Consider the following 51,211-nt stretch of genomic DNA (forward strand, 5'->3'; position numbering starts at 1 on the left):
CCGATGGCTGGTGGGACACCAGTACGGCCTGCGATAGCAACAAGAAGATTCAGCGGCGAGTGCTTAAAGAAACCTGGCGTGCCTTGACATCGTCCATGGGGTCAATCAGCTGACCTTTGAGCAGGTAAAACGGCGATTTGTAGTAAATCTTCACGTCATGGAATGGGTCGGTGATAATTTTCAGAGCCCACACCAAACCTGTTTCAATGTCACGAATGAAAAACAGGTGAATGGTTCTGAACACCAGCCCACCAAAGCCCAACCACAACCAGGATTCACCCACGCTGCGCACAAAACTGGCCATGTCGGCGCCAGTGGGTGGCAAACCAAAAGTAGATGGGCTGAACCAGATCAACACCGGCAAGGCACCCCAAATGCTGAGAAGGATCACCTTGCGGCGCAAGTTGTAACCCACCTTGATGTCTTCCTTGTGATCGTGCGTGGCATCGTTCACGTAATCGTAGGTTTTGGGTTCGAAAAAGAAGTGCCCGATCTGGCGGCTGGTCATGGCCACAAGCCAGGCCACAAGCGCGGCAGAAACCGGGTCAATGAACAGCAGCACATAGCCGAACAGGAAGGACATGGCACTGAGCAAGTGCAGGCTTTGGTTGATGCGGCTGTGATGGTAGTAGCGGTGGTCGTCCCAACGCTGTTCGTGCAAAGTCTCGAAGATTTTTTTCATGTAGGTAGGTACAAAGGAGTGTTGAAAAAGTACTAACTTCCCTTTATGCCAGTGTGATGTTGCGGTTTTGTGTCCAATCATCGCAATGCTGGTTCAATGCGCAGAATGCTGCGTCAATCACGGAGGGTATTTGCCCAACCAGCGCGAATCCCAATCTCTCGCCAGAAAACCTGATTTTCCCTTTTTGAAATTCACCCTGACTCACCTCGCTCGGCAAAAGGGCGGGCCGAGTCTCGGTGCGGGCCTTTGGCCGAGCGTGGCGAGTGAATTCAAACAGGCAGGTTTTCTTGAAGGCGAAGCGATTGGGACATCGCTGCTGATTGCGCTTGAAGCAGGCCGGTGACTGATCACACACGCGCGCACTATTGGTGAAGTTGGGAGATTCGCCAAAGTCGATGATTCTCAACCCAGGCAACTCGGCAGTGGGTCTGCCTGCTCCGCACATTCAAGAAAACCGCTACGTTTGAATCAAGCGGTTTTCAGTGCGGGACAGGCGACCCCGCTGAGTTGGCTATAAAACCAAGTTGCCGACACTCACCGCCCCAACTCGCCTCTCGCAATCATTTCCTTCATGATTTCCGACGTACCCGCATAAATGGTTTGCACCCGTGCATCAGTGAAGAAACGGGAAATTGGATATTCTTCGGTGTAACCGTAACCACCAAACAGTTGCAAACATTCGTGGGTTAACTTCACCTGCAACTCTGTTGACATCAATTTCAAAATGGATGCTTCTTCAGTCGTCATTGCACCCATCTTGAAACGCGCTTCGCACTGCTTCAAATACGCTTTGGTCAATTCAAGCTGCGCACGCAGTTCGGCCATTTTGAAACGTGTGTTTTGAAACTGGGCCACAGTGCTGCCAAACGCCTTGCGCTGGGTGACGTAATCCACCGTAATGGCCATGGCGCCTTCACAAGCACCCACGGCTTGTGAACCCAGGCCCAAGCGCTCTCGCGGCAGTTCCTGCATCAGGTAAATGAAGCCTTTGTTTTCCTCGCCCAGCAAGGCGTTGGCTGGCACGCGCAGATTGTCAAAAAACAGTTCGGCCGTGTCGTTGGAATGCTGTCCCATTTTCTTGATGCCCTTGCCTTTCTTGAAACCGGGCAAGCTGCTGTCCACCAAAAACAAACTGATGCCCCTGGCACCCTTGGTGGTATCGGTTTTGGCGGCCAGTACGATCAGCCCGCAATGCAAGCCGTTGGTGATGAATGTTTTGGAACCATTGATCACCCACTCATCGCCATCGCGAACCGCGTTGGTGCGCATACCGGCCAGGTCGCTGCCTGCGCCGGGTTCAGTCATGCCAATGGAACCCACCACTTCACCCGTGGCCATGCGGGGCAGCCACTGCGCCCTTTGTTCTGCCGTGCCCAAATTGTTGATGTAGGGCATCACAATGTTGGCGTGCACATTCAGCGCTGTGCTTAGCGAATGCAAATTCAGGCGGCAGGTTTCTTCAAGAATCATCAGGGCCACTTCGAATGGCGCACCAGCCGTACCGTATTCTTCCGGCATGTCTGGCCCCAGCATGCCTGCGGCACCCAGCATCAGCCAGGCTTGCTTGGGCATCCAGCCGTCTTTTTCCCACTGATCGTAATGCGGGATCACTTCCTTTTCAAGACAACGCAACAGCATGTCGCGAAACAAGGTGATGTCTTCGTTTTCAACTACCATGATGATTCCCCTTCCTTCTTACTTCGCTTGCATGCGGATGCTGCCATCAATGCGGATGGTTTCGCCGTTCAGGTAATTGTTTTCAACAATGCTCAGGCACAGGCGACCATACTCGGCAGGCGCACCAAAACGCTTGGGGTTTTGAACCATGGCAATTAGCGGCTGGCGGTATTCTTCTGAAACACCTTGCATCATCGGTGTGTCGAAAATGCCGGGGGCAATTGTCATCACGCGAATGCCATAACGACCCAAGTCGCGGGCCATGGGCAATGTCATGCCCACCACACCGCCCTTGCTGGCCGAATACGCGGCCTGGCCGGTTTGGCCATCGAAGGCAGCAACCGAAGCGGTGTTGATGATTACACCGCGCTGGCCATCTTCATCGGGTGCATTTTTGGCCATGGCTTCAGCCGCAAGGCTTGCAATATTGAAGGTGCCAATCAGGTTAATATTGATGGTTTTTGCAAAAGCCTCCAGTGGCAGTGCTTTACTGTCGCGGTCCAGCGTTTTACCGGCAGCTCCAACACCCGCGCAATTCACCGCAATGTGAATGGCACCAAAGGCAGCCATGGTTGCATCAATGCCTGCACGGGCAGAAGCCGCATCGGCCACGTTTACTTTCTGGAACATCACTTTGCCCGGGTGTGCAGCTTCGGCTGCCTTGCCCGCTTCTTCATTCATGTCGAACACCGCCACTTTGGCACCGGCTGCAACAAATTGCTCCGCAGTTGCCAAACCCAAACCCGACGCACCACCTGTGACCACGGCCACCAAATTGTTCAAATTCATTGAAAAGTCTCCAAGACTGCTGTTTTTATGAAGTGAATGTAGATGTAAACCAAAGGTTAACGCAGAAACAGGCGGCAAGGTGGAGGATGAATTCGAACGAACGTTCGTTTTTAAACAATGTGGAAGTTATCCCTTGAAATCAACGTGTTTTCTTTAGCTCTACGTTCAGGTAGCGCCAGAAATCAGCCGCCACCGGCGATGGCCGCTTGCCGTTGGGCCGCACCGTGTACCAGTTGGCGTGAATCGGGAAGCTTTGCACATTCAGTGTTTGAAGGCCCCCCGTGGCCGAACCTGCATTCAAGGCATGTTCAGACAACACCGCCAAACCCATACCGCCCTGCACTGCCTGCTTAATGGCTTCGTTGCTGCCCAATTCAAGCCGCACGGTGGGCTCAAACCCCAGGCTTTCGAAGTGCGAATCGCAGGCCAAGCGCGTGCCTGAACCCCTTTCGCGCAGAATAAAAAAATGCTTTGCAAGCTCGGTGTGCTTGATTCGCTTACGCTGGGTCAAAGGGTGGCCAGCGGGTGCAACCACCTGAAGCGAATTGGTCATGAAGGCCTTGGCCTCAACATCGAGATTCGCCGGTGGTTTGGACATGATGTACAGGTCATCCAGATTGTGTTCAAGCCGCTGAATAACACCGTTGCGGTTTAACACTTCCAGGGCAATTTCGACTTCAGGGTACTTCGCGCAAAAGTCGCCCAACAAGCGTGGCACGAAATATTCCGCTGTACTTACAACTGCCACGGTCAGCTTGCCACGCCGAAAGCCCTTGATGTCGTCAATGCGTTGCTGAAACGCCTCCAGTTCGCCCAGCATGGCGTGTGCGGTTGCTTCAAGTTCAAGGCCTGCGGGTGTTAAGTACACCGCCTTGCCGATGACCTCGTACAAGGGCAAACCCACTGATTCAGCCAATTCTTTCATTTGCATTGAAACTGTAGGCTGGGTGACATGAAAGTGCCTCGCCACGGCTGTAATGCTTTTCAGGCGAGCCAGCGCAGTGAACAGGTGCAGTTGCCGAAGGGTTAAGTTCATAATTTTACATAACCTTTTGGTGATGATAATTATCTATTTTTTGATTTTACATGATTATTAATTCTGCATAGCATTGGCGCACTTTCAATACTGCATGCACCATGAACAACTTCACCGACCCCGCCATTCTGTTTTTCCTCTTGGGTATTTTCAGTGGGCTGGTTAAATCCAACCTGGAAATTCCCACGCAGGTTAGCCGATTTCTTTCGCTGTATTTGCTGATGGCCTTGGGCTTGAAAGGCGGCTTTGCCCTGCATGAATCAGGTTTTAACACGCAAGTGCTGGGCGGTTTGGGCAGTGCAATATTGCTGGCCGTGGTGGTGCCCCTGATCAGTTACCCGATACTGAAGCGCTGTACATCGGCATTTGATGCAGCGGCCATTGCGGCCACGTATGGGTCGGTAAGCGCCGTTACTTTTATTACCGCAGTGCAGTTTCTGGAAAAATCAGACATTGCATACGGCGGGCACATGGCCGCTGCGATGGCGCTGATGGAATCTCCGGCCATTGTTCTGGCCGTGCTGTTTGCCAATATGGCCCGCAAGCAAACCCAGGCGGTAAATGCAGCACCCGTTCCCGGCAAGGGTTTTGGGCACTTGTTGCAGGAATCATTTACAGAGGGCGCGCAGTTGCTGTTGCTGGGTGCCATGCTGATTGGTTTCATGAGTGGCAATGCCGGCAAAGAAGCCATGCAACCGTTTACAGGCGACCTGTTCAAAGGCATGCTGGCTTTCTTCCTGCTCGACATGGGTTTGAGCACAGCCAAGCACCTTCCAAAATTGAAAGCAGTGTCCAAATGGATGATTGCCTACGCGGTGGTTGCGCCCATTGCACACGCCACGCTAGCTTGGGTTTTGGCCAAAGCCACTGGCGCAAGCGTTGGCGACACGGCCTTGTTGATGGTGCTGGCAGCAAGTGCTTCCTACATCGCCGTGCCTGCAGTGGTGCGCTACGCAATTCCCGAGGCAAACCCAAGCCTGTATGTGGGGCTTTCGCTGGGCATTACATTTCCGCTGAATATTTTGGTGGGGATACCGGTGTATGTTCAGTTGGCGGGGGGGCTTTAATCGATCACTCTGCGCTACTCAGTAATCAATCGGATGCGAACATTCAAAAAAGTATTTCTATTCTGATGACTCAAAGAAGCTTAAGACTCGTTGGAGTTAATCAACAATAGTGATCAATCAACCTCAATTTTTGTTATTACCAAGGGTGAGCGGATAATAAGTTTTACATCACCAATTCGACTTATCTATGCAACATCAGTTCAATCCACAGTTTCCACAAAAATGCCTTCAACTTACAAACTCTATCACCGATCTACGCCCCTTCGGTATTGTATTGGCAATTGATGAAAGTGCGGAAGTGCTGAAGCAGCGAGACGAGCCGTCCGGGTACTCGCCAACGCGGGTGTAAAAATTCCAACCGCATTGACTGGCAACATCAATCGTCAACAAGCCTCCCTGTTAACCAAGGAAATGATCAAGTTGCGCAGACCAAACGTATCCAACGGAGAAATCAAACGACTGATCCGAGGGGGTGCTGAACCAAAGCGCTACACGTCTGCTCAAATCAGTGCTGGTGCCATGAAAAGTTTAAAAGATTCCATCGCTGCAGGTTTGTCTTTTCTATCCAGCTCGCTGGATGGAAATGTCAAAGAAGTCAGTATTTATATAGTTGGGCTGGAGTCATGAAAAATAGCTTGTCTGCACGCTTCACTTGGGCTATTTGCTGCATGTTTCTCATGCTGTCCAGCACATTGACCATGTCGAGCATCACTGGATTTTTTTTCCCGAATTCAATATGGACACCAGTATTCAGTTTGCTGATTTGCGCCTTCTACTCAATTGAAGGCACCCGTCAAACCTATGTAAAACTAAAAAAAATGGCCAACTCAATCCATTTTTTTGCTCGCCCCATTGTCGCTATTCAGCTTGTTGTTGCCATCAGTATTCATCATCAAGATTGCGATTGCGACCACCAGTCTCTTGTTCTGGATTCTTGCTTACATATGCATACGAAAACTTCTCAAGATTTCTGATCAAAATTGTGCCGAAAGCGTTCCAACATTTGAAAACTGCCGTTAAATCACTAAAAATATTTCTCCTTGAAAAAACAAATTTCAGTTGTCCTTTTATTGACCTTTCCTACGCATCTGCTGGCTGGAGCAGGAATACAGTTCCTTAACAAAACCACACTTTTTATCACAAACATTCAAGAACTTTCACTGCATCAACAAGCGCCTTCGTCCATCAAGCAACTAATCGAGAACTGGTCGCAATTCGAAATATTGGTGAACAAAAAACACTTCCCGATTGAAGCACCCAACTGCAAACAAACAATCAAGATTAGATTCAAGGGCATAGAACCTGTCAAGGACCAAATCAGCCAAGTTCAGAAATCAAGATGGGAATTGCTGGAACGCATCAGAAACGGAAATGATGGAAACGCTTCACCCATCTTTTTGCAGATAGATACGAAGCCGTACATGAAAAAGTCAGCAGACGGAAAATACAGGCTGGACTATTGCAATGTGTTTGTTGAATAGAATTTTTCACTGCTACCCCAACAGCTCAATCCCATCCAGTTCACGTGCGCACACTTCACGCATCACCGCCACAAAATCAGCGGTGTAATGCTTGCCCGCAATCGCCTTTGGCAAAGCTGCGTACAAGGTCGAAATCAGCCCCTTTCTACCCAATGGCACCTGGGCCACATAACCGCGGTCCACATAACCTTTCACGGCCCAGGCAGGCAAGGCAGAAAGCCCGCGTTTGCTGGCCACCAGCTGCAACAGGGCCACGGTTAATTCGCTGCTGCGGCGCTTTACCTGCACACCAGCGGGGGTTAGAAAATGCTTGATCACGTCCAGCATGTCGTCGGGCACAGGGTAGGTTAGCAAAGTTTCACCTGCAAAATCGGAAGGCTTTAAATACGCGCGCGTGGCCAGCTTTGAATCCACGGGCACCAGGCCCACCATTTCGAAGCGAAATAGAGGGAAGGAAACAATGCCCTCTTCCTCGCACAGCTCGGACACGATCGCCAGTTCCGCGTCGCCTTTGTGCAGCAGGCCCACCGGGTCGGCATGGAAACCCGAAACAATGTCCAGCTCCACTTCAGGCCAGCGGTTGCGGTACACGTCCATTGAAGGCATTAACCAGTCAAAGCAGGTGTGGCATTCCACGGCCACACGCAGCGGGCCGCCTGCGCCCTGCTTCATTTGCAGAATGTCCAGTTCAGCCTGGTCAACCTGCCCCAGTACCTGCCCTGCCAGTTGCAGCAGGCGTTGCCCCACCACACTGAAGCGGCTTTGCCCGCCCTGCTTGTACACCAGTTCCTCACCCAACCAGTCTTCAAGTGCTTTGATTTGATGCGACACCGCACTTTGGGTAATGCACAGCACATCAGCAGCGCGGCTTAGGCTACCGGTTTGCTCAATGGCTTGCAGTGTGCGCAGGTGGCGCAATTCCAGAATACTTTTTGACATGAATTTGATTCACTATTTTCACAAATATTATTCGTTTGAATAATAACCTGTTTATGCCGATCATGATGTTTTAATTGCCACACAAGAAGAAACACCATGATCAAAACACACATCCTGGGCTTTCCCAGAATCGGTGAAAACCGCGAATTGAAATTTGCACTGGAAAGCCATTGGCGCGGCGAAACTTCCGAAGAAGAATTACGCGCCAGCGCACATGAGTTGCGCCTGAAACACTGGCAAGTCCAAATTGATTCAGGGCTTGATTTCATCACGGTGGGCGACTTTGCCTTTTACGACCAAATGGCAGACCACATTCAATTGCTGGGCTGCGAACCTGCACGTTTCGAATTCAAACCAGAGCAATCCAGGCTGCAACGCTATTTCACCATGGTTCGCGGAAAATCGACAGAGAGCAACAGTTGTACCCATGTGCATGAAACTTGGGCACTTGAAATGACCAAGTGGTTTGACACCAATTACCACTACATGGTGCCGGAATTCAAAGCCGACACATTGTTCAAAGCCCACACCGCAAGCCTGGTAGAGCAAATTGAACAAGCCAAAACCTTGAACCACCCCATCAAGGTCAGCCTGATTGGTCCGCTCACTTTCTTGTTCCAGGGCAAAAGTAAACAAGCCGGGTTTGACCAGTTCGACCTGCTTGAACAACTGTTGCCCGTGTACGGCCAAATTCTGGCTGAACTGAAAGCGCATGGCATTGAATGGGTGCAGCTAGACGAACCCATACTGGGCCTGGACCTGCCCGGCAATTACCTGGCTGCGTTCGAGCGCAGCTACCTGCAACTGAAAAGCAGCGGCGTAAAACTTCTGCTGGCCACGTACTTCTCGACCACGCAGGGCCAAACCAGCGCAGTGTGCAAACTGCCGGTGGATGGCTTGCACATTGACTGTGTGCGCGCACAAGAAGACTTGCCACTGGTGCTTGACTGGCTACCCAACTACAAAGTGTTGTCGCTGGGCTTGATTGACGGCCGCAACATTTGGAAAACAGACTTACAAGCCTCACTTAACCAAATCGCCAAAACATTTGATGCTGGCAAAGGCGAAGTATGGCTGGCACCCAGCTGTTCACTGTTGCATGTACCTTATCAATTCAGCAATGATTCCACAGTGAACCCGCTTGTAAAGCCGTGGTTGGCTGGCGCCATCGAGAAGCTGGAAGAACTGGAGCTACTCAAGCAAGCCGCCAAAACACAACTACAAGGCAAAACACTGACAGGTGCCTTGAGCACCCTGTGGAATGAACACAGGGCCACGGTGAAACAACGCGCCCAAAGCCCCTTGCTGAACAACCCCGAAGTGAAGGCACGCCTTACCGCATTGGCACCGACTGCCGACCAGCGCGGCAGCGAATTTTCAATTCGCCAGCAAGTGCAGCGCAAACGTTTTAACTTGCCAGCCTACCCCACCACCACGATTGGTTCATTTCCGCAAACCAAAAACATTCGTAACTTGCGTGCACGGTTCAAGAAAAACGAAATCGATGAAACCACTTATTGGCAGCACATTAGCCAGGAAATTCGTCAAGCCATTGAGTTTCAGGAACGCATCGGGCTGGATGTGCTGGTGCACGGCGAAGCCGAGCGCAACGACATGGTGGAGTATTTTGGTGAACAGCTGGAAGGCTTTACTTTCTCGGCCAATGGCTGGGTGCAAAGCTATGGTTCGCGTTGCGTGAAGCCCCCAATTCTGTTTGGCGACGTTGCCCGCCCGAAAGCCATGACCGTTGAGGTTGCAAGGTTTGCTCAAAGCCTGAGCGAGAAGCCTGTAAAAGGCATGCTAACGGGCCCTGTGACCATTTTGCAATGGAGCTTTGTGCGAAACGACCAAGCCCGCGCAACCACTGCCTTGCAAATTGCACTGGCCATTCGCGATGAAGTGGCGGACCTTGAACAAGCCGGCATTGGCATGATTCAAATTGACGAACCCGCTTACCGCGAAGGTTTGCCCTTGCGCAAAGCGCGTTGGGACGACTACCTGCAATGGGCCAGCAAAGCTTTCCGGATTTCAGCCAGCCCGGTTCAAGACGACACGCAAATTCACACGCACATGTGCTATTCAGAATTCAACGACATTCTGCCTGCCATTGCGGCCATGGATGCCGATGTGATCACCATTGAAACCAGCCGTTCCGACATGGAATTGCTGCGCGGCTTTGGCGAATTCCATTACCCCAATGAAATTGGTCCCGGTGTGTACGACATTCACTCGCCCCGCGTACCGGGACAAGATGAAATTGTGCGCTTGATCCGCAAGGCAGCGCAGGTCATTCCCCCCGAAAACCTGTGGGTCAACCCCGATTGCGGCTTGAAAACCCGTGGCTGGGAGGAGACCGAAGCGGCATTGGCCACGATGGTGAAAGCCACTGAACAGTTGCGCCGCGAACTTCAAGGAAAAGGCCAGACCGAAAAAACTGCTGCATAATTGCTGCAAGGGGCTTGCGAAAGCCGTGGCTCACGGGAAAATAGGGCAAATAAAACCTATTTTCCCGGAGACCACACACCATGAACCACGACCCCATCGTGATCGTATCCTCAGCCCGCACCCCCATGGGCGGTTTTCAGGGCAGCATGTCTGGTTTTACCGCCAGCGAACTGGGCGCCCACGCCATTCAGCAAGCTGTACTGCGCGCTGGTCACCCCACCCTTTCAGAAAAAGTTGATGAAGTCATCATGGGTTGCGTATTGCCAGCAGGCCAGGGCCAGGCCCCGGCACGTCAAGCCGCGCTAACAGCGGGTTTGCCGCTGAGCAGCGCCTGCACCACCATCAATAAAATGTGCGGTTCCGGCATGAAAGCCATCATGATGGCACACGACAGCCTGTTGGCCGGCAGCACCCAAGTGGCAGTGGCCGGCGGCATGGAATGCATGAGCAATGCGCCCTACCTGCTGCCCAAGGCCCGTGGCGGCATGCGCATGGGCCACGGGCAGGTGATGGACCACATGTTTCTCGACGGCCTTGAAGACGCTTACGACAAAGGCCGCCTGATGGGCACCTTCGCCGAGGAATGTGCCGACCTGTACGGCTTTACGCGTCAGGCGCAAGATGAATTCGCCATTCGTTCACTGGCACGCGCCAAACTAGCCACGCAAGACGGCAGCTTTCAGTGGGAAATTGCTCCCATTGAAGTGGCCACACGCAAAGGCACTGAATGGGTCAGCACCGACGAGCAACCCTTGAAAGCCGACCCAAGCAAGGTGCCCACCCTGAAGCCCGCCTTTCGGCGGGAGGGCGGTACTGTAACTGCGGCCAACAGCTCGTCCATTTCAGACGGTGCAGCCGCTGTTGTCATGATGAAACAAAGCCACGCGGAAAAACTGGGCTTAACCCCCTTGGCGCGCATACTGGGGCACAGCACCCATGCACAAAAGCCCAGTTTGTTTACCACTGCACCGGTTGGCGCGTTACAACGGCTGTTTGAAAAAACCGGCCTGAGTGTCGAACAGGTGGACTTGTTCGAGATCAATGAAGCCTTTGCCGTGGTCACCATGGCAGCCATGGTTGATTTGAACCTGCCCGCTGACAAGGTCAACATTCACGGCGGCGCCTGTGCGCTGGGCCACCCCATTGGCGCCAGCGGTGCCCGAATTGTGTGCACCCTGATTGGCGCACTGAAAAAAACCAAAGGAAAAGTCGGCGTGGCCAGTTTGTGCATTGGTGGTGGTGAAGCCACGGCGCTGGCCATTGAACTGATCTAAAAAAATCGAGAGACAAAATGGAAAGTGTTGTTTACTTTTTGCTCGCTGCAGCGCTGGCCGTGCCTTTGTTCAAAAAATTGGGCTTGGGTGCGATTCTTGGGTATCTGGCTGCAGGCGTAATCATCGGCCCCCAGGTGTTGGGGCTGATCGACGACCCGGAAAAAGTACTGCACTTCTCTGAAATTGGCGTCATCTTGCTGCTGTTCGTCATTGGCCTTGAACTGGAACCCGCCAAGCTGTGGGCCATGCGTGCGCAAGTGCTGCTGTTGGGTTCAGGGCAATTGTTTATTACTGCAGGCGTTATTTACGGCGTGCTGGCATTCATGTTCGAGATGAACAGCAACGCTGCACTGGTGATTGCCTTGGCTTTGGGCCTGTCCTCCACTGCTTTTGCCATACAGCTGATGGCCGACAAGGGCATATTGGGCAATGAAGACGGACGGCGCGGTTTTTCCATCCTGCTATTCCAAGACCTGGCCGTGGTGCCCATTCTGTTCGTAGTGCAAGCCATTGCACCCATTGAACCCGACACCGACCCAGGCCAGTGGTGGCTTGCCCCAGCGGCTATTTTCGGTTTGATCGTATTTGCACGTTACCTGATCAACCCTGCCCTTCATTTTTTATCGCGCCATGGTGGCCGGGAAATCATGACCGTGGTGGCACTGTTGATTGTGCTGGGCGCTGCGGTGGTAATGGAACACGCCAACCTGTCCATGGGCCTGGGTGCTTTCATGGCGGGCATGATGTTGGCCAACTCCTCATTTCGTCATCAGCTTGAAGCCGATGTTGAACCTTTCAAAGGCCTCAGCCTGGGTTTGTTTTTCATCTCCATTGGCATGACCCTGAATTTCGGCCTGTTGGTGGAATCGCCACTCACCGTGATGTTCGGCACACTGGGTTTGATGTTCTTGAAGGCCGCTGTCATTATCGGTTTGATCATGGTGACGGGGGTGCCCTTCCCGCGCGGCTTGATGTTGGGTTTGATGCTGTGCCAAGGCGGTGAATTTGGCTTCGTGATCATGGCCCAGGCGATGGACTTGCGCTTGCTGGGCGAAGGCACCGCAGGCATGGTGAACCTGATGGTCGGCATTTCCATGGCGTTAACGGCACCAGCTGTGTTGTGGTTCGAGATGTTCACTGACAAACAGATCGCGAAAACTCCGCAGAATCTGGAAAAATTCGACACCAGCGGATCAGAAGCACTTATTCTTGGTTTTGGCCGCTTTGGTCAGGTTACCGGCCGTATTCTTGCAGCCAACCAAATTCGGTTCACTGCACTGGATAAAAATGCAGACCACATCGAATTCGTAAAGAAATTCGGCAACAAGGTTTACTACGGTGACGCCTCTCGTGCCGAGGTTCTTGAAGCAGCGGGAATTTCCAAAGTTCGCACCGTGATTGTGGCCATTGATGACCCCAGAATGTCGCGGGCGATTGTTGAGTTCATCGTTCATCACTATCCGAGAATTACCATCATCGCCCGCGCGCACAACCGCAATGATTACCTGGCCTTGAAGGCAGCGGGGGCGCATTCGGTTGTTCGTGAATTGTTCGCGGGTGCACTGGAAGCCGCCACCGAAGCACTTCACGCCTTGGGTTACAGCGATGGCCAAGCCATGCAAAAAGCAGAAACCTTCAAACAGCACGATGAGAACCTGTTGAACAAACAAGCCAAGGTAATGGGTGACAGCGAGAAAGTGATTGAAATCGGTCTCCAGGGCCGCGAGGAACTGGAAATGATTTTCCAGCAAGACCAACGCGCAGCGAAAAGAAGTTGATATGGAAATTCTTCAGTTTTTCAAAGATCTTGAACCCGCGGTTGAACAGGTTTTCAACTTTCTTGAAAGCCGGCTGGGCAGACTGATTTTGTCGATGGGCATGCTGGTTCTGGCAGGCGCAATAAGCCGTTTGATGCACTGGCGTTTGCTTCGGGAAACAAAAACAACCCCGCCACAAACAGGCAACGTGCGGGCCACATGGGTGCGCCGAAAAAACATTGTGTGGGCCAGCGCCGTGCTGTTGATTGTTGCCTTGTGGTCGAATCAAATCACCGGCTTTTTGATTTCACTGGCCGCAATTGGTGGTGCCTTGTTGATTGTCAGCAAAGAATTCATTCTGTGCCTGTGGGGTGCACTGATTATTTCACTGAACAAAAGCCTTCGAATTGGCAGCACCATTGAAGTGGGTCAATTCACGGGGCAGTTGGTCAACACCGGGTTCGTTACCTTTGAGCTGGCAGAAATTGGTCCGTCGAAAAAACAGACCGGGCGTTTGCTGTCGCTGCCCAACAGCCTGGTATTTACACAGGCCATGAAAAACCTCTCGATTTATGGCTCGTATGGCATTCACCTGATTGATTTCAATTTCGACAAATCAGTGAGAATTCAGGACGCGGAAACACTGGTGCTTCGTTTGGCCAACGAAGCAGGAAAACACTGGATTGAGGAAGCAGAACGACATTTTTCTGCGGTGGAGCGTGACAACTTTGTTGATCTTCCAAAGGCCCGCCCCGAGGTATTTTGGGCAAGCATTGATGAAAAATGTTTGCGCATGACCTTGCGGCTTGCCTGCCCTCTGAACAAACGGGGTCAACTGGAAAAATCCATTGTGAAACGTTTCTGGGTCGAGTACACCGAGCAAGCACCTGCCCAAACGCCTCAGCAGATCACTGAATCAATAATGTCTTGAATCAGCTGTGCCCGGTTTCTGTCTGCGACCAGTTCCAGTGGACTGCTTAGATTCAGAAAACGGATGCATTCAACCGCAGGCGACACCAGGTAACCCTGCACATAATCGACCCCCAGCTCCTTGACCTCGCGCAGGGTGTGCAAGTCTTCCACCCATTCCGCCACGCACTTGCAACCCAGGTCATGGGCCAGGCCCACAATGGCAGTGGTCACGGCATGGCTTTCAGTGCTGTGACAAATATTCTTGATAATTGACCCGTCAATTTTAATGACATCTGCATGCAGATCGATCGCGTAACGGAAGTTGCTGTAACCCGCACCAAAATCGTCCAGCGCAATTCGCACCCCCAAAGTACGCACCTGCTCGATAAAATTTTGTACCGCTTGCAGGTTAATCACTGAACCCACTTCCGTAATTTCCAGACACAGCTTCGAGGCCTGGGCTTGATGCACCTTGATCAACGCCAATGTGTCTTGGAGAAATATTTCATCATTCAATGAGCCAGGCGACACGTTGATACTCAACACGCTGAGTTTTTGAAGCGCATCTGCGTTCTCGCTGAGAAAATCGAGACTTTGACTAAGTACCCAGTTGTCCAGAAATGCCATGTGCCCACCCCGATCGCAGGCCTCGAGCAGATAGGCTGCAGAATTCAACTTGCCGTCCTCACCCTTGATGCGCAACAGGGCCTCTGCGTACAGCGGGCCATCGATTTGCCCCATGGCCAAAATGGGCTGCCACGCCAAGGTTAGCCCTGTTGGCAATTTGTGGTCGCCCAAGCGGCGAATGGTGCGCGATTGCTCAAGAAGGCCACGTGTTTGGCTTTGCTCGAACACCACTCTTTCTACATTGCTGTTGTGTTTGGCTTTCAACTTTGCTTCGCGCATGGACACTTCAACCGTTTCCATCACATCCAGCACATTGTCAATAATGCCTTGATAGACGATGCTGACCAGTACCTGCGTCTGAATGCTGCGCCCCTCCAGCTGAAATGCAACTTTGTCCAGTTGATCCAGCAGGGAGGCAAAAGTTTCCTCAGCTTTCATCGTGTCATTCTGATTAATCAATATCGCAAACTGATCCACATGCAAACGCGCAATTTCTCCGTGCGCATTCATGTGTCGATAAATTTCGGTGTAAAACGCCTGTAAAAGCTGGTCCGACACAGCAAGACCATACGCACTGATCAATTTGGAAAATTGCCGAATATCCAGACAAAAGAAAGTGAAATTGGAAGTGCTTTTAAGCAGTTTGTTGTGGATGCAGTTCTGCAAGCCGCGCCGGTTCAAGGCACCGGTCAACTCGTCGTGTGTGGCCTGGTATTGCAAAGCCAGCTCTTTGTCCTTTCTCACAGTGAAGTCGCTGACCACACCCACCAGTTCGTTTTGATCCCGGCTAACCACCAATTCAAACCAGCGGGTTTGCCCCTCACCAACCACCACCGGCAATTCTCGGCGAGACGACTTGCCCGGTTTCTCCAATAGATTGAAAAGGGCTGCCAGCCTTTGCGTCTGCAAAAAATCCAAAGTGGGTTTGCCTTCCGGGTTTAAAAACAAATCGGTGAACTGTTTGTTGTAGTTAAGCAAAGTGCCCTGCTTCGAACAGGTGAACATGGCCGATGGCGCAATATCAAACACGCTGGCCAAACGCTCATGCGCCAGTTTGATTTCCATTGCTGCATGCTGTTGCTGGAATTGGGCCTTGCGCAGAAACTCGGCCAGCGCAACTGCCGTCATGATGCTGGCCAACACGGTAACCGATGCGCTGTTGAAGTACTGAAGCAAGAATGTTTGATCAAACCATGCAGCCAACACTTCCGCAACAGCGCCAGTCAATGTGATCAGCATGGCGGCCAGATAATAAATCGCCACCCTGTCTCGTTTTTCAAGAAAATACTGAATAACGACCCATGCCACCACCGATGTGGCCAGTAAACTCATGGGCCAAAACAACTCAAGGAACGTTCGATAAGGTGAAAACAGGGCCAGCAAAAGCAACGCCACACAAGCGGACTGCAATACCCGAAGTACGCCAAGCCACGACTCGCGCCGTATATTGTCGAACAGGTGCCACACAATCAAGACTGTTGAAGTGAAATACATGGCCAGAGCCATCATGCGGACATTGGGCAATGCGTCTACGCCCAATTCCACGCCGAACAGGCTATGATCCCAGCCCTCAGACAAAGCCACCAGTCGCAAGCTGGCAAACAACCAGAAGCCATAACAGACAAAGATCGACCTGCGGGTCATGATGGCCGCAACAGCCACCAAGCCGATCATCAAGTACAGCACACCTTCCAGAAATCCTTGCCGGCGCTCAAACAGTCGGGTACTTTCATCAAAACTTGCTAATGTTTGCAACCCCACTTCAAGACTTGCGGGGCCTATGAACTTGAATTGACACAATACACCTTGCAAATTGGTCTTGCCCTGCAAATTTGTTGAAAGCAGACGCCCCTGATTGGACATCAGTTCCAGTTGTGTCATGTCACCTTCATCACCTTTGCCCCAGCAATCCGATTGCACAAGATGTCGGGATCGAAAATACATTTGATTGTTTTGCAGCAAAACACCCGACGGCAATATGGCATATACCCAGTAAGGTTCTTCGTTCAAATGCGTTCGAAGAACGCTTTGCTGTCGCGCATTGCGAATACGCTCGACAATTGCAAACAGGGAACCTTCGGCCTCGCGGTCATTCAATGTTGAAAATTGAAGATGCAGCTCCTGTGGGCTATGCTCGTCAAGCACGGACAAATTGACAAATGCGACCACCAGAAAGCAGCTCAACAAGACCAGTGAAAGCAGTGGTATCCAAGGAGCATTTTGCAAGCTTTGCATGATCTTGAAAAATCTTGTGTTCAGTACGGCAGCATGCATAAGATTTATCCGTTAGAACGCAAGCGACCCTGAGCCTCTTGCAACAAGGTACAAGCCTGAATATTGTCAAGCAGGTCAGGATGGGAATTTGCAAAGTACACCGAGTGAAGCGGGTTTGCCGAAAGTAGCCAGCGTTGTTCGATATTGAATACGTCGAACCAGAATATGCGGTGAGGAATCATGCCAATGTGCTGCATCGGTACAAATTCCTTGGCTGGCAGCACATCATGTAAATCAAATCTCCGGTATTGGCGATCCACTGGATGCCGTACACACAAGAAACAACGGTCAACTTCATTGGCGCGGCTGTACCAATAAGCAGCCTTGATCAACATCAAACGAAGTGCCAGCCCATTGGAACGAGGAGGAATGGCCAACCTGGATATTTCAGCAATGCGACCTGTGTGCAGCGCGTCAGGCAATGCAAATGACTCTTCCAGCCGAATGCTCTGTTGACCGGCTATTTGTATTCTCACTGTGCCAATGCAACTGCCATCCAGTTTCGAGAATGCAAGAAGAACAGCAGAGTCCGGATGGCGGTCATCGTCATCCGGCGTGGCCAGCCGCTCTCCGAATTCTGGCAAATGTCTCCCATAAGCAATTTGACGTGCTTTTGCAGCAAGCTCAAGTTCGTGATCTGACTTTGCTTGCGCGATCCAGAATGGCAGCAATTGCGAAGTGGAATCTGAAAGGAAATTCACTGCTGTGGGTGTTGCCATTTTATTCTCCGGAGAATGAATTCACCTTAAATATTCCACATTCAATTTACGTCCCCCCGATCGGGTTAAGGCTCCGGCCACCCATCCTCACTCCAATGGCCTACAAATAATCAGTATTTAGAATATCGATACAAGGTTTATTGAGTGTGAGAGAATCTTGGCAAATACAATAAATCAGGAGACAAACCCCAATGAAAAAGAAAGAATTTGATTTGATCGTGTTCGGTGCAACCAGTTTTGTGGGCCAAATTCTGGTGCAGTATCTGTGGAAACGACACGGGATAAACGGCGAGGTGAAGTGGGCGATTGCGGGTCGCGACCCGGGCAAACTGGATCTTCTGAAAAACAGGCTTGGTGAACAGGCACGGGAATTGCCTGTCCTGATCGCCAATGCAGGCAGCGAAGACGAACTACAAACGCTGTGCTCGAGAACCAAAGTCATTGTTTCAACCGTGGGCCCTTATGCATTGTACGGATCGCCCTTGGTGAAGGTGTGCGCGCAAACCGGCACCGACTACTGCGACCTGACCGGCGAGGTGCAATGGATTGCACGCATGATTGAAGCGCACGAAGAAACCGCCAAACAAAGCGGTGCGCGAATTGTGCATTGCTGTGGATTTGATTCAATCCCTTCAGATCTCGGTGTTTTATTTTTACAGAAATCTGCAAAGGTTCAATACGGTGAACCCTGTCAGCAAATTCGCATGCGCGTGCGCAAGCTGAAAGGCGAATTCTCGGGCGGCACTGTGGCCAGCATGATCAACGTGACGCGTGAGGTGGCCGCCGACCGTTCACTGGCCAAAAAACTGGCCAATCCCTACCTGATTTCCCCAAGCCGTTTGGCCGCGCGCCAACCCAATGTGACGTTTGCTGAATTCGACCCGGTCGCAAAAAGCTGGCTGGCACCTTTTGTCATGGCGGGCATCAACACCCGCGTTGTTCACCGAAGCAATGCCTTGCAGAACTATGGGTATGGCAAGGAATTCAAATACGATGAAGCCATGATGACCGGCAATGGTTTGAAGGGCCGCTTGACCGCGATGGGCCTGGCCGGTGGCATGGCTGGTTTTCTGATTGGTGCGGCCATCCCCCCTACACGCTGGGCGCTGGAAAAATTCGTGGTTCCAAAACCTGGTGAAGGGCCCAGTGAAACATCGCAGCAGCGTGGATCCTATGATCTTCGTTTTTACGGCACCACCAGCAAGGGAGGTACCTTGGTGGCCAAAGTAACGGGCGACATGGACCCCGGTTACGGTTCAACTGGCAAAATGCTGGGCGAGGCGGTGGTGTGCCTGGCCAAAGACAGCCATGAAAAGGCTGGTGGCTTTTGGACACCCGCTTCGCTGATGGGTGAAACACTCATGACCCGCCTTCAACAACACGCGGGTTTGCGATTCGAATTGCTCCAGGCGTGACGCACTGACATCCAAAGAAACGGGCACCCAGTACAAGGGGTGTCCCTTTCTGGAATTTATCACATGCGCGTTCGTATCTCCCACTGTCTTTTTCTGTTGCTTCCACTCATGTTGTCGTGCACTGGAGAACAGCCCACAGGCGGTGGTGTTACACGCACATCTGCATCATCGTTTGAGCAAAACTCGCCCTGCTTTAACAATACATGTGGTTCGCTAGAAGAATTGCTGATTGTGCCTGATGCAGAAAACATGATTTTTTCCGCATCGGGCAGGCTGTTTGTGTCGGGCGGTCAGGCTGTGGTGGAGGTGGTCAAAAATGGCAACAGCTTTGAGGCCATTACAATTTCCAGCGCCACATGCAATTTCACCGGTTTGACCATTGCAAGAAATACGCTTTACGCCAACTGTGGCGACGGCACACTGTGGGCGGGGTCGCTGGACAATTCACCGATGACCCTCTCGGCAATATTCAACTACGACAGCATGGCCTTTGCCAATGGCTTGACCAGCAGTGCAGATGGCAAAACGCTGTACGCCGTGGATGGGCCTGTGTCCAGCACCGCCCTGCCCTCGCCAAAAATTGTGAAATTGACCCTTTCCGGGGAAAACCCCTTGCAGGTACAAAACCAGACCACCTGGCTGGACCTGGCGGGCCGTTTTCCCAATGGCATTCAACGGCGTGGCCGTTCGCTTTTCTTCACCGATTCGGAAGTTCCGGCCTTGGGACGTCTCAATGTGGTGGCCATTCGAAATGATGGCTCGGCTGGCATGCCGGCTGTGCTGGCAACCCTTCAGGGCATACCCGACGATTTTTCCTTTCTCGCCGATGGTTTCGCGGTCAGTCTTTTTTTCACGGGCCAGGTAGTCAAGCTTGATCTTCTGGGCAACCAGGTTGATGGATTTGACCCTTTCACCTTTTCCACCGGCACATCGCAGGTCATGCAAGGCCGCCCACCCCTGTTTTCCAGCACCGATTTGCTGGTTACGGAAAAAGGCATTCTGGGTGAACAAAACACCCCGGTTGGCAACAAATTGACTGTGGTCAGAAAGCTTCCGGGAAATTGATCGAATTCCTGCACAAAACACTTGTATTGATAATAATTATCATTTACGATGAATTCTCATTTGAACAAAACGGGAGTTCTTTATGCAGCAGGAAAACTGCACAGCCCAACTGGGCCAGTGGTTGGCGGGTAGTGAAAACGGCTCGGTGTATTACTGCGACAAGTCCAATGTGGTGTCGCTGTGCCTTCATTACATGACCCTGCGTTTTGAGGCTTCAGCGTTTCGCGACCTGTTGGGCATGATGGGCTTTGCACAAGCCGAGATCCAGCGCATCAAAAAGGCCTTGGACCAACCCGCCCCGCAAGGCCGCGACAGGCAGTACGCGGGCGGCGCCCTGCACTAAACTCAAAGGATGGCACACCATGAAAGCTGCTGCCTGTTTCAACAAATCGGTGGATTCCCTCTTGTCGGAAAACGATGCCCTGTGCAGGCAGCTGGCCAAGCTTCAGCAACGCGCCAGTGAAATTATTCAACGGCGCTCAGCGGAAGTGGAGCAATTGACATCGGCCGTGGAGTTTTTAAGTTCTGAATTGCACGACCGCGATGCGATGATTGTGTTCTTGCGCACGAAATTGCAGGAATTCCGGAAAATAAGCGAAATGCAATCCCACTGATCCATGTTTGATCAATTGGTTTGCAAGTAACCAAAATCAAATGTGTGGGTGTCGTCATCGACCCGAACGGTGACGCGAATGTCTTGCGCGCTGCTGGCCGACAATTTATTGGCCACAATAATTTCACCCTGGGTTTGCTCGCCCGGCCTTACCACTTTGGGTTTCAGGCTGTATTTCTGGATTCGGTCGAAATCGGCAAAGGCCTGTTGAACGTCCAGCCTGTCATTGAAATCTGTTTGAAACAGCACACCTCCACCATGAAAACCCTGGTGAAAGTGCGGGTGATGGAACGGGCTGTAAAAAATGGGGGCGCGGAAACCGTAAAACGACAAGCGGTTTTGAACGTCTTGAACCTGCGCATCGTAGCTGACGACCTGTGCGGCTTGCCCATTGAAAGTCACCGTGACATTTTCTGTAGAAAATTCCACTGGAAACTTGCCTTGGTTCACAAAGGTGACATTAAAACGCGGGTTGTCAAACTGCCGAATCGAATTCTGCACAGACCCAACCTGAACAATGTGCTTCTTCTTGGAACTGAGGGACTCGAAGCCCTGGTTTTGAACCGGCACCTGGTTTTCAGCCACAACCGGCCTGACGCTGTACATCGAAGCGCAAGCGCTGAGCAAGAACACGGAACCCACTGCGCACCATGTTGACAATCTGAACACACGCATTTGAATCACCTTTTGCTGCTTGACGATGCAAGCACCATTTTATCGATAATCAATAGACCGCGACAGATCATCTAGGTTCACTGCAAAAGCACTTGGCACGGTTTCTGCATTGCAGCATGCATTGGGGTTATGTGCAGTCCAAAGAGGGAATTTGCACCTACTCCCGGGATTTTTTGCACCGTTTAAGTGCGATAAATTCCGCCATGCAGCAAAAACGGGCAACGGCGCCCACCATTTGAATGAATCGGCAGGTTCGTTTAAATGGTGGGCGCTTTTTATTTTGATTTCAAAAAGAGCCATTCGCCATGAACGACCACGCCAAACTGAATCTGTTCTCTTTTGCGGGAAAAATGAAAATCCTGCACATGAGCTGGATTGCATTTTTCATCACCTTCTTTGTGTGGTTCAACCACGCCCCCATGCTGGGTGCAATTGCAGAATCGCTCAGCTTAAGCAAAGAACAGGTGAAAACACTGTTGATTTTGAATGTGGCGCTGACCATTCCGGCGCGAATACTGATCGGCATGCTGACCGACAAATTTGGTCCACGCCTGGTTTACGCGGTGCTGCTGTTCGTATCGGCCATTCCATGCTTCATGTTTGCCGTGTCAACCGACTTTGCACAAGCCGCCATTTCCCGCTTCCTGCTGGGCTTTATCGGTGCCGGGTTTGTGATCGGCATTCGCATGGTCAGCGAATGGTTTCCAGCCCACCAATTGGGTACAGCCGAAGGCATTTACGGTGGCTGGGGCAACTTTGGATCTGCTGGTGCTGCCATGGTGCTGCCCACGCTGGCCTTGTTGCTGGGCGGGCCTGATGGATGGCGCTATGCAATTGCCATCACAGGTGTAATTTGCCTGTTGTTCAGCTTTGTGTGGTACTTCAATGTAAGCGACACGCCCAAAGGTTCCACCTACTTCAAGCCCAAGAAAAGCGGTGGCATGGAAGTGACCAGCGTCAGCGATTTTTATTTCATGCTGCTGATGAAATTGCCCATGTACGCAGCGCTGGCCTTGTTAACCTGGAAGCTATCTCCCGAAGGTGTCAACATGTTGACAAGCGCAACATCCAACGCAATTTATGGTGTGTTGGTGTTGATACTGGTGTACGACTGCTATGGTGCCTACAAGGTGAACAGCGAAATTTTCAAGGCCCCCGTGCCTGAACTTCACCGCTACAAATTCAAGCAAGTGGCCGTGTTGAATGTGCTGTATTTCGCAACATTTGGCTCTGAACTGGCGGTGGTGTCCATGTTGCCGCTGTTCTATTCGGAGACTTTCAACCTCAGCCCCGTGTACGCGGGTCTGGTGGCATCGATGTACGCTTTCATGAACTTGATGTCGCGCCCGGGTGGCGGCTGGATCAGCGACAAATTTGGCCGCAAGCGCACCCTGCTTATTTTGACCGCCGGGCTGGCTGTGGGCTATGCCTTGATGGGCTTGACTGAATCAAGCTGGCCCCTGTGGCTGGCCGTGATCACCACCATGGCCTGTTCGTTCTTCGTGCAGGCCGGTGAAGGTGCCGTGTTTGCAGCAGTGCCCTTGATCAAACGCCGCTTGACTGGCCAAATTGCCGGAATGACAGGTGCCTATGGCAATGTGGGCGCGGTGGTTTACCTCACCGTGCTGTCGTTTGTCAGTTATCAGGCATTCTTCTTCGTGATTGCTTTAACGGCTGTGGTCGGTTTTATTACACTGCTGTTTATGGAAGAACCACAAGGCCATATGGCTGAAGTGAAGGAAGACGGTACAGTTGAGCTGATCCGCGTGGGATAAATAGACCAAAATAAGCAAAGGCACCATGAGCAGCACACTGCAAGTTCGGTTTGGGGGTTATTCCATCGCAGGCCAAAAGCCTGTGAATCAGGATGCTTTTGCCGCGTGGTGCGGGCAAGCCGAATCGAATTTGCTGAAAGGTGCTGCTGCGGCCATTGCCGATGGGGTCAGCAGTTGCGCCGATTCCCATGTGGCCAGCCAAACGGCAGTGACCAGTTTTCTGGACGACTATTCTTCTACCCCCTACACCTGGAGCGTGCACAAGTCGGCCCGGCAAATTATTTCCGGACTGAACGCCTGGATTTACCAACAAAACACCAACCGGGCCAGCCACAACGACAGCCTGTTGACCACATTTTCTGCGGTGGTGTTGAAATCGAACACACTGCACTGTTTTCATGTGGGCGATTCCAGGGTGTACCATGTGCGCGGCGACGCCATCGAGCGGCTTACCCAAGACCACGTTCGCACCGAACGTGGGCAGGAATATTTGTCGCGCGCACTGGGCGCAGACCGCCACCTGGAACTGGATTACAGCACCCACGAATTGCAGCTGGGGGACCTGGTGTTGCTGAGCACCGATGGGGTTCACGGCGTGCTAAAGCGCCCAGAGATGCTTACCTTGATTGCGCAACATGGCAGCGCCAACCTGGAGCTTCTCGCCAAAAGCATGGTGCAAGCGGCATTGAATGCCGGCAGCGACGACAACCTGACTGTGTTGTTGATGGCAGTCGATGCCCTGCCCCATGAAACGCTGGATGAAGTGCACCGCAAGCTGACGCAATTGCCCATACCGCCTGTGTTGCAGATGGGTAATAAAATTGATGGCTATGAAGTGCAGGAAGTTATTTTCAGTGGAACCCGCAGCCACATGTACCGCGTGCGCGACATGGAAACTGGCGAACAATTCACGCTGAAAACACCCTCGCTGAATTTTGCGGAAGATGCGATGTACCTTAGCGGATTTGTACGCGAAGAATGGGTAGGCCAAAGTATTCAACATGTGAATGTGATGCGCACCCATGTACCCAAACGCCCCAAGCAGTTTTTGTACTACCTGGGTGAATACATCGAGGGCATTAACCTGCGGGAATGGATGTACGACAACCCCAAGCCCGGCATGGATGCTGTACGGCGCATTGTGAAACAGGTGGTCGCCGGGTTGCGCGCGTTTCAGCGCGCCGACATGGTGCACCAAGACATAAAACCTGAAAACATCATGATCGATGCAGAAGGCTGCGTGAAAATTCTTGATTTCGGTACGGTGCTGATTGCCGGTGCCGATGAACTGATTTCACCACTGGACAAATCGGTGCCGCAAGGCAGCGTGAACTACGTGGCCCCCGAATACCTGATGGGTGAAGTGGGGACATTCAAATCCGATTTGTTTTCACTGGCTGTGGTGGTTTATGAAATGCTGACTGGCGCCCTGCCCTTTGCCGAAAAACCGGTGAAGCAAGTCACGCTGAAAAGCTACAGCGATTTGCGCTACATTCCCGCCAACCACCCACGCCGTGATTTGCCCTTGTGGGTAGAGGCCTGTCTGCGCAAAGCGCTGCAACCCAACCCGCGTTACCGTTACGATGCGCTGAGCGAATTTTTGCAAGACCTGACCGTGCCCAATACCAAGCTGGAAACCAGCGTGGCCAGGCAACCCCTGATTGAAAAAAACCCGATATTGCTGTGGCAAGTGCTGGCTTTGGTTTTGTTGGTGTTGAACCTGGTGCAACTGCTTCTCAAATAAACCAATATTTCTCAGAACTGCCCGATCAACAAACCTGCCCCGGCGATTGACAACACGGCACCAGCCACGCGGCGGGTTTTGTGCTTCAGGCTGATTGCCAGGCCAACAACCATCATCACGCCACCCAACACGGCAAGCGACATCAAGGAGTGATAAACGCTTGTGACATGGTGCAGAAAAACCAATGCCATGCTGTGGTGTTCATGATGGCCTGGATGGGCCAGCGCCATTGGCGCAAACACAGCAGTGGCGGCAACAAGCAAAATGGATTGAATCGTTTTCATGGTGCGGAGTCCTTACGTTACAAGTGAATTTTTAGATAACAGCCACTGCGGGCGGCAGCGCTTTGGTTTGCAACATGCCCTCTTTCACAATGAAGGCAATGATGTCGTCCAGGCCTTTGGCGGCTTTCAGATTGGAAAACACAAAGGGCTTGTTTCCGCGCATTTTTGTTGCATCGCGGTCCATCACAGCCAGTGACGCACCCACCATGGGTGCAAGGTCAATTTTGTTGATCACCAACAAATCAGATTTCGTAATGCCGGGCCCGCCTTTGCGCGGAATTTTGTCGCCCGCTGACACATCAATCACATACAAGGTCAAGTCGCTTAATTCGGGGCTGAAGGTGGCGCTTAAGTTGTCGCCGCCACTTTCAACAAACACCACATCCAGCGGTCCGTGGCGTTCAATCAATTCATCCACAGCCGCCAGGTTCATGGAGGCATCTTCGCGAATGGCCGTGTGCGGGCAGCCGCCGGTTTCCACGCCGATGATGCGGTCGGCCGTCAGGGCCTGGTGTTCCGTCAGAAACTTGGCGTCTTCCTTGGTGTAAATGTCGTTGGTCACCACAGCGATGTCGTAATGGTCGCGCATGGCATAGCACAGCGATTTCAACAGGGCTGTTTTGCCAGATCCAACCGGGCCGCCGATGCCCACGCGCAGGGTTTGTTTGGTGTGTGTCATTGCTTTGTCCTTATGATCGAAACAATCGGGAGTATTGGGTTTCATGCAGGGCGCTGGCCAAGGCCAAACCTGGCAGGCAACTGCCAAGTTGATCGTCATTCACCTGGCTGGAAAGAATCACCGCATCTGGCAACATGGGTTGCAGCTTTGCCACCAGGGCTTGTGCCTGCGTTTGCCCCAGCGGCACCAGTTTGGTGGCCGCTGCCACCTGGTTTTCAAGCCACGCCCAGGCAAACCCAAGGCAGGCGCCTTCCAGTGAAATGTTCCATTGTGTGCAGGCCACAGCGAACAATGTCACGAAGCTTGCTGGCTCGCGCTTGGCAAACAAGGGATCAACGCCAAGGGTGGGCAACAAACGCAGCAGCGCTTCGCCCATGGCCATGTCGGTCAGGCGCAGTTCCCGGGTTTCACGACAGGCAATCAGAAAATCATTCCAGTGTGCAAGCTGCTCGAAATCACTGCGCCTCAAAGCATGCATGCAGCGCGCCAGCAGTGGCAAATCCACCCGCGCCAGGTTGAACAACAATTGGCATTCCAGCCAATCGTGAACCTGGTCAGGCGACTTCACCCACCCGGCGTCGATGGCGTATTCCATGCCCTGCGAAAATGAGTACGCCCCCACTGGCAAACTGACACTGCACAGGTGCATCAGTTTCACCAGCTCCATGGGTTTCAATTCAATGGTGTTAGTGGTCATGGTGGTGATCGTGGTGATGGTGCGCCGCTGCTTTTGCATAAGCGCCACTTTCCGGAACAAACACGGCCTGCTGCGCATGCACGGTCAGGCCCAGTTGCGCCAGCATGTCACCCAGCACATGATCGGGTTTGATGCGCAACCACAGTTCACCCACCTGCACTTTCACGTGGCGGTTACCCAAGTGGTAGCACGCACGTGCGAAGGTTGGCCAATCGGTGCATTGCGCCATCATGACGTCTTCGACTGCACCTTCAATGCGAACAATCTGGCCGCACTGGCTTTTCAGGTGTTCACCCACTTCAAGCGGGCGACCCCGCTCAAGGAACAGGCGAACTTCCAGCCCTTCGGTGCTGTGCAGGCGCAACCGCCCGCGCTCGCGTTGCTCGTGGCTTAACACCACAGTTGCATTCACCCTGGCGTGGCAGTGTGTGCCCAATCGTTCGTAAATGTCCAGCATGGCCGGGCTCCTTAAAACAGGCTGTAGAGTTGGGCCAAGGGCAATACCCTGGCGGGTTCACAGGTCAGCAATTCGCCGTCGGCCCGCACCTCATAGGTTTGGGGATCTACGGTGACAAGCGGCAACCAGTTGTTGTGCACCATGTCGTGCTTGCTGATGTTGCGGGTGTTTTTGCAGGCCACCAAAGTGCGATGAATGCCCAGGTTTTCCGCCAGCTTGTTGTCGATCGCCGCTTGCGAGGTGAAGGTGACGGAAGTTTTCGCAGCAGCCAACCCCTGCGCGCCAAACATGGGGCGATAGTGCACCGGCTGCGGTGTGGGAATGGAGGCATTGGGGTCGCCCATCGGGGCAGCAGCGATCATGCCGCCCTTGATGATCATGGCTGGCTTCACCGCAAAAAATGCAGGCTTCCACAACACCAGATCCGCCAGCTTGCCGGGTTCAATCGACCCGACTTCGTGCGAAATGCCGTGCGCAATGGCCGGGTTGATGGTGTATTTGGCGATGTACCGCTTGGCGCGGAAATTGTCGGCACCCAAACTTTCATCTTCGGTCAACAGCCCGAACTGTTCTTTCATTTTGTGGGCGGTTTGCCAGGTGCGCGTGATCACCTCGCCCACACGGCCCATGGCTTGGGAGTCGGAAGAAATCATCGAGAACGCGCCACGGTCGTGAAAAATGTCTTCGGCCGCAATTGTTTCCTTGCGAATGCGTGAATCTGCAAATGCCACGTCTTCGGGAATGTTCGAATCCAGGTGGTGACACACCATCAGCATGTCGAGGTGTTCATCCACAGTGTTGACGGTGTATGGCCGCGTGGGGTTGGTGGACGACGGCAATACATTGGGCTGGCCACAGGCCTTGATGATGTCGGGCGCATGCCCGCCACCTGCGCCTTCTGTGTGGTAGGTGTGAATGACGCGACCTTTGAAAGCGGCAATGGTGTCGTCTACGAATCCGGATTCATTCAAGGTGTCAGTGTGAATGGCCACCTGCACATCGTATTTTTCTGCCACGCCAAGACAAGTGTCGATGGATGCCGGGGTGGTGCCCCAGTCCTCATGCAGCTTCAGGCCGCAGGCACCCGCCTCAATCTGTTCTTCCAGCGCAAGGGGCTGGCTTGCATTGCCCTTGCCCAGAAAGCCAAGGTTCATGGGCATACAATCGGTGGCTTGCATCATTTTTGCCAGATACCACGGACCCGGTGTGCAGGTGGTGGCGTTGGTACCCGTTGCGGGGCCAGTGCCGCCGCCAATCATGGTGGTGACGCCGCTCATCAGCGCTTCTTCAATTTGCTGGGGGCAAATGAAGTGGATGTGTGCGTCAATACCGCCAGCAGTCAGTATGCAGCCCTCGCCGGCAATCACTTCAGTGCCTGGGCCAATCAGAATATCGACACCGTTTTGTACATCGGGGTTGCCCGCTTTTCCCACCTTGACAATGCGGCCATTTTTAATGCCCACATCGCCTTTGACGATGCCCCAGTGATCAAGTACCAGTGCATTGGTGATAACCAAATCAACGGACAGGGTACACGACACCTGGCTTTGCCCCATGCCGTCGCGTATCACTTTGCCCCCCCCGAATTTCACTTCTTCTCCGTACACGGTGAAGTCTTTTTCCACTTCGATCCACAGTGCGGTATCGCCCAGGCGAACACGGTCGCCGGTGGTGGGGCCAAACATTTGCGCATAGGCGGTGCGGTCAATTGTTGTCATCGAGTGCTCCCATTACTTCGCCACGAAAACCATACACATGGCGGCGGCCAGAGTAAGCCACCAGTTCTACTTCACGCCCCTGTCCCGGCTCAAACCGCACGGCGGTGCCTGACGCAATATTCAACCGAAAACCCCGTGCCTGTGCACGGTCAAACCGCAACGCAGGATTGACTTCAAAAAAATGGTAGTGCGAACCCACCTGCACAGGGCGGTCGCCGGTGTTTTCAACACGAAGACTGCGGGTTTCCAAATCTGCGTTCAATTCAATGACGCCTGCTGCCACCTGTATCTCGCCTGGAATCATCATGGGCTCCAATCAAACAATGGGGTTGTGAACAGTGACCAGTTTGGTACCATCTGGAAACGTGGCTTCTACCTGCACTTCCTGAACCAGATCGGCCACACCGGGCATCACCAAATCCGTGGTCAACAAAGTGCGCCCGTAGCCCATCAGTTCCGCCACGGTTTTTCCGTCGCGCGCACCTTCAATAATTTCCATCGTGATGTAGGCCACCGCCTCGGGATAATTCAAACGCAGTCCCCGGTTCAGGCGACGCTCAGCCAGCAAGGCTGCGGTGAATATCATCAACTTGTCTTTTTCACGGGGCAGTAATTCCATGGGTTTCCTCTCTTGATTCTGTTGTCTCAGGTTCGCCAAATTCTGGGTTCACATGCAGGCCGGTTCAGCAAGACCGGGCGCAGCAATTTCCAGCACTGTGTGAAGGCTTGCCGTGCACGGTTGCTGCACAAGCCCAGAAAGCGCACCACCACAAACTTTCCAACCACAGTGATGGCAGCCAGGTCGCCTTCGTGGGTGCGGCTGCATTGCGCCTGCAAGGCACTTTCCAGTGCATCATTCGGTGCAACATCAAACGGCCCCGCAATCATCAAACCGCACACGGGTTTGCCTTGAAAACCTGCCATGGCCGCATAGGTGTCGCGGCTTTGGCGATCCAGCAACATGCGTTCCCGCAACACCAAACGGCCTTCAAGGTGCACTTGCATGGTCTGCTGCAAACTGCCAGTGCCAAATACCTGCCCGGAGGCTGGCAGCCCCAGTGAAATGACATCCCAGGCAATGCATCTGGAATTGGCCTGCAAGTTGAAATGGGTGTTCAAAACAGCCTGGGCGTCCGGGTACACAATCGTTTCAAGCGGAAGCCATTCCACACTTGCGCCCTGCGCTACTTCAACCTGGTTGTGCAGGTATTGCGCCGTGCGGTCTACACGCGCACGGTACACACGCCCCGCACCCGGTGTGGTCATCAACACCGCCGTGTTTTCGCCGGCCTGCACATTCACTTCAAGGTGGTCGCCCGACACCATGCCGCCCGGCGGGTGCAACAGGTAGGCATGGGCCAGGTCGCGACCCTCTGGATAAAACGCTTTCTGTACATACAAAGGCCCGCTGTGCGTGCAGCGCTTCAGCACGGTGCCGCATTGCCCGCGCTCGAACCCCAGGGTCAGGCTGGCGGGCCAGGTTGAAGGCAGCAGGCGAAGGTCGAGAGGATGGTTCACAGGCAAACCACCTACACCGCCAGGTGCTGGGCGATCAGTTTGTCGCTGAGTTTGTCCATCGTGTCGCTGGCAACCACGCGGCCTTTTTCCATCAGCCTGAATTCCTTGCCAACTCGGCGGGCAAAGCCTAACTTTTGTTCCACCAGAATGACGGTCATGCCCTCTTCTTCATTCAGCTTCAGGATGACATCGCCGATCTGCTTTACAATATTGGGCTGAATGCCTTCGTTGGGTTCATCCAGTATCAACACCTTGGGATCCATCACCAGCGCGCGCCCTATGGCCAACTGCTGTTGCTGCCCACCCGACAAGTCACCGCCACGGCGATGAAGCATGTCGGCCAGCACCGGAAACAATTCAAAAATTTTGTCTGGAATGTTTTTCGATTTGTCCTTTCGCACAGGCAGACCCAGGCGAAGGTTTTCCTCCACGGTCAGCATGGGGAAAATTTCACGGCCTTGTGGCACATAGCCAATGCCCAGATAGGGGCGTTTTTCGGCGGCTTGGGAATGAAGCAAGGTGTCTTTCAAACGAATTTCACCACCGGCGATGGGCAATAATCCCATGATGCATTTCAGCAAGGTGGTTTTACCCACACCATTGCGACCCATGATGCAGGTACAGGAACCTTCCTTGATGTCCATGTCGAGGTTCCACAAAATCTGTGTGCCGCCGTATTTCTGGTTCACGGTGTTGATGTGAATCATGCGAGTTCTCCCAGGTACACTTCGATCACGTCTTTGTTGTTTTGAACCTGTTCCATGGTGCCTTCGGCCAGCACACTGCCTTGGTGCAACACGGTCACGGTGCGCGCAATGCTGCGAACAAACTCCATGTCGTGTTCAACCACAATCACGGTGTGGTCCCCGGCCAGGCCATTGAGCAGTTCAGCTGTACGCTCGGTTTCCTGCGCTGTCATGCCCGCCACAGGTTCGTCAATCAACAACACCTGGGGGTCGCTGACCAGCAACATGCCGATTTCAAGCCATTGCTTTTGCCCATGCGACAAGGCACCCGCAAGCATGTGCGCCTGCTGGGCCAGGCCAATGGTGTGAAGCACAGAATCAATCCGGTCTTGCTGGGCAGGGGTCAATTTGGCAAACAGGGAATACCAAATGCCTTTGTTGTCTTTCAAGGACATCTCAAGATTGTCGAGCACGCTGTGCGCTTCAAACACAGTGGGTTTCTGGAATTTTCGGCCAATGCCCAAACGTGCAATTTCGGGTTCACTTCGTTCCAGCAAATTCACATTCTGACCAAAGTACACATTGCCCAAATCCGGTTTGGTTTTGCCGGTAATTACATCCATCAGCGTGGTTTTGCCAGCACCATTGGCACCGATCAGGCAACGCAATTCGCCTGCCTTCACGTACAGGTTTAAATCATTCAGGGCTTTGAAACCGTCGAAAGTCACACTCAGGCCCTCGACATACAAAATGACATCGTGGGAAATATCGATGTCTTCCTGCTCGGGTGTCTTGGGAAAAAACCGGGCCTGATGCAGTACTTTTTCCCGCAGTGTGTTCAAGGCATTCATGCATGCTTCTCCCGTTTGAATACGCCAGCCAGGCCTTTGGGAAGGTAAAGGGTGACCAATACGAACATGGCACCCAAGGCAAACAACCAGGCGTCGGGCATGATTGCGGTGAAGCGGGTTTTTGCATAGTTGACCAGCAAGGCCCCGGCGACAGCACCATACAAGGTGCCGCGCCCGCCCACCGCAACCCAAATGACGACTTCAATCGAGTTGAGCGGAGAGAACTCGCCTGGATTGATAATGCCGACCTGGGGTACGTACATGGCACCGGCCAATGCGGCAATCAGTGCGGAATACACAAACAGCCAAACCTTGTAGTGGTCGGCGCGGTAACCCAAAAACCGAACCCGGGGCTCACCATCGCGAATGGCCACAATCACTTTGCCGTATCGGCTTTTCAAAATGTAATGGCTGCACACATACACCAGTGCCAGCAACAGTGCAGTGGTCACGAACAGGCCAACCCGCGTGGTGTCAGCCTGCAGATCAAAACCCAACAGGTCTTTGAAATCGGTCAAACCATTGTTGCCGCCAAAGCCCATTTCATTTCGGAAGAAGGCCAGCATCAAGGCATAGGTCAGGGCCTGCGTCATGATAGACAGGTACACGCCGGTGACCCTTGAACGAAATGCCAGCCAGCCAAACACAAATGCCAGCAAACCGGGTACAAACAGCGCCATCAACATGGTCACAGGAAACAGGTCCATGCCAAGCCAGTACCAGGGCAGTTCTTTCCAGTCAAGAAACACCATGAAATCGGGCAATTCAGGATTGCCGTACACACCGCGGTCGCCAATCTGGCGCATCAGGTACATGCCCATGCCGTAGCCACCGAGCGCGAAAAACGCACCATGGCCCAAACTGAGAATGCCGCAGTAACCCCATATCACATCCACTGCCAGCGCCAGCATGGCGTAGCTAAGGTACTTGCCCAGCAAAGTGATGGTGTAGGTGCTGACATGAAAAAAAGAATCAACAGGAATCAGCAAATTGGAAACGGCTGCGAACAGGGTGACGACCGCCAGCACCAGCACAAAGGGCAGAACCGAGCTACCCGGCTTTCGACCCTTGGAAAATACTTGAGTCAGCCAGTTCATTCAGCCGCCCTCCCTTTTTGTGGAAACAGGCCTTTCGGGCGCTTCTGAATAAACAGGATGATGAACACCAGCACCACAATGCTGGCCAGCACGGCACCGGTGACTGGCTCCAGAAACTTGTTGGCAATACCCAGTGAAAACGCAGCCACCAGTGTGCCCAGCAAATTGCCCACACCACCAAAAACCACCACCATGAAAGAATCAATGATGTAGTTTTGCCCCAGGTTGGGCCCCACGTTGGTAAGCTGGCTGAGTGCCACACCCGCAATGCCTGCGATTCCGGACCCCAAACCGAAGGTCATGGCATCTACCCAACCGGTGCGAATGCCCATGGATTTCGCCATGTTCCGGTTTTGCGACACAGCACGCACATTCAAGCCCAGCGAGGTTTTTTTCAGAATCAGTTGCAAGACAAAAAACACGATGAGCGCGAACACAAAGATGTAAAGCCGGTTCAAGGTAATAGACAATTCCGGGTTGATTTCAACTGAACCACTCATCCACGATGGCTGCGAAACCTGCCGGTTCAATGGTGAAAAAACAGTGCGCACAGCCTGCTGCAAAATCAGGCTGATACCAAAGGTGGCCAGCAGTGTTTCCAGCGGCCTGCCGTGCAGAAACCGGATCACGCAACGTTCAATCAACACACCCACAGAACCCGCAACCAGAAAGGCCAGTGGTATGGAAACCCACAAGGAATAATCGATCAGGTTGGGCATGGCCAACTGCACCACATAGGTGGTGTAGGCACCCAGCATCATCATTTCGCCATGGGCCATGTTGATCACACCCATTACACCGAATGTAATGGCCAGGCCAATGGCCGCCAGCAGCAGCACTGAACCCAAACTCAAACCAAAAAACAGTTGATCCACCACGCCGTAAAAATCGGAACGTAGCTTCATGCTGCGCAGCGACTCATCCACCGCAGCCAGCAACTTGGGGTCTTCCGCAGTTTGCTTGAGTTGGTTCAACAGGTTGCGCACTTCAGCGTATTGACTCGCACCCAGTGTTTGCACCGCCTCGATCCGGATCAATGGGTCTGAAGATTGTGCTGCGCGGTTCATGGCCACCGCAGTTTCCATGGCTTGTTTCACCGTGCGGTTGCTTTCTTTCAACAGCGCTTTTTCAATGGCAATCACGGTGTCGGGGGTTAAATCACCCAACAGTGACACCACAGCCTGTTCACGAGTTTCAGCTTTGGGTGCTGCAATTTGAATGCGCGCCACTGCACCACGCAGGTATGAACGCAGCCGGTTGTTCACGCGCACTTTGCTTAAACTGGCTGAAAGTTCCTCGCCAAGTATTTCCGTAGTCAAAGGATTCAAATAAGACTTCACACCGTCTTTTTTTTGCTCAATAACGACGATTCCTGTTTCTTCGTTGGCATACAGATCACCATTGATCATGGCCTTGAAAACAGGCACCAAAGTGCCGGAACCTGTTTGCTCAAGCTGCTCAAGAACAGGCAAGGCTTCCGCCAGGGTTGCACGCGCCAACCCGGCCAGCAGTGCCTCGACCGATGGGGGTGTTGCCCTTACCGTACCTTCCGTGGCCGTATCTTGTGCGAAGGCTGCACCATGCAGCAAGCACCAGCAACAAATGATGTGTATGACAAATTTCACGGGAATATCCTGCATTCAAGTGGGCTAAGCAACCCCGGCTCCAAAGAGCCAAGGTTGCGCCTTGGGGCTTAGTAGTTTTGCCCGGAACACTTCTTCGTTTTGGTGTTGTAGTTGCCGCAGTTGACAGGTGCTGTCCAGTCGGCGGTCAGGTCTTTGGAACCCGGCAGGAAATCAGACCAGGCATCGCCTTCCACCAGGCCTTTCGTTTCCCACACCACCTCGAACTGGCCATTGTCCTGAATCTCGCCGATCAGCACGGGTTTGCTCAGGTGGTGGTTCTTGCCCATCACGGCAGTTCCGCCAGTCAGGTTTTTGGCCTTCTGGCCAATCATGGCCGCACTTACCTTGGCCACATTCGTTGTGCCTGCTTTTTGAACAGCCTGTGTCCACATTTTGAAACCAATGTAAGTGGCTTCCATAGGGTCGTTGGTCACGCGCTTGGGGCCAGCAAATTTCTTCCACTGCTTGATGAAGGCGTCGTTCTCGGGGCTCTTGACGCTTTGGAAGTAATTCCATGCAGCCAGGTGACCCACCAGTGGCTTGGTATCGATACCGGAAAGCTCCTCTTCACCCACCGAGAAGGCCACAACAGGAATGTCTTGCGATGAAATACCCTGGTTGCCCAGTTCTTTGTAGAACGGCACGTTGGCATCGCCATTGATTGTGGACACCACAGCCGTTTTCTTGCCGGCACTGCCAAATTTCTTGACGTCGGAAACAATGGACTGCCAATCGGAATGACCAAACGGTGTGTAGTTGATCATGATGTCTTTTTGCGCCACACCCTTGGACTTCAGGTAGGCCTCAAGAATCTTGTTGGTGGTGCGTGGGTAAACGTAGTCCGTGCCCGCCAAAACCCAACGCTTTACGCCAAGGTCTTTCATCAGGTAATCCACTGCGGGAATGGCTTGCTGGTTGGGTGCCGCGCCGGTGTAAAACACGTTCTTGGACGATTCCTCGCCTTCGTACTGCACGGGGTAAAACAAAAGGCCGTTGAGTTCTTCAACAACAGGCAATACCGATTTACGGGAAACCGAAGTCCAGCAACCGAAGATCACATCCACTTTGTTTTTGGTCAGCAATTCGCGTGTTTTTTCTGCAAACAAGGGCCAGTTCGACGCAGGGTCAACCACCACCGCTTCCAGTTTTTTGCCCAGCAAACCGCCCTTCTTGTTTTGCTCTTCCACCATCATCAGCACGGTGTCTTTCAGGGTAGTTTCTGAAATCGCCATGGTGCCGGAAAGTGAATGAAGCACACCCACCTTGATGGTGTCTGCGGCTTGCGCCAAAGTGGCCACGGTGCTACTTGCAGCCAGTGCAAGCCCCAAAGCCAAAGTCTTTAATTTCATGGTATGAACCCTCAAATAGGATGAACGGATACGACGTTCCTATTTTTGGGCAGCCTGCTGCATTGCGGTATAAGCGAATTGACGCAATCAACTACGTCATTTAACGTAGTTCTTTCTCGAGCAGGCGCAGGGCAATACCCGCAGCGGCTGTGCGGTTTTCCACGCCCAGCTTGGGGAACACCTGTTCAAGATGTTTGTTTACGGTTCGGGGACTCATGCCCAAAATTTCCGCCACCTCTCGGTTGGTTTTTCCATTGGCAATCCAGTAAAGCACTTCCGACTCACGCTCGGTCAAACCGAGTTCCTGCTTCAACAAAGCGGCATTGTTGACACGCAGGCTGGCGGAGCCTTCATCGACCAAGCGAATCAGGCATTGCCCATTGGGTTCGCTCCCCAGCATGCGCAAACTGACAGGGCATGCCAAACCATGCAGGTGCAATTGCATGTGGCTGTCGGGAGACTGCGAAATCCAGTGGCGCAATTGCGCGGCAAGCTGGGTGCGTTGCCAATCCACGTCGGCATTGGCCCGGCTCAACAAGGCATGGGTTTGTGGCGTGGCCCAAGTGATGTGACCCAGTACATTGACGGTCATCAAGTGTTGGCCTGCATGATCCAGCGCCGCCTGCGCGGTGTTGCTGACCCGGGCATTGCGCAAGTGCACTTTGATTCGGGCCAGCAGTTCAACGGGTTTCACGGGTTTGACGAGATAATCCACACCGCCCACTTCAAGCCCGCGAACAATGTCATGCGTGTCGTTCAAACCAGTCATGAAAATCACGGGAATGCTGTTCAGTGCCGGGTCGGCCTTCAACAGTTTGCAAGCATCAAACCCATCCAGGGTGGGCATGATGCCATCCATCAAAATCACATCGGGCCGAATGCGCCTGGCAATCATCAAGGCCTGCTTGCCATCCAGCGCCAGCAGCACATCCATGCCAGACGATTCAAGCGTGTCATTAATCAGGGTGAGTGTATCCGGTGAGTCATCGACCACCAGCACCACATCACGGCGTTGTTGTTCATTCATGATGCATCCAGTTGTTCGGCAAGCTTTTGGAACTGGAAGGTTCTTGCCTGCTCTTTCAATTTGCTTAAAGCGGAAGCGGGAAGCACCTGCGCCAGCTCTATTTTATCCAGTACCTCTTGCACACCTTTTCGATACCCCATTTCTGCGCAAGCCTTCAGTTCAATTAACAAGGGGTGTGCCGGGAACACGAAATCGCAGTTGGCTATAGGCACTGCTTGCGAGTCATCCAACAACACGATTTGTTCATTGCGTGGCTCGCTGATCCATTCCAGTTTCAGGTAATGGGCCAGTTTGTCCAGCAACTTCTGATTGTCCACCGGCTTGACCAGATAGTCGTCATAAAGGCGTTGTTCTTCCGGCGCCCTGTGGTGTTCTTGTGCATCCGCAGACAGCATCAACACAGGGGCATTGAGTGTTCGTCGCTTCAATTCTGCGGCCAATGCAAGGCCGTCCATCACGGGCATGTTCACGTCCAGTAAAAACAGATCCACAGTGGTTGATCTGTTTTGTTGATCGAGCAGGTCCAGGCAAAGCTGCCCATTCGGTGCCTCCAGTACAACAAACCCAAGGGGCACCAGCAAATCGGACAGAAAACCACGCAAGATCGCATCGTCGTCCACCAACACAATTGTTTTACACGTGCCAGCATATCCCAAAATACGCTGGGGCAAGTCTGCGGTATCCATGGTTTGTTGCACCCACGGCAGCATCAGGTTGACAACAAAACGACTGCCCTGCCCTTCGGTGCTGTCCACTTTCAGGTCGCCCCCCATGATGTCGGTCAACAGGCGAACAATGGTCAGACCCAAACCGGTGCCGGGCATGTTGGCGGTGTGCGTGGTTCGCACGCGCTCAAAAGGTTGAAAAATGCGCTCCATATGTTCGGGGGCAATGCCCACGCCGGTGTCAGCAATCGAAAACTCGGCCACCTGGTTTCTGTAACGCACATCAAATTGCACTTTGCCATGTTCGGTGTACTTCACAGCGTTTGACAACAGATTGATCAAAATCTGTCGCAGGCGTTTTTCATCGGTTCTGACGCATTCGGGCAACGTGTCCACCACGCGGCATTCAAACATCACGCCCTTCTGCAGAGCCTGCAATTCGAACATGGTGGCCAGCTGGGCAATCAGTTCGCGAATGCGAACCTGATTCCTGTTCAGGATCAGGCGACCTGCTTCAATTTTTGAAATATCAAGCAAACCTTCGATCAGGTCTGTGAGGTACTGCCCACTGCGCTCAATGATGGCCAAACCTTCCTGGTGCCGCGGTGGGGTATCTGCCTTGTTGGCCAACAGTTGCGCGTACCCAAGAATGGATTGCAACGGTGTTCGCAATTCATGGCTGATGCCACTCAGGTATCGGCTTTTCGCATCATTGGAGCGCTCGGCCAGTTCCTTGGCAGCCTGCAACGCACGGTCGGTTTCCTTGTGCGCTTCAATTTCTTTCACCAGTTTTCGGGTTTGGCGATTCGATTCAGTTTGTGCCACAAGGCGGCTTTCATGCGCAAGAATGAACAGCCACGACACCACACCCGACACGATCAGCAAAATGAAATACATCATCAATATGGCCTGGGAAAGCAAAGCCGACTCTTGCGCATTTTCTGGTTTCAACTGTTGCGAAACCAGCGACAAAACAGCGGCATTGACCAAGGCAAGCAAGCCCCACAAGCCCGCGAACCTGCCAAGGCGTGAATTGACTTTTCTGACCCAGCGTGGAGACAAAAACATCGACAAAAACTCAATGACCTGGTCACTTAACCGGGCTTTGGGTTTGCAACTGTCCAGGCAACGCGAATCGAGCGAACAGCACAGCGAGCAAATCGGGTTCTCGTAGGCGGTACAAAATGCCATGTCTTCACGTTCAAATTCATTTTCGCAAATTACACATTTCAAGGTCAGGCGGCGATAGTTGCCAGTGCCCTCGGGCTGCAAGCTGATTTTTTCTTCCACAATGGGAATGAGCTGATGCGATTGCCGGGCCAGGTAATACTTGCTTTTTGTCAGCACGGCCAAGGCCGGAACCGCCACGAAGCACACCCCCAGGGCCACAAAATGAGAAAGTGTTGCCAATACCGGGCCAAACACACCGAGATAGCACAACAGCCCAAGCACGCTGGCCAACACCATGGAGCCAACGCCCACCGGGTTGACGTCGTACAAATGCGCACGCTTGAATTCAACGTACGAAGGGCTTAAGCCCAGCGGTTTGTTGATCAGCAAATCGGCGGCCAGTGAACCCAGCCAACTGACAGCAACAATTGCAAAAATACCGAGAATGGCCTCAAGCGCCTGGTAAATGCCGAGCTCCATGAGAATCAGCGCAATCACCACGTTGAAAACCAGCCACACCACACGGCCCGGGTGGCTGTGTGTAACACGCGAGAAAAAATTGGACCATGCAATGGAACCGGCGTAGGCATTGGTCAGGTTGATTTTCATCTGGCACACCACAACCATCAAGCCCGCCAGCACCAGCGCAACAGAAGGCGATTGCGTAAGGTAAGTGAACACACGCTGGTACATGTAAGTGGGGTCGCTGGCTTGGGTAAAACTGCTGCCAGCCTGAATGGCAAGGTAGGCCAGAAAGGAACCCAGCAACATTTTCAACAAACCCATGAACACCCAGCCCGGGCCCGACACAATCAACCAGAACCACCACTGCTTTGCATTGCTTTTGGTTTTCTCGGGCATGAAGCGCAAGTAATCAACCTGCTCGCCTATTTGTGCAACCAGGGCGAACAACACCGAGGCGGCCGCGCCAAACAACAGCACATTGAAACTTCCTGCTTCCGGCAAATCAACCGGCGTGTAACTTGCCCAGTCGGGCAACTGCCGAAATTCTGCTACCACCACCACGAGCAATGCGGCAATCTGCAACACAAGCCAAACCGGTTGCGTGCCCACCTGAAACTTGCTGATGGCGGTAATTCCATGGGTCACAATGGGCAGCACCGCCACAGCCGCCAAAAAGTACCCGATCGGTAAAGGTATTCCAAACAAAGCCTGCAAGGCAGAGGCAAGAATGGCGGCCTCAATGGCGAAAAAAATAAAGGTAAATGATGCGTAGATCAGCGATGTGATAGTGGACCCCATGTACCCGAACCCCCCGCCACGCGTCAGCAGGTCAATGTCCAGGCCATGTTTGGCCGAGTAATAGGTGATTGGAAACCCGGTGATGAAAAACAGCAAACAAACCACCAGCATGGCCGCCACTGCATTCACAAAACCGTAGTTCAAGGTGACCGATGCAGCAATCCCTTCCAGCGCCAGAAACGCCGTAGCGCCCAGCGCGGTATGGCCCACTGTGCGAATGGACATGTGCCGCCCCCTGCGGGCGGTGAAGCGCAAAGCGTAGTCTTCCAGTGTTTGGTCAGCCACCCACTTGTTGTAGTGGCGGCGAACCTTGAACACCCTTTGGGATGCAGTCATGGGCTAATAAACAGGCTGATTGGTTCATGCGGGCGCAATGCACCACCAAGGTGCGCGCACTCCCTTTCAGTCTGTTCAAGCAAGCCCCGTACCAAAGAGTGACAAGTTAAAAAAATTAACGCGCCAACACCTGCGCAGGCACAGGTGCCAAAGGCGCCGTTCTTGAACTGCTGCTGGGCTGAACGGCCATGCCGTGCAGAGTCACCGAGTCCACCTGGTTTCTGAATCGTGGCGTGGGCAAGCGCGTGGGTTCGTCATTTGCAAAACTCACCATTTGCACACCCAATACATCGGGTGCATTGTCTTGCAGCTTGTTTTGCCACCAGCACTCCAACACTGCTTTGTCTTGTTCCAGTTGCACAATCCCGTAGCCGTGTTCAACCCATTCCATGAATTGAACATGTTTGTTGCCCAGCATGGTGGCTGTTTCAATCGCCCTGCTGGCTGCCACATGCACGGCAAACGGGCTGCCCGGCGCCGCATTGGCCACCAGTTCATCAGCCCCGCCCCGCCCCATGGACGATGGCGCAAACTCAACTGCGGCCGAAGCCGCGCGCAAATTAACGCCCGGCAAGTTGGCCGTGGCAGCCCGCTGAAAACCGGCAGCAATATTTTCCGGTGAGGTGCCTTGGCGCAAGGTGGGCACTGGTGGTGCAACCTGGTAATCATTCAACAAGGCCGTTTGATCATCCTCGACCACATCGGCAATCCAGTTGCCGTGCATATCCCCTGAAACAAACACCGTGCCATTTACGGCGGGCGTTTCACCACTACCGCGCAATTGCGAAATCAACAAATTCCGCTCGGTGTTGTAATCGTTCCAGCGCACAGGCAAAGGCACCACCGGCGAGCCCACCACATTGGGCACCACCCAGGGTGCAATCCAGGTTTGGTTGTTCAACACCTTCCACACCACGCCCTCGGTTTCATCTTTGCGCAGCTGTGAAAGCAGCCAGTCAAACTGTGTTTTCCCAAACAGGGTGGGGGTGCCTTCAGGCAAATGCGAGGCATCGGCCTGCAAGCCATAGCCGGGCAAAAAACTTTGCGTATCCAGCGCACGAATGCTGGCCAGCGGACCGTAGTTCAAACTGCGGTATACCAGCAGGGGCTCCACCGGTGCGGGGTATTCGGTGTCGGGATAGAAAATGAATTCACCGCTGCCATCGGCTTTCACCGGGCGTGAGGGCGTCCATTCCCAAAAGGCGCGCGTGGTGTCTTGCAAGGTACTCGTAGACTCAACACCCTCGGGCAAGGTGGTGGGCAGTTCATTGCCGAACCCCGGGTCAATGTCGTGGTTGTCCCACGTAATAAACCAAGGGTGTTGTTGATGCGCTGCCATCAAGTTGGGGTCTGAACGAAACAGCGCATAACGCCTTCTGCACTCGTCGAGATTCAACCAGTCGCGATAGTCCACATAAGCGGTGTCTTCGATATTTCGCCGAGCGCGAACCTGTTCGTCTTCATCCACAAAATCGTAGATGTAATCGCCACAGTGAATCACCAAATCAAGGTCTTCACGCTGCGCAATTGCGCCGTAGCCGCTCCAGGTGCTGGACCAGTAACTTGAACATGCAACTACCGCCAACCGAATTGCTGAAACCATATCAGCAGGTGCCGTGCGCGTGCGCCCCACGATGCTGCTGTGCGGCCCGGTTTTGAATTGATAGTAATAAGTTGTGGCGGGCTGCAAACCCTGCGCATCCACTTTCAAGGTGTAATCGTTTTCAGCCACCACACGCTGGGTGCCACGGCGCACTACATTTTGCATATCGGCAGTGGTGCTCACCAGCCAACGCACCTGCACGCCTTGTGTGGGGTATTCGGGCAGGGTAATTCGGGTCCACAAAATAACGCGATCAGCCAAGGGGTCGCCGCTGGCCACACCGTGCGCAAAAGGCATTGCCAATACCATAGGGAAATCAAAACCTGCCGGTTCAAAACCTGGTTGCGGCAAATCCTGTCCGAATTCATTGCTTGCAATGGGTGTGCTGGTGCCAGGTTCAGCCGGGTTCACCAGCCCTGCGGGGTTGTTGGTGAACACATCCTCACCACCGCAGCCCACTAAGGTACTTGCCGCCATTACTTTTAATACATCGCGCCGCTTCATGCTGACCACCTGTTGTTTATTGTTTGAACTTGTACTTCGTTTGACGTCAACAGGATTGAAACTGCCCCTCTACATGACATGTCCCTGCTTTGTCATGTGTCAATTGCAAGGCACTTCATACAGAGCGCTTTACCCAAACCATGCAGCAGATCGGCAAGTACAAAACAAAAATGCTTTTACCCTTCACGCTGCAGGTCTTGCCATGAATCAATCAATCATTCCTTCATTCAAACGTCGAGCCTTGCTTCGCGCCATGTTTCTGGGTGCCGGTGCAACGGCACTGCCACTGGCACTTGGTGGCTGTGGATCAGATTCCAATTCCGCCAATGCCAGCCCAAACCCAACCGCTCCCAACGAAAATGGCAACACGCCAAACCCGGTGAACAACCCGCCCGAGCTGGGGCCACTGGCCATGGAACTGCCTTTGGAAGCAGGACCACTGGCCAACATCGGTGAACTGGTTGCCACAGGGCTGGACAACATACTTGCACCGGCGGGCTTCACCGTGCGCGCAGTAGCACGGCATTTCAGCAACCCGGTTCTGGGCACGCCCGACCCCCTTGGATTGACCGGCTACAACTGGCATACATTTCCAGATGGCGGTGCAGTGTTCCCCGCCGAGGATGGCGGTTGGGTGTATGTGTCCAACAGCGAAACAGATGCACCGCAAGGTGGTGTCGGGGCTTTGCGTTTTGATGCGCAAGGCGCAGTGACCTCCGCCTATCGAATTTTGAATGGCACTTCCAGAAACTGCGCAGGCGGGGCCACCCCGTGGGCCACCTGGTTGAGTTGCGAAGAGACAGCCACAGGCGTGACCTGGGAATGCGACCCGATGGGCAGCCCCGACACGGCGCGCGCCCTGCCCGCCCTGGGCGTGTTCAATCACGAAGCGGTGGCGGTTGACATGTCATCAAAAACTTTGTTCCTGACAGAAGACGCAGGCGATGGCCGCCTGTACCGTTTTGTATCGGAAGGCGAACTTCGCCCAGCCGTGAATGGACAAATGGGCCTGAACATGGAACAGGGTAAATTGCAGGTGCTGGAAATTGTCGGCTTCGAAGCAGGCGCTTATCAAGAAGACATTGCCGTTGCACAACGTGTTCACCGTGTGAAGTGGGTAGACGCCCTGGAACCCGAGAATCCACAGGCCGAGGTGCGCACCCGCACCAGCACGGCAGGTTTGCCGGTTCCGGGCACTGTGTTTCGTGGTGGCGAAGGCATCTGGATTCAGGAATTCCCGCAAGGGCAAGCACCCGCGGTCAGTGGCGTGGCCAAACCCATGCGTGCCGTGGCCTTCTTTGCCTGCAAGGGCGACAACCGCGTGTATGCACTGGACATTGACAACGACCTGATCGAAGTGGTGTTTGACAACAGTCAACTGGCCGAAGGTGCCGACTTTGACGATGTTGACAATCTGGTGATCAGCCCGGCCGGCGACGTGATTGTGGCGGAGGATGGCGATGGCATGCGTTTGATGGTGATGATTCCAAACCAGCCTGCAAAAATTCTGCTTCAAATTACCGGTGGAGGAAGTGAACTGGTGGGCCCCGACTTCACTGCAGACGGATCCAGACTGTACTTCAGTTCGCAACGCGGACCGAACATACCTGCCTTGCCCGGCATGCCCAACCTGCCCGGCACGGGTGTTACGTATGAATTGAGTATTCCGGAGCAATTCAGGGCTGTGAGCTAAAAAACCACGCTGGGCATGCTTGCAAGGACAGTGTAAGCGTTGCCCCCGATATTGTATGTGTTGGTAAGCATGCATCAATACTAAAAATAAAAGGTTCAACTTGGTCAAACCTGTCCGGAAGTCCAAAGGCAAAGAAATCACACCGATTAGCGAAGGCGCAAAACTGGTTGATCAATATTTTGATCATGTCGGTGAGGCGTTTTTGCGCCACGCACCCGAAATCGACCCAAAGAAACTGCAGGACTGGCGACCCAAGCTGTTCAGCTTTACACGCTTGAACCCTTGGTATGGTGGCTTGGTGGGTGTTCACCGCAAACGCATTGGTGTGGGCAAAGACAAACTGGTGTGGCTTGAGATCGGCAACGAGTCCAGCCCAGCCTTGCTGTTGATGCACGGGTTTGCTGCGGCCAAGGAACACTGGTTGCCACTGTTGCCATTCTTCGCCGGGCAATTTCGCATTCTGATTCCTGACCTGCCCGGCTGGGGAGAAAGCGGATTCAACGCAGATCGGCACTATGGGCTTGAGGACCAAACAGAACGTTTGCACCAATGGTTGACCGGCATCGGCGTGAGCAAGGTCAACGTGGTGGGCAATTCCATGGGTGGTGCCCTTGCGGGTTTGTTAAGCGCACGTTTTCCGGAAATGGTCACCAGCCTTGTGTTAATGGACGCGCTGGGCTTGCCCGGCACCGAGGAAACCGACTTTATCCGCGAGGTACTGCGGGGTAAAAACCGCCTTGTGCCGCGCGACGCCATGGATGTGATGAAACTGACCGACCTGGTGTTTCACAACCGGGCACTGGCAGCGTCTGCCGCGTTTTTTTCAGCATCGGAATTGATTCACCGGCGCGATGTCAACGGCTTTCTGTTTCAGGAAATGCTGAGCCGCCGACCCGACTACACCAAGGCCACCTTCGAGAACATTGCAGCGCCAACACTGGTGATGTGGGGCAAGGAAGACGATGTGCTGCACTTAAGCTGTGCCTACGAATTTGAACGCCTTATCAAACGGTCAGAAATGCACCTGTTTGACGGTGTTGGGCATTTGCCGATGATTGAAGCGCCATACCTGTGCGCCCAGGCCATCAAGGAATTCGTGCTTCGGAACATTTAAAGCGCGACCCCCTGTGGCTTGCTGACTTTGTAGCATTTTGCTACAATCAAAAGCATCAACAGGGAGTACACCATGGCCAAAGCCTCTTCACCCATCCGAATTCAATCCGATTTGATGAGCAATGCCGCTGTGTTGGGCAAACTCAACCACCGCAGTGCGGCCGAGCAAATTGAATACTGGGCCAGCATTGGCCAGAAGGTGGAAAGCCTGCTTGACCCGGAAAGCCTGTTGCAAATCAAGGCGGGTTTGTTGCGGGTAAAGCTGGAACAGGTCAACGCCCCTGCCCTGAATGCTGACATGGTGTTTGGCAATCTGGACATGAAACGCAGCACAGGCGAATTGACACAGGAAGTCAGCCAAAGCAAGGTGCGCTATCAGGCCAGTGCAAACCACCCCGGCCTGCTGGAGCAAATTGACGCCAAAGGCAATGTGAAATTCGGGCAGTTCGACAACGGCGTGTTCAAACCCATCAAACTGGCATGAAACAACTTTGGTTGCTGGTGGGTGGCAATGGCGTGGGCAAATCAACTTTCTACCGCACCCAGCTAAAACCCTTGGGCATGCCATTTGTCAACGCCGACGACATTGCCCGGGACGTATTTCCCCAAGCCCCTGAAGAACACAGCTACGAGGCCGCAAAAATTGCGGAGAACCTGCGCAACAGCCTGCTTGAACAAGGCAAAAACTTTTGCTTTGAAACCGTGTTTTCTCACCCCTCAAAAATCGACTTTGTGGCCAAGGCCAAAGCCCTGGGTTACCAAGTGGTGATGGTGTTCATACACCTTGAGCAGACAAGCTTGAACAAGGCCCGTGTACATCAACGCATTGAAACTGGCGGGCACGCCGTGCCGGACGAAAAAGTGGAAAGCCGAATTCCACGTACGGTACAGAATGTACTGAACGCCCTGCCCCTGTGCGACGATGTGTGGGTGCTCGACAATTCAAGCGCTGTGGATCCATTCAAAAAAGTGCTGCGCATTCAGGCAGGTCAGTTCAATATATTCATCGACCCGCTTCCCGAGTGGGCACAGCCGTTTCAAACACAGTGAACGAATGCGGATGATCGGTGTCTTAATCACACCTATTTAACGCATGCGTCTGGCAGATCGACAATGAACTTTCGAAGCCCATCAAGAACATGGTTTACGCTTGGAGCAATTCTGCTGCTGGGTGCCTGCAGTGCCGTCAAGCTGGGCTACAACAACTCCGCCGGTATTGCACACACCTACCTGATCAACAAAGTCAGTTTTGATGCAGATCAATCGACTTTGCTGAAAGCCAGCTTGAGCGATCTGCTCAAATGGCACCGCGACAATGAACTTCCCGGGTTGGCCACTGAATTGCAGGCGGCACAGTTGGCACTCGCACCGAGAAACGGCACGGTGACACCGGTCAGTGCAGGACAGATTCAGGCCTTGAACCACGCTGTTCGTGCATCGCTTCGGCGCACGGCGAACCAGGCTGCGCCATTGATTGCAAACAACATGCTTGGCTTGTGGCCCAATCAGGTTCAGGACATTCAGGATGCGCTAAACCAGGCCAACGACGATTACCGCGAAGAAAGGCTGATGCAAAGCCCGCAGATGCGACAGAAAAAATCTGCGGAACGCATGACAGAACGTTTCGAACGCTGGCTGGGCAACTTGAATCCAAAGCAGAAAGAACTGATCGCAAGATGGTCCCGACTGGACACAAGCGGCTCGGAAGACCGCTACCAGAAAAGACTGATGCGGCAACAACAATTCATGATTCTGGTCAACAAGGCGGCCAACAGGCAAATTGATCAAGCCACATTAAGCCGGGAAGTGTCCACGCTGCTCAATGCCTGGCAAAACCCGATCAATGCCACTGAAAAAACAGACAGCGAACATCGACAAAAAACCGCCATCGACCTTGTGGTAGCCGTAATGAATGCCGCGAACGTTGAACAGCGAAACAATGCCGCAGAGCGCGCAGCAGGCTGGGCCGAAGACTTTCAAATACTGGCCAGCAATTCCTAGGCCAGAATATCCAGCACTTTCTTGCTGCTGTAAAAACGCTGAAGGTGACGACGCAAAAACTCTTCAGCCACACCTTCCTTGATCATCAAGACAGCCAGGTCGGGAATATAGTGGTCCAGCTCATCGAGAATCATCTCCCGGCTTACACCAATGTCGTCAAGCAGGTCTTGAAGTGACTGCTCACCATATTTCTCAAAGAAGAAATCAACACCCAGATCAATGCAGGATTTCAAATAGTCTGTGTTGCGGAATTCAAGCCAGAATTCGTAACCCATGACCATGAATTCCTGCAGGTCCTGTTCGCTCAAATAATCACGATAGGCGGTCAAAGGCCACTCGCGCACCACGTCCCAAAATGCAAGGGCGCTGTTCATCGCGGTTTCACGGTACTGCTCGTTGTCCAGTGTTTCGTCCACCATGTCCAGCGAACCTTTCACGCCACTTTCCATCAGGTTTCGAACGCGGTCCTCAAGGCCTTCCGACAAATCGGGCGCTTTGGTGCTCAACCACTCGCGCACCTTACGCGTGCTGCTGGCCACGGTTGAAAACTTCATCAAATTATTTTGCTCAAACACATACCCTTTAAGCACCGTGAAAATGACATCGGACAAAAAATGGCGAAACGGCGTGCTGTTGCGAATGTTGGTGACCGCGTGATCAAGCACACCATCTTGCTCAAAAAATTTCTCAATGAAATCGGTTGCGATCGAGTCGGAAATCACTTCGCCAATTTTTGTCGTTTGACTGGCAGGAAACTCAAAAATGCGGTTTGCAATTTCACCAAACAGTTCCGGAATGGCGCCACCAATTTCCATTTCCACCGCATAGCGTTGGGCTGTGGCCTTGACCTTTTTTTCATCCACTGCATCGCGAAGTTTGATGTGTTCGAAACGATCCAGAATGCGCCCTGCTTCATCGGCCAGCATGGCATGGAATTTTTTTCCCTTCAGGTTTTGAAGCCAGAAAGCGACCTCGGCTTGCATCAATTGTGCAGCCAGATCACTGGGCACAGCCGCGTTTGTTTTCACCATGATCGACCCGATGTGTAGTAATGTTGAACGATTCTAACCTGCAGCATCAAAACCCCCATGATCAAGAAACTGATTGCCCTCTACTTTATTAGTGCAGCCGCTCCAGCCATGGCACACTTGACCTGGATCGACGCCGGCGAACAAAGCATGGGGCTGTCCACGGGGCACAATTTCCCTGCGAAAGAAATTACGGTGAAGGGCGAATACGTGCAGACAATTCGATGCGTGGATGCAAACCAGGGCGTATTCGATCTTGCATTCGACCCAAAAAGCATTCGCTACATTTACCCTCAAAAACCGGTCAACTGCGTAGCCCAACTGAAAACCAGCTTGATAGAACTGTCTGCGCGCCAGGGGGCGCAACACTTTGAGGAAAGCAAGGTCAGCAAAATACTGGTCGACAAAGTTCGGAACAGCAAAAAATTTGAAGAGGAATATTTCAAACTGGCCCAAATCAAGCCCATCCCGATCGACAGCCCGCTTTACAGCACGCATGTTGCGCAGTTTGTAATCAAGACAAACGACCCCGAATCAATCTACGTGTATAGAAACGGCAAACCTGTGAGCAAGCAGCCCGTGGGGCTGGAGTACCCGGAAACACCGGTCACCCTGTGGTCTGAAACCGATGCAGATGGCAAGGTCAAGTTGCTGTTGCAACCCACGTCCAAAGCACTGCTCCGAACGTTGATTACAGAGGAAAACGGGCAGCAATACAAAAGCCAGTTTTTGTCGGTCATTCTCGACCCGAAATAAAAAACCCCCGCAGCCTTGTGAGCTGCAGGGTTCTTAAACTGACTGCCAACAACAGTTGCTGGCAATTAATCGGGCAAATCAAATGGCTCGTCTGTTTCCGACGTGACCAGGGTCAAATTGCTTACATCTTCGGGATCACCCGTTTCTGAAGTTGTGCTCAACAAGGTTCCCGCTTCGCTCGAGTTGATGCTTCCATCACTGCCAGTCGAACCGAGGTTGAAAAACGAGCCATCCCCGCCGCATGCAGCCAGTACAAGCAACAGCGCTGCACCTGCCCCCAGCCCAAGTTTGTTTTTCAGTTTCATGATGCCCTCCTCAAGGTGCAGAAGCAGTTTGAGTTGGCGCTGGTGTGCCTGAACCCGGTGTGGGGGTGCTCAGGAACGGAAAGCGCGACATGAATGGCACACGGCCCTGATCCACTGCATCGTGAATGTTCAGCGAGGTATTGCCCAAGGGCACACTGTTTGAACTGCAATCGGAGCTTAATGTGGTGCCGGGCACTGTATTCAAGCCCAAGGTATTGCCACTGCCGTTGGCCACACACAAACCGCCCATCACTGCCACCAGCGAAATGTCGACCACATCGTCAATGGGTCGGCGACCGTTGGGAAATCCTGCAGCATCACCAAAAGCCAGCCCCAATTTGTTCTGCGATCCAATGGGTGTGGGTGCTGTTTCAGTGTTCAAGCGTAACATTTCAGACAACACCAGGTTGGCCGGGCGGTTTACACCACCAATGCCGGCAAGAAACACATTCAGCAAATCTGTCCGCGGGAAGTTGGTCGGCGCTGCACCAGCGTTGCCAGTAAGAACCAGGCTGACCAGTTGCGGCAAAGTGGGGTTGGACACATAGGTCAGGAACTGACCATCGCCACCGGGCTTGGAGGCGTTAAAGCGGTCTTTGTCTTTCAAACCGATCACCACCTCGTTCACCAAAGGCATGCCAAGGCGCGAAACCTGCACCCATGCACCGCCTACTTTTACAGCTTTCTGGTGGCCCTGCCCGGGTACGCCGTCGCCAATTTGAACCTGGCGCACGCTGGCTGTGGTCCAGCCACCCACCACGTTCTCGGAACCGGGGGTCAGGCAATCCTTGTGCACTTCCAGCGCAATGCTGGTCACGTTCTTGTCTTGAATGGAATTGGCAGCGGCTGCATTTTCATTGGCACGGTTGGAAATGGTTGCAAAATCAGCGTTTACCAAGTCGAAAATCGTACCCAAATTCACCGCAAAACCTTCCTGACGCTGCCCAACGAATACACGGGCCTGGTTGGTGCCGGCTGCGCAACCTGGAATGGTCACGGTGTGAATGTGTGCGTCCGCATACGCCTGGTAAGCTGCTGCATTGCCCAGGGTTTTTTCACCAATGTAGTCCACCGGCTTTTCCAGCGTGGTGCTGCCACCGCTGGTTTTGGCAACTGCAGTGCGGTTGTTGTTGCGGCGCCCATCGCGAACCACCGTCATGGTGTAGGTTTCGTTCAGGTTCAGGTTGGCATCGCCCACCGATGAAACACCGCCTTGCTGAATCAGGGGAATGCTGACCGACTCGCCACCAATGGTTTGCTTCAGATCGCGCAAATTATTTCGGAAATTGAACTGAAACGTAATTTCTTCCTGTGCATCACCATCGTTGTCAATGTGAATTTCATACAGAGCGTTCGGGTCCATCGAGAAATAATTCGGACCGCCGTACCCATCCTGCAAGGGCTGGTAGTTGGCAATCACGGTGATGAAATCCGAGCGGTCGGTTTCATAGCTTCGAAACATGTAAAAATCGGTTCCATCGGCTTTGGGCGTTGTGGTAATTGAAGGCGCTTCACGGTGGCTAGAGGCAATTGCCGCCACACTGATGGTGGCCAAAAGACCACCCAATAGAATTTTTCTATTGAAACTTTTCTTGTTATTCGGTGCTTTTTTCTTCCTTGATGTATTCATTTTTCCCATCCTCACTTCTAATTGGCACTACAAAAACCAAACCATAATCACTGATTCTTGAGTATATGGTTCGCAAATCATTCTCACAATAACAATTGTTACAGCAATAAATATGCATTTAACTTACTAACCGTTTGAGTAACGTTTGGATGCGCCAAAACAAACTATATAGTTCCGTTCTGGACTGAAA

At 52.9% G+C, this 51,211-nt stretch carries 48 protein-coding genes; 21 read left to right on the forward strand and 27 right to left on the reverse strand.

Annotated elements, in window-relative coordinates; translation table 11 throughout:
- Positions 1-49 precede the first annotated feature (49 nt).
- Entirely contained in the window at positions 50-682 is a 633-nt protein-coding gene (locus tag V7028_RS11185; protein ID WP_334120164.1) for a hypothetical protein, read from the reverse strand.
- Positions 683-812: 130 nt separating this feature from the next.
- Here V7028_RS11185 and V7028_RS11190 point away from each other — a divergent pair, with 130 nt between their 5' ends.
- Positions 813-1,025 (forward strand): hypothetical protein, encoded by a 213-nt coding sequence (locus V7028_RS11190; protein ID WP_334120165.1) that lies wholly within the window; start codon positions 813-815, stop codon positions 1,023-1,025.
- A 191-nt stretch (positions 1,026-1,216) separates the two neighbouring features.
- Here V7028_RS11190 and V7028_RS11195 read toward each other — a convergent pair whose 3' ends face one another.
- From V7028_RS11195 to V7028_RS11205, 3 genes are all read right to left on the reverse strand, one after another.
- Positions 1,217-2,359, reverse strand: coding sequence for an acyl-CoA dehydrogenase family protein (locus V7028_RS11195; protein WP_334120166.1), 1,143 nt, complete (start codon positions 2,357-2,359; stop codon positions 1,217-1,219).
- Positions 2,360-2,377: 18 nt separating this feature from the next.
- Positions 2,378-3,148, reverse strand: a complete 771-nt coding sequence (locus V7028_RS11200) for an SDR family NAD(P)-dependent oxidoreductase (RefSeq protein ID WP_334120167.1) — start codon at positions 3,146-3,148, stop codon at positions 2,378-2,380.
- 139 nt (positions 3,149-3,287) lie between these two features.
- Positions 3,288-4,184 (reverse strand): LysR family transcriptional regulator, encoded by an 897-nt coding sequence (locus V7028_RS11205; RefSeq protein WP_334120168.1) that lies wholly within the window; start codon positions 4,182-4,184, stop codon positions 3,288-3,290.
- 101 nt (positions 4,185-4,285) lie between these two features.
- Here V7028_RS11205 and V7028_RS11210 point away from each other — a divergent pair, with 101 nt between their 5' ends.
- The 4 genes from V7028_RS11210 to V7028_RS11225 all read left to right on the forward strand — a co-directional run bounded on the left by V7028_RS11210 (position 4,286) and on the right by V7028_RS11225 (position 6,732).
- A complete protein-coding gene (locus V7028_RS11210; protein ID WP_334120169.1) occupies positions 4,286-5,251 on the forward strand; it encodes a sodium-dependent bicarbonate transport family permease in 966 nt (321 codons plus the stop codon).
- Positions 5,252-5,614: 363 nt separating this feature from the next.
- Positions 5,615-5,878: a hypothetical protein gene (locus V7028_RS11215; RefSeq protein WP_334120170.1), complete on the forward strand. Its 264-nt coding sequence runs from the start codon at positions 5,615-5,617 to the stop codon at positions 5,876-5,878.
- Entirely contained in the window at positions 5,875-6,225 is a 351-nt protein-coding gene (locus V7028_RS11220) for a hypothetical protein (protein WP_334120171.1), read from the forward strand. Before V7028_RS11215 ends, V7028_RS11220 begins: the two co-directional genes overlap by 4 nt.
- A 66-nt stretch (positions 6,226-6,291) precedes the next feature.
- A complete protein-coding gene (locus tag V7028_RS11225; RefSeq protein ID WP_334120172.1) occupies positions 6,292-6,732 on the forward strand; it encodes a hypothetical protein in 441 nt (146 codons plus the stop codon).
- Between the two features lie 12 nt (positions 6,733-6,744).
- On the opposite strand, the gene V7028_RS11230 is transcribed toward V7028_RS11225, so the two are convergent.
- Positions 6,745-7,671: a LysR family transcriptional regulator gene (locus V7028_RS11230; protein WP_334120173.1), complete on the reverse strand. Its 927-nt coding sequence runs from the start codon at positions 7,669-7,671 to the stop codon at positions 6,745-6,747.
- A 96-nt stretch (positions 7,672-7,767) separates the two neighbouring features.
- On the opposite strand from V7028_RS11230, the gene metE reads away from it, so the two are divergent.
- From metE to V7028_RS11250, 4 genes are all read left to right on the forward strand, one after another.
- Positions 7,768-10,116 carry a 5-methyltetrahydropteroyltriglutamate--homocysteine S-methyltransferase gene (gene metE / locus V7028_RS11235; RefSeq protein WP_334120174.1) on the forward strand — a complete coding sequence of 783 codons (2,349 nt, stop codon included), beginning with the start codon at positions 7,768-7,770 and terminating at the stop codon, positions 10,114-10,116.
- A gap of 80 nt (positions 10,117-10,196) precedes the next feature.
- On the forward strand, positions 10,197-11,390 hold the full coding sequence (locus V7028_RS11240; RefSeq protein ID WP_334120175.1) for an acetyl-CoA C-acyltransferase: 1,194 nt from the start codon (positions 10,197-10,199) through the stop codon (positions 11,388-11,390).
- A 17-nt stretch (positions 11,391-11,407) separates the two neighbouring features.
- Entirely contained in the window at positions 11,408-13,168 is a 1,761-nt protein-coding gene (locus V7028_RS11245) for a monovalent cation:proton antiporter-2 (CPA2) family protein (protein ID WP_334120176.1), read from the forward strand.
- A 1-nt stretch (position 13,169) separates the two neighbouring features.
- Complete coding sequence (locus V7028_RS11250; RefSeq protein WP_334120177.1) at positions 13,170-14,078, forward strand: mechanosensitive ion channel family protein; 909 nt, start codon at positions 13,170-13,172, stop codon at positions 14,076-14,078.
- Here the strand turns inward: V7028_RS11250 and V7028_RS11255 are convergent.
- Entirely contained in the window at positions 14,048-16,855 is a 2,808-nt protein-coding gene (locus V7028_RS11255) for an EAL domain-containing protein (RefSeq protein ID WP_334120178.1), read from the reverse strand. The genes V7028_RS11250 and V7028_RS11255 overlap by 31 nt on opposite strands.
- 110 nt (positions 16,856-16,965) lie before the next feature.
- A complete protein-coding gene (locus tag V7028_RS11260; protein ID WP_334120179.1) occupies positions 16,966-17,679 on the reverse strand; it encodes an N-acyl amino acid synthase FeeM domain-containing protein in 714 nt (237 codons plus the stop codon).
- 191 nt (positions 17,680-17,870) lie between these two features.
- On the opposite strand from V7028_RS11260, the gene V7028_RS11265 reads away from it, so the two are divergent.
- The 4 genes from V7028_RS11265 to V7028_RS11280 all read left to right on the forward strand — a co-directional run bounded on the left by V7028_RS11265 (position 17,871) and on the right by V7028_RS11280 (position 20,773).
- A complete protein-coding gene (locus V7028_RS11265) occupies positions 17,871-19,094 on the forward strand; it encodes a saccharopine dehydrogenase family protein (protein WP_334120180.1) in 1,224 nt (407 codons plus the stop codon).
- Positions 19,095-19,157: 63 nt separating this feature from the next.
- The gene (locus V7028_RS11270) at positions 19,158-20,159 is read left to right on the forward strand and encodes a hypothetical protein (protein ID WP_334120181.1); all 1,002 of its coding nucleotides are present in this window, start codon (positions 19,158-19,160) and stop codon (positions 20,157-20,159) included.
- An 82-nt stretch (positions 20,160-20,241) separates the two neighbouring features.
- Positions 20,242-20,502 carry a hypothetical protein gene (locus V7028_RS11275; protein WP_334120182.1) on the forward strand — a complete coding sequence of 87 codons (261 nt, stop codon included), beginning with the start codon at positions 20,242-20,244 and terminating at the stop codon, positions 20,500-20,502.
- Between the two features lie 19 nt (positions 20,503-20,521).
- A complete protein-coding gene (locus V7028_RS11280; protein ID WP_334120183.1) occupies positions 20,522-20,773 on the forward strand; it encodes a hypothetical protein in 252 nt (83 codons plus the stop codon).
- An 11-nt stretch (positions 20,774-20,784) separates the two neighbouring features.
- Here the strand turns inward: V7028_RS11280 and V7028_RS11285 are convergent, their stop codons facing one another.
- Positions 20,785-21,447 (reverse strand): hypothetical protein, encoded by a 663-nt coding sequence (locus V7028_RS11285; RefSeq protein ID WP_334120184.1) that lies wholly within the window; start codon positions 21,445-21,447, stop codon positions 20,785-20,787.
- A 305-nt stretch (positions 21,448-21,752) separates the two neighbouring features.
- Between V7028_RS11285 and V7028_RS11290 the strand changes: the two genes are divergently transcribed.
- Positions 21,753-23,222, forward strand: a complete 1,470-nt coding sequence (locus tag V7028_RS11290; protein WP_334120185.1) for a NarK family nitrate/nitrite MFS transporter — start codon at positions 21,753-21,755, stop codon at positions 23,220-23,222.
- Between the two features lie 25 nt (positions 23,223-23,247).
- Positions 23,248-24,966, forward strand: a complete 1,719-nt coding sequence (locus tag V7028_RS11295) for a bifunctional protein-serine/threonine kinase/phosphatase (protein WP_334120186.1) — start codon at positions 23,248-23,250, stop codon at positions 24,964-24,966.
- A gap of 11 nt (positions 24,967-24,977) precedes the next feature.
- Here the strand turns inward: V7028_RS11295 and V7028_RS11300 are convergent, their stop codons facing one another.
- From V7028_RS11300 to V7028_RS11375, 16 genes are all read right to left on the reverse strand, one after another.
- Complete coding sequence (locus V7028_RS11300; protein WP_334120187.1) at positions 24,978-25,250, reverse strand: hypothetical protein; 273 nt, start codon at positions 25,248-25,250, stop codon at positions 24,978-24,980.
- Between the two features lie 31 nt (positions 25,251-25,281).
- Positions 25,282-25,929 carry an urease accessory protein UreG gene (gene ureG, locus V7028_RS11305; protein ID WP_334120188.1) on the reverse strand — a complete coding sequence of 216 codons (648 nt, stop codon included), beginning with the start codon at positions 25,927-25,929 and terminating at the stop codon, positions 25,282-25,284.
- Between the two features lie 10 nt (positions 25,930-25,939).
- Positions 25,940-26,665 (reverse strand): urease accessory protein UreF, encoded by a 726-nt coding sequence (locus tag V7028_RS11310; protein WP_334120189.1) that lies wholly within the window; start codon positions 26,663-26,665, stop codon positions 25,940-25,942.
- A complete protein-coding gene (ureE, locus tag V7028_RS11315) occupies positions 26,616-27,083 on the reverse strand; it encodes an urease accessory protein UreE (protein WP_334120190.1) in 468 nt (155 codons plus the stop codon). Before ureE ends, V7028_RS11310 begins: the two co-directional genes overlap by 50 nt.
- Before the next feature lie 11 nt (positions 27,084-27,094).
- Positions 27,095-28,801, reverse strand: a complete 1,707-nt coding sequence (gene ureC / locus V7028_RS11320; protein ID WP_334120191.1) for an urease subunit alpha — start codon at positions 28,799-28,801, stop codon at positions 27,095-27,097.
- A complete protein-coding gene (locus V7028_RS11325; RefSeq protein ID WP_334120211.1) occupies positions 28,788-29,105 on the reverse strand; it encodes an urease subunit beta in 318 nt (105 codons plus the stop codon). Before V7028_RS11325 ends, ureC begins: the two co-directional genes overlap by 14 nt.
- 12 nt (positions 29,106-29,117) lie before the next feature.
- Positions 29,118-29,420 (reverse strand): urease subunit gamma, encoded by a 303-nt coding sequence (gene ureA / locus V7028_RS11330; RefSeq protein WP_334120192.1) that lies wholly within the window; start codon positions 29,418-29,420, stop codon positions 29,118-29,120.
- 26 nt (positions 29,421-29,446) lie between these two features.
- Positions 29,447-30,319 (reverse strand): urease accessory protein UreD, encoded by an 873-nt coding sequence (locus tag V7028_RS11335; RefSeq protein ID WP_334120193.1) that lies wholly within the window; start codon positions 30,317-30,319, stop codon positions 29,447-29,449.
- A gap of 11 nt (positions 30,320-30,330) precedes the next feature.
- On the reverse strand, positions 30,331-31,026 hold the full coding sequence (urtE, locus tag V7028_RS11340) for an urea ABC transporter ATP-binding subunit UrtE (RefSeq protein WP_334120194.1): 696 nt from the start codon (positions 31,024-31,026) through the stop codon (positions 30,331-30,333).
- Complete coding sequence (gene urtD / locus V7028_RS11345) at positions 31,023-31,856, reverse strand: urea ABC transporter ATP-binding protein UrtD (protein WP_334120195.1); 834 nt, start codon at positions 31,854-31,856, stop codon at positions 31,023-31,025. The genes urtE and urtD overlap by 4 nt, the downstream gene beginning before the upstream one ends.
- Positions 31,853-32,953 carry an urea ABC transporter permease subunit UrtC gene (urtC, locus tag V7028_RS11350; RefSeq protein ID WP_334120196.1) on the reverse strand — a complete coding sequence of 367 codons (1,101 nt, stop codon included), beginning with the start codon at positions 32,951-32,953 and terminating at the stop codon, positions 31,853-31,855. The genes urtD and urtC overlap by 4 nt, the downstream gene beginning before the upstream one ends.
- Entirely contained in the window at positions 32,950-34,578 is a 1,629-nt protein-coding gene (gene urtB / locus V7028_RS11355) for an urea ABC transporter permease subunit UrtB (protein ID WP_334120197.1), read from the reverse strand. The genes urtC and urtB overlap by 4 nt, the downstream gene beginning before the upstream one ends.
- Before the next feature lie 68 nt (positions 34,579-34,646).
- The gene (gene urtA, locus V7028_RS11360) at positions 34,647-35,927 is read right to left on the reverse strand and encodes an urea ABC transporter substrate-binding protein (protein ID WP_334120198.1); all 1,281 of its coding nucleotides are present in this window, start codon (positions 35,925-35,927) and stop codon (positions 34,647-34,649) included.
- A 100-nt stretch (positions 35,928-36,027) separates the two neighbouring features.
- Positions 36,028-36,954 carry a DNA-binding response regulator gene (locus V7028_RS11365; protein ID WP_334120199.1) on the reverse strand — a complete coding sequence of 309 codons (927 nt, stop codon included), beginning with the start codon at positions 36,952-36,954 and terminating at the stop codon, positions 36,028-36,030.
- Positions 36,951-40,388: a hybrid sensor histidine kinase/response regulator gene (locus V7028_RS11370; protein WP_334120200.1), complete on the reverse strand. Its 3,438-nt coding sequence runs from the start codon at positions 40,386-40,388 to the stop codon at positions 36,951-36,953. Before V7028_RS11370 ends, V7028_RS11365 begins: the two co-directional genes overlap by 4 nt.
- A 115-nt stretch (positions 40,389-40,503) precedes the next feature.
- Positions 40,504-42,495 (reverse strand): alkaline phosphatase D family protein, encoded by a 1,992-nt coding sequence (locus tag V7028_RS11375; protein ID WP_334120201.1) that lies wholly within the window; start codon positions 42,493-42,495, stop codon positions 40,504-40,506.
- Between the two features lie 202 nt (positions 42,496-42,697).
- Here V7028_RS11375 and V7028_RS11380 point away from each other — a divergent pair, with 202 nt between their 5' ends.
- From V7028_RS11380 to V7028_RS11400, 5 genes are all read left to right on the forward strand, one after another.
- A complete protein-coding gene (locus tag V7028_RS11380; protein WP_334120202.1) occupies positions 42,698-44,188 on the forward strand; it encodes an alkaline phosphatase PhoX in 1,491 nt (496 codons plus the stop codon).
- A 100-nt stretch (positions 44,189-44,288) separates the two neighbouring features.
- Positions 44,289-45,302 carry an alpha/beta fold hydrolase gene (locus V7028_RS11385; protein WP_334120203.1) on the forward strand — a complete coding sequence of 338 codons (1,014 nt, stop codon included), beginning with the start codon at positions 44,289-44,291 and terminating at the stop codon, positions 45,300-45,302.
- Positions 45,303-45,374: 72 nt separating this feature from the next.
- Positions 45,375-45,785 carry a TA system antitoxin ParD family protein gene (locus V7028_RS11390; protein WP_334120204.1) on the forward strand — a complete coding sequence of 137 codons (411 nt, stop codon included), beginning with the start codon at positions 45,375-45,377 and terminating at the stop codon, positions 45,783-45,785.
- A complete protein-coding gene (locus tag V7028_RS11395) occupies positions 45,782-46,351 on the forward strand; it encodes an AAA family ATPase (RefSeq protein WP_334120205.1) in 570 nt (189 codons plus the stop codon). Before V7028_RS11390 ends, V7028_RS11395 begins: the two co-directional genes overlap by 4 nt.
- A 63-nt stretch (positions 46,352-46,414) precedes the next feature.
- Positions 46,415-47,302, forward strand: a complete 888-nt coding sequence (locus tag V7028_RS11400; protein ID WP_334120206.1) for a DUF6279 family lipoprotein — start codon at positions 46,415-46,417, stop codon at positions 47,300-47,302.
- Here V7028_RS11400 and V7028_RS11405 read toward each other — a convergent pair.
- Positions 47,299-48,333: a hypothetical protein gene (locus V7028_RS11405; RefSeq protein ID WP_334120207.1), complete on the reverse strand. Its 1,035-nt coding sequence runs from the start codon at positions 48,331-48,333 to the stop codon at positions 47,299-47,301. The two genes, V7028_RS11400 and V7028_RS11405, sit on opposite strands and share 4 nt — an antisense overlap.
- A 57-nt stretch (positions 48,334-48,390) precedes the next feature.
- Between V7028_RS11405 and V7028_RS11410 the strand changes: the two genes are divergently transcribed.
- A complete protein-coding gene (locus V7028_RS11410; RefSeq protein WP_334120208.1) occupies positions 48,391-49,086 on the forward strand; it encodes a hypothetical protein in 696 nt (231 codons plus the stop codon).
- Between the two features lie 65 nt (positions 49,087-49,151).
- Here V7028_RS11410 and V7028_RS11415 read toward each other — a convergent pair whose 3' ends face one another.
- Positions 49,152-49,391 (reverse strand): hypothetical protein, encoded by a 240-nt coding sequence (locus V7028_RS11415; protein WP_334120209.1) that lies wholly within the window; start codon positions 49,389-49,391, stop codon positions 49,152-49,154.
- A gap of 10 nt (positions 49,392-49,401) precedes the next feature.
- Positions 49,402-51,021 carry a DUF4331 domain-containing protein gene (locus V7028_RS11420; protein WP_334120210.1) on the reverse strand — a complete coding sequence of 540 codons (1,620 nt, stop codon included), beginning with the start codon at positions 51,019-51,021 and terminating at the stop codon, positions 49,402-49,404.
- Between the last annotated feature and the right edge of the window lie 190 nt (positions 51,022-51,211).

It is taken from the genome of Limnobacter sp. (assembly GCF_036846585.1).
Taxonomy (GTDB): domain Bacteria; phylum Pseudomonadota; class Gammaproteobacteria; order Burkholderiales; family Burkholderiaceae_B; genus Limnobacter.

Bases quoted from the DNA above. Each gene is read 5' to 3' on its own strand.
- V7028_RS11230 (WP_334120173.1), bottom strand. From the start codon at position 7,671: ATGTCAAAAAGTATTCTGGAATTGCGCCACCTGCGCACACTGCAAGCC.
- V7028_RS11220 (WP_334120171.1), top strand. From the start codon at position 5,875: ATGAAAAATAGCTTGTCTGCACGCTTCACTTGGGCTATTTGCTGCATG.
- V7028_RS11405 (WP_334120207.1), bottom strand. From the start codon at position 48,333: ATGGTGAAAACAAACGCGGCTGTGCCCAGTGATCTGGCTGCACAATTG.
- V7028_RS11245 (WP_334120176.1), top strand. From the start codon at position 11,408: ATGGAAAGTGTTGTTTACTTTTTGCTCGCTGCAGCGCTGGCCGTGCCT.
- V7028_RS11300 (WP_334120187.1), bottom strand. From the start codon at position 25,250: ATGAAAACGATTCAATCCATTTTGCTTGTTGCCGCCACTGCTGTGTTT.
- metE (WP_334120174.1), top strand. From the start codon at position 7,768: ATGATCAAAACACACATCCTGGGCTTTCCCAGAATCGGTGAAAACCGC.
- V7028_RS11400 (WP_334120206.1), top strand. From the start codon at position 46,415: ATGAACTTTCGAAGCCCATCAAGAACATGGTTTACGCTTGGAGCAATT.
- V7028_RS11410 (WP_334120208.1), top strand. From the start codon at position 48,391: ATGATCAAGAAACTGATTGCCCTCTACTTTATTAGTGCAGCCGCTCCA.
- V7028_RS11310 (WP_334120189.1), bottom strand. From the start codon at position 26,665: ATGCAAAAGCAGCGGCGCACCATCACCACGATCACCACCATGACCACT.
- V7028_RS11290 (WP_334120185.1), top strand. From the start codon at position 21,753: ATGAACGACCACGCCAAACTGAATCTGTTCTCTTTTGCGGGAAAAATG.
- V7028_RS11265 (WP_334120180.1), top strand. From the start codon at position 17,871: ATGAAAAAGAAAGAATTTGATTTGATCGTGTTCGGTGCAACCAGTTTT.
- V7028_RS11270 (WP_334120181.1), top strand. From the start codon at position 19,158: ATGCGCGTTCGTATCTCCCACTGTCTTTTTCTGTTGCTTCCACTCATG.
- V7028_RS11250 (WP_334120177.1), top strand. From the start codon at position 13,170: ATGGAAATTCTTCAGTTTTTCAAAGATCTTGAACCCGCGGTTGAACAG.
- V7028_RS11195 (WP_334120166.1), bottom strand. From the start codon at position 2,359: ATGGTAGTTGAAAACGAAGACATCACCTTGTTTCGCGACATGCTGTTG.
- ureG (WP_334120188.1), bottom strand. From the start codon at position 25,929: ATGACACACACCAAACAAACCCTGCGCGTGGGCATCGGCGGCCCGGTT.
- V7028_RS11395 (WP_334120205.1), top strand. From the start codon at position 45,782: ATGAAACAACTTTGGTTGCTGGTGGGTGGCAATGGCGTGGGCAAATCA.
- V7028_RS11260 (WP_334120179.1), bottom strand. From the start codon at position 17,679: ATGGCAACACCCACAGCAGTGAATTTCCTTTCAGATTCCACTTCGCAA.
- ureC (WP_334120191.1), bottom strand. From the start codon at position 28,801: ATGACAACAATTGACCGCACCGCCTATGCGCAAATGTTTGGCCCCACC.
- V7028_RS11370 (WP_334120200.1), bottom strand. From the start codon at position 40,388: ATGACTGCATCCCAAAGGGTGTTCAAGGTTCGCCGCCACTACAACAAG.
- urtC (WP_334120196.1), bottom strand. From the start codon at position 32,953: ATGAACTGGCTGACTCAAGTATTTTCCAAGGGTCGAAAGCCGGGTAGC.
- V7028_RS11295 (WP_334120186.1), top strand. From the start codon at position 23,248: ATGAGCAGCACACTGCAAGTTCGGTTTGGGGGTTATTCCATCGCAGGC.
- V7028_RS11325 (WP_334120211.1), bottom strand. From the start codon at position 29,105: ATGATTCCAGGCGAGATACAGGTGGCAGCAGGCGTCATTGAATTGAAC.
- urtD (WP_334120195.1), bottom strand. From the start codon at position 31,856: ATGAATGCCTTGAACACACTGCGGGAAAAAGTACTGCATCAGGCCCGG.
- V7028_RS11200 (WP_334120167.1), bottom strand. From the start codon at position 3,148: ATGAATTTGAACAATTTGGTGGCCGTGGTCACAGGTGGTGCGTCGGGT.
- V7028_RS11365 (WP_334120199.1), bottom strand. From the start codon at position 36,954: ATGAATGAACAACAACGCCGTGATGTGGTGCTGGTGGTCGATGACTCA.
- V7028_RS11210 (WP_334120169.1), top strand. From the start codon at position 4,286: ATGAACAACTTCACCGACCCCGCCATTCTGTTTTTCCTCTTGGGTATT.
- V7028_RS11185 (WP_334120164.1), bottom strand. From the start codon at position 682: ATGAAAAAAATCTTCGAGACTTTGCACGAACAGCGTTGGGACGACCAC.
- urtA (WP_334120198.1), bottom strand. From the start codon at position 35,927: ATGAAATTAAAGACTTTGGCTTTGGGGCTTGCACTGGCTGCAAGTAGC.
- V7028_RS11380 (WP_334120202.1), top strand. From the start codon at position 42,698: ATGAATCAATCAATCATTCCTTCATTCAAACGTCGAGCCTTGCTTCGC.
- V7028_RS11420 (WP_334120210.1), bottom strand. From the start codon at position 51,021: ATGAATACATCAAGGAAGAAAAAAGCACCGAATAACAAGAAAAGTTTC.
- urtE (WP_334120194.1), bottom strand. From the start codon at position 31,026: ATGATTCACATCAACACCGTGAACCAGAAATACGGCGGCACACAGATT.
- V7028_RS11275 (WP_334120182.1), top strand. From the start codon at position 20,242: ATGCAGCAGGAAAACTGCACAGCCCAACTGGGCCAGTGGTTGGCGGGT.
- V7028_RS11280 (WP_334120183.1), top strand. From the start codon at position 20,522: ATGAAAGCTGCTGCCTGTTTCAACAAATCGGTGGATTCCCTCTTGTCG.
- V7028_RS11375 (WP_334120201.1), bottom strand. From the start codon at position 42,495: ATGAAGCGGCGCGATGTATTAAAAGTAATGGCGGCAAGTACCTTAGTG.
- V7028_RS11285 (WP_334120184.1), bottom strand. From the start codon at position 21,447: ATGCGTGTGTTCAGATTGTCAACATGGTGCGCAGTGGGTTCCGTGTTC.
- ureA (WP_334120192.1), bottom strand. From the start codon at position 29,420: ATGGAATTACTGCCCCGTGAAAAAGACAAGTTGATGATATTCACCGCA.
- V7028_RS11415 (WP_334120209.1), bottom strand. From the start codon at position 49,391: ATGAAACTGAAAAACAAACTTGGGCTGGGGGCAGGTGCAGCGCTGTTG.
- V7028_RS11240 (WP_334120175.1), top strand. From the start codon at position 10,197: ATGAACCACGACCCCATCGTGATCGTATCCTCAGCCCGCACCCCCATG.
- V7028_RS11205 (WP_334120168.1), bottom strand. From the start codon at position 4,184: ATGAACTTAACCCTTCGGCAACTGCACCTGTTCACTGCGCTGGCTCGC.
- V7028_RS11390 (WP_334120204.1), top strand. From the start codon at position 45,375: ATGGCCAAAGCCTCTTCACCCATCCGAATTCAATCCGATTTGATGAGC.
- ureE (WP_334120190.1), bottom strand. From the start codon at position 27,083: ATGCTGGACATTTACGAACGATTGGGCACACACTGCCACGCCAGGGTG.